General features: G+C 72.7%; 59 protein-coding genes, 1 tRNA gene and 1 riboswitch. Of the genes, 14 read left to right on the top strand and 46 right to left on the bottom strand.

Translation table 11 applies throughout. The features are described 5' to 3' along the window. Positions 1 to 57: 57 nt before the first annotated feature. The gene (locus AB0F58_RS27345) at positions 58 to 792 is read left to right on the top strand and encodes an SDR family oxidoreductase (RefSeq protein ID WP_357148791.1); all 735 of its coding nucleotides are present in this window, start codon (positions 58 to 60) and stop codon (positions 790 to 792) included. A 486-nt stretch (positions 793 to 1278) separates the two neighbouring features. Then, on the top strand, positions 1279 to 2274 hold the full coding sequence (locus AB0F58_RS27340; protein WP_357148789.1) for a tyrosine-type recombinase/integrase: 996 nt from the start codon (positions 1279 to 1281) through the stop codon (positions 2272 to 2274). Positions 2275 to 2296: 22 nt separating this feature from the next. Here the strand turns inward: AB0F58_RS27340 and AB0F58_RS27335 are convergent, their stop codons facing one another. Beyond that, positions 2297 to 3076: an endonuclease/exonuclease/phosphatase family protein gene (locus tag AB0F58_RS27335; protein WP_357148786.1), complete on the bottom strand. Its 780-nt coding sequence runs from the start codon at positions 3074 to 3076 to the stop codon at positions 2297 to 2299. A 192-nt stretch (positions 3077 to 3268) separates the two neighbouring features. On the opposite strand from AB0F58_RS27335, the gene AB0F58_RS27330 reads away from it, so the two are divergent. Next, positions 3269 to 4027, top strand: a complete 759-nt coding sequence (locus AB0F58_RS27330; RefSeq protein WP_357148783.1) for a TSUP family transporter — start codon at positions 3269 to 3271, stop codon at positions 4025 to 4027. Here AB0F58_RS27330 and AB0F58_RS27325 read toward each other — a convergent pair. After that, positions 4003 to 4749, bottom strand: a complete 747-nt coding sequence (locus AB0F58_RS27325; protein WP_357148780.1) for a MerR family transcriptional regulator — start codon at positions 4747 to 4749, stop codon at positions 4003 to 4005. The two genes, AB0F58_RS27330 and AB0F58_RS27325, sit on opposite strands and share 25 nt — an antisense overlap. Before the next feature lie 65 nt (positions 4750 to 4814). Here AB0F58_RS27325 and AB0F58_RS27320 point away from each other — a divergent pair, with 65 nt between their 5' ends. Continuing rightward, on the top strand, positions 4815 to 6407 hold the full coding sequence (locus tag AB0F58_RS27320; RefSeq protein ID WP_357148777.1) for a DUF6194 family protein: 1593 nt from the start codon (positions 4815 to 4817) through the stop codon (positions 6405 to 6407). A 110-nt stretch (positions 6408 to 6517) separates the two neighbouring features. Here AB0F58_RS27320 and def read toward each other — a convergent pair whose 3' ends face one another. Genes def through AB0F58_RS27305 form a run of 3 tightly spaced genes read right to left on the bottom strand, consistent with a single transcriptional unit; the run spans position 6518 to position 9078 of the window. Then, positions 6518 to 7024 (bottom strand): peptide deformylase, encoded by a 507-nt coding sequence (gene def / locus AB0F58_RS27315; RefSeq protein ID WP_357148775.1) that lies wholly within the window; start codon positions 7022 to 7024, stop codon positions 6518 to 6520. A gap of 9 nt (positions 7025 to 7033) precedes the next feature. Beyond that, positions 7034 to 7825 (bottom strand): TetR/AcrR family transcriptional regulator, encoded by a 792-nt coding sequence (locus AB0F58_RS27310; protein ID WP_357148772.1) that lies wholly within the window; start codon positions 7823 to 7825, stop codon positions 7034 to 7036. A 59-nt stretch (positions 7826 to 7884) separates the two neighbouring features. Then, positions 7885 to 9078, bottom strand: a complete 1194-nt coding sequence (locus AB0F58_RS27305; protein ID WP_357148769.1) for a chorismate-binding protein — start codon at positions 9076 to 9078, stop codon at positions 7885 to 7887. Between the two features lie 123 nt (positions 9079 to 9201). Here AB0F58_RS27305 and AB0F58_RS27300 point away from each other — a divergent pair, with 123 nt between their 5' ends. Then, a complete protein-coding gene (locus AB0F58_RS27300) occupies positions 9202 to 9402 on the top strand; it encodes a DUF5999 family protein (protein ID WP_088983917.1) in 201 nt (66 codons plus the stop codon). Positions 9403 to 9510: 108 nt separating this feature from the next. Here AB0F58_RS27300 and gcvP read toward each other — a convergent pair whose 3' ends face one another. The 17 genes from gcvP to AB0F58_RS27215 all read right to left on the bottom strand — a co-directional run bounded on the left by gcvP (position 9511) and on the right by AB0F58_RS27215 (position 24994). Then, a complete protein-coding gene (gene gcvP / locus AB0F58_RS27295) occupies positions 9511 to 12333 on the bottom strand; it encodes an aminomethyl-transferring glycine dehydrogenase (protein ID WP_357148765.1) in 2823 nt (940 codons plus the stop codon). Between the two features lie 74 nt (positions 12334 to 12407). Next, positions 12408 to 12510: riboswitch (glycine riboswitch) on the bottom strand. Positions 12511 to 12573: 63 nt separating this feature from the next. Beyond that, entirely contained in the window at positions 12574 to 13422 is an 849-nt protein-coding gene (locus AB0F58_RS27290) for an NAD-dependent protein deacetylase (RefSeq protein ID WP_357148762.1), read from the bottom strand. Positions 13423 to 13500: 78 nt separating this feature from the next. Further along, positions 13501 to 14208 carry a DivIVA domain-containing protein gene (locus AB0F58_RS27285; protein WP_357148760.1) on the bottom strand — a complete coding sequence of 236 codons (708 nt, stop codon included), beginning with the start codon at positions 14206 to 14208 and terminating at the stop codon, positions 13501 to 13503. Continuing rightward, positions 14205 to 15380 (bottom strand): globin domain-containing protein, encoded by a 1176-nt coding sequence (locus AB0F58_RS27280; protein WP_357148757.1) that lies wholly within the window; start codon positions 15378 to 15380, stop codon positions 14205 to 14207. The genes AB0F58_RS27285 and AB0F58_RS27280 overlap by 4 nt, the downstream gene beginning before the upstream one ends. A gap of 2 nt (positions 15381 to 15382) precedes the next feature. After that, positions 15383 to 15775, bottom strand: coding sequence for a group 1 truncated hemoglobin (locus AB0F58_RS27275; RefSeq protein WP_357148753.1), 393 nt, complete (start codon positions 15773 to 15775; stop codon positions 15383 to 15385). A 196-nt stretch (positions 15776 to 15971) separates the two neighbouring features. Next, positions 15972 to 16556: a MerR family transcriptional regulator gene (locus tag AB0F58_RS27270; RefSeq protein ID WP_357148752.1), complete on the bottom strand. Its 585-nt coding sequence runs from the start codon at positions 16554 to 16556 to the stop codon at positions 15972 to 15974. Between the two features lie 194 nt (positions 16557 to 16750). Continuing rightward, complete coding sequence (locus AB0F58_RS27265) at positions 16751 to 17215, bottom strand: bifunctional nuclease family protein (protein ID WP_357148749.1); 465 nt, start codon at positions 17213 to 17215, stop codon at positions 16751 to 16753. A gap of 171 nt (positions 17216 to 17386) precedes the next feature. Beyond that, on the bottom strand, positions 17387 to 18094 hold the full coding sequence (locus AB0F58_RS27260; protein ID WP_357148897.1) for a MerR family transcriptional regulator: 708 nt from the start codon (positions 18092 to 18094) through the stop codon (positions 17387 to 17389). Positions 18095 to 18144: 50 nt separating this feature from the next. Further along, positions 18145 to 18597, bottom strand: a complete 453-nt coding sequence (locus tag AB0F58_RS27255; protein WP_357148746.1) for an FHA domain-containing protein — start codon at positions 18595 to 18597, stop codon at positions 18145 to 18147. A gap of 217 nt (positions 18598 to 18814) precedes the next feature. After that, on the bottom strand, positions 18815 to 19195 hold the full coding sequence (gcvH, locus tag AB0F58_RS27250; RefSeq protein WP_357148743.1) for a glycine cleavage system protein GcvH: 381 nt from the start codon (positions 19193 to 19195) through the stop codon (positions 18815 to 18817). A gap of 67 nt (positions 19196 to 19262) precedes the next feature. Beyond that, a complete protein-coding gene (locus tag AB0F58_RS27245) occupies positions 19263 to 20195 on the bottom strand; it encodes a DUF881 domain-containing protein (RefSeq protein ID WP_357148741.1) in 933 nt (310 codons plus the stop codon). 8 nt (positions 20196 to 20203) lie between these two features. After that, entirely contained in the window at positions 20204 to 20536 is a 333-nt protein-coding gene (locus AB0F58_RS27240) for a small basic family protein (RefSeq protein WP_088983906.1), read from the bottom strand. Next, the gene (locus tag AB0F58_RS27235) at positions 20533 to 21519 is read right to left on the bottom strand and encodes a DUF881 domain-containing protein (protein ID WP_357148737.1); all 987 of its coding nucleotides are present in this window, start codon (positions 21517 to 21519) and stop codon (positions 20533 to 20535) included. The genes AB0F58_RS27240 and AB0F58_RS27235 overlap by 4 nt, the downstream gene beginning before the upstream one ends. Then, a complete protein-coding gene (locus AB0F58_RS27230) occupies positions 21516 to 22079 on the bottom strand; it encodes a CDP-alcohol phosphatidyltransferase family protein (protein ID WP_357148894.1) in 564 nt (187 codons plus the stop codon). The genes AB0F58_RS27235 and AB0F58_RS27230 overlap by 4 nt, the downstream gene beginning before the upstream one ends. A gap of 388 nt (positions 22080 to 22467) precedes the next feature. Next, positions 22468 to 22941 (bottom strand): MarR family transcriptional regulator, encoded by a 474-nt coding sequence (locus AB0F58_RS27225; RefSeq protein ID WP_357148734.1) that lies wholly within the window; start codon positions 22939 to 22941, stop codon positions 22468 to 22470. Between the two features lie 49 nt (positions 22942 to 22990). Next, the gene (locus AB0F58_RS27220) at positions 22991 to 24175 is read right to left on the bottom strand and encodes a PP2C family protein-serine/threonine phosphatase (protein ID WP_357148731.1); all 1185 of its coding nucleotides are present in this window, start codon (positions 24173 to 24175) and stop codon (positions 22991 to 22993) included. 72 nt (positions 24176 to 24247) lie between these two features. Continuing rightward, positions 24248 to 24994, bottom strand: coding sequence for an SAM-dependent methyltransferase (locus AB0F58_RS27215; RefSeq protein WP_357148728.1), 747 nt, complete (start codon positions 24992 to 24994; stop codon positions 24248 to 24250). A gap of 161 nt (positions 24995 to 25155) precedes the next feature. Between AB0F58_RS27215 and AB0F58_RS27210 the strand changes: the two genes are divergently transcribed. The 3 genes from AB0F58_RS27210 (at position 25156) to AB0F58_RS27200 (ending at position 26805) form a co-directional block, all read left to right on the top strand. Beyond that, complete coding sequence (locus tag AB0F58_RS27210) at positions 25156 to 26037, top strand: universal stress protein (RefSeq protein ID WP_357148725.1); 882 nt, start codon at positions 25156 to 25158, stop codon at positions 26035 to 26037. Between the two features lie 94 nt (positions 26038 to 26131). Then, a complete protein-coding gene (locus tag AB0F58_RS27205; RefSeq protein WP_357148723.1) occupies positions 26132 to 26341 on the top strand; it encodes a phosphatidylethanolamine-binding protein in 210 nt (69 codons plus the stop codon). Beyond that, positions 26338 to 26805: a hypothetical protein gene (locus tag AB0F58_RS27200; RefSeq protein WP_357148720.1), complete on the top strand. Its 468-nt coding sequence runs from the start codon at positions 26338 to 26340 to the stop codon at positions 26803 to 26805. The genes AB0F58_RS27205 and AB0F58_RS27200 overlap by 4 nt, the downstream gene beginning before the upstream one ends. Here AB0F58_RS27200 and AB0F58_RS27195 read toward each other — a convergent pair. Then, positions 26802 to 27005: a hypothetical protein gene (locus tag AB0F58_RS27195; protein WP_357148718.1), complete on the bottom strand. Its 204-nt coding sequence runs from the start codon at positions 27003 to 27005 to the stop codon at positions 26802 to 26804. The two genes, AB0F58_RS27200 and AB0F58_RS27195, sit on opposite strands and share 4 nt — an antisense overlap. Before the next feature lie 192 nt (positions 27006 to 27197). On the opposite strand from AB0F58_RS27195, the gene AB0F58_RS27190 reads away from it, so the two are divergent. Beyond that, positions 27198 to 27851, top strand: a complete 654-nt coding sequence (locus tag AB0F58_RS27190) for a hypothetical protein (RefSeq protein ID WP_357148715.1) — start codon at positions 27198 to 27200, stop codon at positions 27849 to 27851. A gap of 22 nt (positions 27852 to 27873) precedes the next feature. Here the strand turns inward: AB0F58_RS27190 and AB0F58_RS27185 are convergent, their stop codons facing one another. The 9 genes from AB0F58_RS27185 to fdh form a co-directional block, all read right to left on the bottom strand. Further along, positions 27874 to 28059, bottom strand: a complete 186-nt coding sequence (locus AB0F58_RS27185; protein ID WP_357148712.1) for a hypothetical protein — start codon at positions 28057 to 28059, stop codon at positions 27874 to 27876. Positions 28060 to 28140: 81 nt separating this feature from the next. Then, entirely contained in the window at positions 28141 to 29499 is a 1359-nt protein-coding gene (locus tag AB0F58_RS27180) for a hemolysin family protein (protein WP_357148710.1), read from the bottom strand. A gap of 26 nt (positions 29500 to 29525) precedes the next feature. Further along, positions 29526 to 29723, bottom strand: a complete 198-nt coding sequence (locus AB0F58_RS27175) for a hypothetical protein (RefSeq protein WP_357148707.1) — start codon at positions 29721 to 29723, stop codon at positions 29526 to 29528. Positions 29724 to 29785: 62 nt separating this feature from the next. Beyond that, positions 29786 to 31543, bottom strand: coding sequence for a selenocysteine-specific translation elongation factor (gene selB / locus AB0F58_RS27170; protein ID WP_357148891.1), 1758 nt, complete (start codon positions 31541 to 31543; stop codon positions 29786 to 29788). A 2-nt stretch (positions 31544 to 31545) separates the two neighbouring features. Next, the gene (gene selA, locus AB0F58_RS27165; protein WP_357148704.1) at positions 31546 to 32838 is read right to left on the bottom strand and encodes an L-seryl-tRNA(Sec) selenium transferase; all 1293 of its coding nucleotides are present in this window, start codon (positions 32836 to 32838) and stop codon (positions 31546 to 31548) included. 25 nt (positions 32839 to 32863) lie between these two features. Continuing rightward, positions 32864 to 32959, bottom strand: a tRNA-Sec gene (locus tag AB0F58_RS27160). Positions 32960 to 33005: 46 nt separating this feature from the next. Beyond that, entirely contained in the window at positions 33006 to 33992 is a 987-nt protein-coding gene (nrfD, locus tag AB0F58_RS27155; RefSeq protein ID WP_357148701.1) for an NrfD/PsrC family molybdoenzyme membrane anchor subunit, read from the bottom strand. Then, positions 33989 to 35041, bottom strand: a complete 1053-nt coding sequence (locus AB0F58_RS27150) for a 4Fe-4S dicluster domain-containing protein (protein ID WP_357148698.1) — start codon at positions 35039 to 35041, stop codon at positions 33989 to 33991. The genes nrfD and AB0F58_RS27150 overlap by 4 nt, the downstream gene beginning before the upstream one ends. Continuing rightward, complete coding sequence (gene fdh / locus AB0F58_RS27145) at positions 35031 to 38282, bottom strand: formate dehydrogenase (RefSeq protein ID WP_357148695.1); 3252 nt, start codon at positions 38280 to 38282, stop codon at positions 35031 to 35033. Before fdh ends, AB0F58_RS27150 begins: the two co-directional genes overlap by 11 nt. Positions 38283 to 38529: 247 nt before the next feature. Between fdh and AB0F58_RS27140 the strand changes: the two genes are divergently transcribed. Beyond that, the gene (locus AB0F58_RS27140; protein ID WP_357148692.1) at positions 38530 to 38871 is read left to right on the top strand and encodes a hypothetical protein; all 342 of its coding nucleotides are present in this window, start codon (positions 38530 to 38532) and stop codon (positions 38869 to 38871) included. Beyond that, positions 38868 to 39527, top strand: a complete 660-nt coding sequence (locus AB0F58_RS27135) for a nucleotidyl transferase AbiEii/AbiGii toxin family protein (protein ID WP_357148689.1) — start codon at positions 38868 to 38870, stop codon at positions 39525 to 39527. Before AB0F58_RS27140 ends, AB0F58_RS27135 begins: the two co-directional genes overlap by 4 nt. Before the next feature lie 38 nt (positions 39528 to 39565). On the opposite strand, the gene AB0F58_RS27130 is transcribed toward AB0F58_RS27135, so the two are convergent. Both AB0F58_RS27130 and AB0F58_RS27125 read right to left on the bottom strand, forming a co-directional pair. Beyond that, positions 39566 to 40462: an SDR family oxidoreductase gene (locus AB0F58_RS27130; RefSeq protein WP_357148686.1), complete on the bottom strand. Its 897-nt coding sequence runs from the start codon at positions 40460 to 40462 to the stop codon at positions 39566 to 39568. A gap of 128 nt (positions 40463 to 40590) precedes the next feature. Further along, complete coding sequence (locus AB0F58_RS27125; RefSeq protein ID WP_357148683.1) at positions 40591 to 41739, bottom strand: geranylgeranyl reductase family protein; 1149 nt, start codon at positions 41737 to 41739, stop codon at positions 40591 to 40593. A gap of 131 nt (positions 41740 to 41870) precedes the next feature. Here AB0F58_RS27125 and AB0F58_RS27120 point away from each other — a divergent pair, with 131 nt between their 5' ends. Both AB0F58_RS27120 and AB0F58_RS27115 read left to right on the top strand, forming a co-directional pair. Then, the gene (locus AB0F58_RS27120) at positions 41871 to 42107 is read left to right on the top strand and encodes a hypothetical protein (protein WP_357148680.1); all 237 of its coding nucleotides are present in this window, start codon (positions 41871 to 41873) and stop codon (positions 42105 to 42107) included. 78 nt (positions 42108 to 42185) lie between these two features. Then, positions 42186 to 43619 (top strand): MFS transporter, encoded by a 1434-nt coding sequence (locus tag AB0F58_RS27115; RefSeq protein WP_357148677.1) that lies wholly within the window; start codon positions 42186 to 42188, stop codon positions 43617 to 43619. Positions 43620 to 43626: 7 nt separating this feature from the next. Here AB0F58_RS27115 and AB0F58_RS27110 read toward each other — a convergent pair whose 3' ends face one another. The 5 genes from AB0F58_RS27110 to AB0F58_RS27090 form a co-directional block, all read right to left on the bottom strand. Continuing rightward, positions 43627 to 44853, bottom strand: coding sequence for an MFS transporter (locus AB0F58_RS27110; RefSeq protein WP_357148675.1), 1227 nt, complete (start codon positions 44851 to 44853; stop codon positions 43627 to 43629). 104 nt (positions 44854 to 44957) lie between these two features. Further along, positions 44958 to 45692, bottom strand: a complete 735-nt coding sequence (locus tag AB0F58_RS27105; RefSeq protein WP_357148672.1) for a hypothetical protein — start codon at positions 45690 to 45692, stop codon at positions 44958 to 44960. Between the two features lie 238 nt (positions 45693 to 45930). After that, the gene (locus AB0F58_RS27100; RefSeq protein WP_357148669.1) at positions 45931 to 46311 is read right to left on the bottom strand and encodes a GNAT family N-acetyltransferase; all 381 of its coding nucleotides are present in this window, start codon (positions 46309 to 46311) and stop codon (positions 45931 to 45933) included. A 3-nt stretch (positions 46312 to 46314) separates the two neighbouring features. After that, positions 46315 to 46527 (bottom strand): hypothetical protein, encoded by a 213-nt coding sequence (locus AB0F58_RS27095; protein ID WP_357148666.1) that lies wholly within the window; start codon positions 46525 to 46527, stop codon positions 46315 to 46317. A 109-nt stretch (positions 46528 to 46636) separates the two neighbouring features. Further along, entirely contained in the window at positions 46637 to 47221 is a 585-nt protein-coding gene (locus AB0F58_RS27090) for a hypothetical protein (protein WP_357148663.1), read from the bottom strand. 393 nt (positions 47222 to 47614) lie between these two features. Here AB0F58_RS27090 and AB0F58_RS27085 point away from each other — a divergent pair, with 393 nt between their 5' ends. Next, on the top strand, positions 47615 to 48214 hold the full coding sequence (locus AB0F58_RS27085; protein WP_357148660.1) for a dihydrofolate reductase family protein: 600 nt from the start codon (positions 47615 to 47617) through the stop codon (positions 48212 to 48214). Between the two features lie 341 nt (positions 48215 to 48555). Here the strand turns inward: AB0F58_RS27085 and AB0F58_RS27080 are convergent, their stop codons facing one another. The 7 genes from AB0F58_RS27080 to AB0F58_RS27050 form a co-directional block, all read right to left on the bottom strand. Then, entirely contained in the window at positions 48556 to 49185 is a 630-nt protein-coding gene (locus tag AB0F58_RS27080; protein WP_357148657.1) for an MBL fold metallo-hydrolase, read from the bottom strand. Beyond that, positions 49185 to 50270: an S-(hydroxymethyl)mycothiol dehydrogenase gene (locus tag AB0F58_RS27075; RefSeq protein ID WP_357148654.1), complete on the bottom strand. Its 1086-nt coding sequence runs from the start codon at positions 50268 to 50270 to the stop codon at positions 49185 to 49187. Before AB0F58_RS27075 ends, AB0F58_RS27080 begins: the two co-directional genes overlap by 1 nt. A gap of 181 nt (positions 50271 to 50451) precedes the next feature. Then, positions 50452 to 51285, bottom strand: a complete 834-nt coding sequence (locus AB0F58_RS27070; RefSeq protein ID WP_357148651.1) for an alpha/beta fold hydrolase — start codon at positions 51283 to 51285, stop codon at positions 50452 to 50454. Further along, on the bottom strand, positions 51282 to 52133 hold the full coding sequence (locus tag AB0F58_RS27065; protein ID WP_357148648.1) for an SDR family NAD(P)-dependent oxidoreductase: 852 nt from the start codon (positions 52131 to 52133) through the stop codon (positions 51282 to 51284). Before AB0F58_RS27065 ends, AB0F58_RS27070 begins: the two co-directional genes overlap by 4 nt. Beyond that, complete coding sequence (locus AB0F58_RS27060; RefSeq protein WP_357148644.1) at positions 52126 to 53613, bottom strand: NAD(P)/FAD-dependent oxidoreductase; 1488 nt, start codon at positions 53611 to 53613, stop codon at positions 52126 to 52128. The genes AB0F58_RS27065 and AB0F58_RS27060 overlap by 8 nt, the downstream gene beginning before the upstream one ends. Positions 53614 to 53747: 134 nt before the next feature. Then, the gene (locus AB0F58_RS27055) at positions 53748 to 54353 is read right to left on the bottom strand and encodes an MBL fold metallo-hydrolase (protein ID WP_357148641.1); all 606 of its coding nucleotides are present in this window, start codon (positions 54351 to 54353) and stop codon (positions 53748 to 53750) included. Positions 54354 to 54390: 37 nt separating this feature from the next. Further along, positions 54391 to 55350, bottom strand: a 960-nt coding sequence (locus AB0F58_RS27050) for a phosphopantetheine-binding protein (protein ID WP_357148638.1), incomplete at its 5' end; no start/stop codon positions are given.

The raw sequence follows: 55350 nt of genomic DNA, 5'->3' as shown, positions 1-55350 counted from the left end.
CGGACGCGCGCCACGGTAACCTCGGCCGACAGCACCACGGCGGGGGAGAGGGGCACCGTGACGACACCGGTCACCCTCATCACCGGCGGCGGACGCGGCATCGGCGCCGCCACCGCCCGCCGCCTCGCCCACGCCGGCCACGACATCGCCCTGTGCTACCGCCGCGACCACGCCGCCGCCACCGCCGTCCTGGCCGACGTGCGCGCCACCGGCCGCCGCGCCATCGCCGTACCCACCGACACCCGCGAACCCGACCAGGTCACCCACCTGTTCGACACCGCCGCCGACGCCCTCGGCCCGATCACCGGCCTGGTCAACAACGCCGGTGTCACCAGCCCGATCGGCCCCTTCGTCGACCTCGCCGTCGACGACATCCGTGACGTCGTCGACGTCAACATCGTCGGCTACCTCCTCTGCGCCCAACAGGCCGCCCGCCGGATGACCGCCGGATCCGCCATCGTCAACGTCTCCTCGGTCGCCGCGACCCTCGGCAGCCCGGGGGAGTACATCCACTACGCCGCCAGCAAGGCCGCCACCGACACCCTCACCGTCGGCCTGGCCAAGGAACTCGCCCCACGCGGCATCCGGGTCAACGCCGTCGCGCCCGGCATCGTCCGTACCGAGATCCACGCCCTCTCCGGCGTGCCCGACCGGCCGGAGCGCGCGGCGGAGCGGATCCCACTCGGCCGGGCCGGCGAACCCGACGAGGTCGCCGCCGCTATCGCCTGGCTGCTCGGCCCGGAAGCCTCCTACACCACCGGTACGGTCCTGCGCGTCTCCGGCGGCCTCTGACCCACCGCCGGCAGCGGAGCGGAGGAGGGCCCGAACCGTTCAACTTGACATAATGTACATTATCGAATCGGAACCACCCGGGCGTGGACCCACCCGAGCGGGGCTCCGACAGCCCGGTCGACCGCCCATCGCGCCGAGGTGACCACGAGCGCAACCGTTCCCGCCCGCATCGCCGCTCACCGTCGCCGACGTCGTGGCGCCCGGTGCGGACACGACGCGCCACGGACACTGTGGAACTGCCCCGTCGGTGCGGTCACCCGGCAACCGGACCGGCCAGTCGACGGATCACCGCCCACGCCCTGGGCCGGCCGCCGTCCTACCGCTTCGGCGCCCCCGCCGGCCGACCTTCCCGTCAGGGCTGCGGGGCTCCCTGCCCCGTGCCCGGTTCATCCCGTCACCGGCGCCGGCCGGACGGACGTGGTGCGCGAGCCGGCTCCGCTCCCCCCGTTCATGGCGCCAACCTGAAAATCATGCATAATTACCCTTATGCATGACAAAGTGGACGGAAGTGTCAGGGTGTTGATCGAGGAGTTCCTGACCGCCCGGGCCACCCGGAAGCCCTCACCACACACCCTCCAGGCGTACCGGCGGGACCTGCTGGGCGTCGCCCGCCTGGCCGCCGAGCAGGCCACCCCTCCCCTGTCGCCCGACACCCTGCCGGTCACCGCCCTCTCCCCCCGGTCGCTGCGGGCGGCCTTCGCCGCGTTCGCCGCTCCCCGGGCGGCGGCGTCGGTGCACCGGGCCTGGTCCACCTGGAACAACTTCTTCACGTTCCTGGTCGCCGAGGGTGTGGTGGCGGGCAATCCGATGCCGGCGGTCGACCGTCCCCGTGCCCCACTCCCCCAGCCCAAGCCGCTGCGCGGCGAGGACACCCCGGAGCAGCTGCTCGACGCGGTGGCCCGGGCGGTGGGACGCCAGCACGATCCGTGGCCGGAACGCGATCTGGCGGTGGTGGCGTTGGCGCTCTGCACCGGCCTGCGGTTGTCGGAGCTGTTGGCGTTGCGGGTCGGGTCGGTGGCGGGTCGTGCGGGTGAGCGCCGGCTGGACGTGGCGGGCAAGGGTGGTCGTCCGCGGGTGGTGCCGGTCGAGCCGGAGTTGGACGGGGTGCTGGTGGCGTACCGGGAGAGTCGGGTGCGGCGGTTCGGTACGCGTTCGGTGCGGCCGGACTCGGCGTTGCTGGTGGATCGGCGGGGTGAGCCGTTGCGGCGGGGTGGTCTGCAGTACCTGGTGGATTCCTGTTACCGGCGGGCGGGGATCACGGACCGGGTGCCGCGGGGTGCGCGGTTGCACGCGTTGCGGCACACGTTCGCGACGCGGTTGGCCGAGGACGGGGCGAGTGCGGCGGAGATCATGCGGCTGCTGGGGCATGCGTCGTTGGCGTCGTCGCAGACGTACATCGAGGTGACGGCGGGTCAGCAGCGGGCGGCGGTGCGGTCGAACCGTACGCATCGGGTGTTGGTGGGTCTGGTGTCGGCGGGGTGACGGGCGGGGTGTGTCGTGGTGGTCAGCCGAGGTCGACGACGAGGGGGCGGTGGTCGGAGATGGTGGAGGCGGGGGTGGTGACGGCGGTGACGGGTGGGAGCCGGTGGGCGTCGTGCCGGTCGACGAGGATGTGGTCGAGTTGGACGCGGGGGCGGGTGGCGGGGTAGGTGGGTCGGCGGCCGAGGGGGCGCCAGCCGGAGACGATTCGGGTGGCGGTGGTGGGGAGGTTCAGGTCGCCGAGGAGGACGCGTGGTGCGGGGAGGGTGCGGAGTGCGCGGACGACCTGGCGGAGTTGGTGGGCGTTCCAGCCGGGGACGAAGGAGAGGTGGGTGGCGGCGGCGGTGAGGGGGCCGTGTGGGGTGTCGAGGACGGCGGCGAGGAGGACTCGTGGTTCGTCGTGGAGGAGGAGTAGTCCGCCGCCGGGGCCGGGTACGTAGACGGGGGATCGTACGGGTGCGGGTCGTAGTCGGGTGATCTGCCAGGTGCGGACGGGGTAGCGGGTGATGAGTCCGATGCCGTAGCAGGGTTCGCCGTGGCCGTCGTCGTCGTGGGTGAGGGGGCGGAATCGTTCGCCGGGGGTGCCGACGACGGCGGCGGCGAATCGGTGTTCGGGGGCGTCGAGGGCGCGGGCGGCGATGGCGGTGAGGTCGAGGTTTCCGCTGCGGGTCTGGTCGCGGTCGACTTCCTGGAGGGCGAGGATGTCGGCGTCGAGGCTGGTGACGGCGGCGGTGAGGCGGTCGGGGTCGACGAGTCCGTCGGCCGGGGATCGGCCGTGCAGCAGGTTGAAGGTGGCCAGGCGCACGTTATGCACGATACGTGGTGATGGGAGGGTTGCCGGGTGGTGAGAGCGCTGGTGTGTTCGGTGTTGGTGTTCGTGGTGGTTGGTGTCGTGGGGTTGTGGGTGCGTCGTCGTCGTGGCCGGTGAGGCTGCCCACAGGGGGTCTCGTGGGGTGGGTGGCGCTGGGAAGAATGGCGGCCCGTGGATGCTCTGTCGTTGACGACCCTGCTGACTGCGGCGGCCCTGGCGGGTTGGGTGGATGCCGTGGTGGGTGGGGGTGGGTTGTTGTTGTTGCCGGCGTTGTTGGTGGCGGCGCCGGGGTTGCCGGTGGCGACGGCGTTGGGGACGAACAAGTTGGCGGCGATCGCGGGGACGTCGACGGCGGCGGTGACGTATGCGCGGCATACGAGGATCGATTGGCGGGTGGCGGGGCCGGCGGCGGGGTTGGCGGTGGGGTGCGCCGGGGTGGGTGCGGCGTTGGCGGGGGTGGTGCCGGCGGAGGCGTACCGGCCGGTGGTGTTGGTGGTGTTGGTGGCGGTGGCGGTGTTCGTGGCGGTGCGGCCCCGGTTGGGGGTGGTGGCGTTGCCGGAGCGGCGGACCCGGGGGCGGGTGGTGGTCGCGGTGGTGGTGGCCGGTGGTGGGATCGCGTTGTACGACGGGTTGATCGGGCCGGGTACGGGGACGTTTCTGGTGGTGGCGTTCACGTTGCTGGTGGGGGCGGATTTCCTGCACGGTTCGGCGATGGCGAAGATCGTCAATGCTGGTACGAATCTGGGTGCGCTGGTGGTGTTCGGGCTGGCCGGGCATGTGTGGTGGTGGCTGGGGTTGGCCATGGCGGTGTGCAACGTGGCGGGTGCGGTGGTGGGTGCGCGGATGGCGTTGCGGCGTGGGGCGGGGTTCGTGCGGGTGGTGTTGCTGGTGGTGGTGTTGGCGTTGCTGGCGAAGTTGGGTTACGACCAGTGGTTGGCCGGTTGAGGTGGGTGGGGCGTGGTGTCGCGGAAGGAGAGGTAGTCCGCGAGGCGGGCGGATCCGGTGAGCATCGCGCGGCTGCGGGCTGTGATTCGCTGCCGCCACTGGTCGATCGAGGCTGCCAGGGGGCCGGGTCCACCGGCGGCGTGGACCTGCTCGATGACGGCTGCGATGCGGTCGAGTGGGTGACCGCCGCGGCGCAGCAGATGGGCGAGTTCGGCGTCGCGTACGTCTTCGGGTGAGTAGATTCGCGCGGTCCGGGACCGGGCCGGGGTCAGGATGCCGGCGCGTTCCCATTTGCGCAGGGTGGCTGGGGTGACGCCGAGCCGGTGGGCGAGGACACCGACCGGGATGGGCCGGTCCGGTCCGGGCGTGGTCGGTGTGGGGGTTGCGAGCAGGACAGCGGTCGAGGCGACGCGGTCGAGGGTTTCCCGGTCGCGGTGCAGCTGGACGTGGGCGGTGTCGAGCAGGGCCAGGGCTGTCGGTAGGTCGTCGCGGAGAACTGATCTCATGATGTCGCCGGCTGTGCGGTGGCCGTATCCCGTGACGAGTGCGACGTAGGCGTCGAGCGCGCCGGCATGGTCGTCGGTGTAGGTCCGGTAGCCGCTCGGTGTGCGGGCGGCCGATGGGATCACTCCGGCCTGCTCGTAGTTGCGGACTGCCTGGGCGGAGAGCCCGTGGGTCCGGGCCAGATCCACGGGTCGGTACGTCCGGTTTTTAGACTTCATTGGGTTGAGCTCCGGGTCGGTTCGGGCAAAGTTTCAACCGCTGGTTCAACGATACGGTTGAGGTCATGGCTTTCGACTCCGAGTTGTTGTCCCGTATCGCCGTGCGCCGGCCGCATCTGCTCGCGATCGGCGAGCCCTACCACGGGGAGCCGGCGTTTCCGCATCTGCGCAATCGGATCCTCGAGAGACTCGCCGGGTTCGGCTTCCGGTCGATCGCGATCGAGTCGGACCGGGCGGCCGGTCTCGCTGTCGACGACTATGTGCAGGGTCGACGGGACGAGGTGGATCTGTCGACGGGCATCAGTCATGGCTGGGGTGCCCATCCCGCCACCCGCGAACTGATCGAATGGCTGCGGGCGTACAACGAGAAGGTGCCGGCCGGGGAACGTATCGCCTTTCACGGTTTCGATGCTCCGACGGAGATCACGGGTGCTCCCAGCCCTGGGCCTCTCCTGCGGGAGTTGCGCGATTACCTCGGCGTGCCGGCGCCTGACCTGGACCGTCTGGTCGGTGACGAGGGTCGCTGGACCGCTCCGGAGATCATGTTCGATGCGGCTCGGTCGCCCGGTCGGTCATCGGAGGCTGCGGCGTTGCGTGGCCTCGCCGAGGATCTGCGTACGCTTCTGTACGCCGATGCGCCCCGGCTGGTCAGGGACACCTCGGCGGAGGCCTGGAACCGGGCCAGGGTGCTCGCGGGTACCGCTGTCGGCCTGTTGGCCTACCATGCCGCGATGGCGGAGCCGGGCTCTCAGTCGTGGCGGATCGGCCGCCTGCTCGCGGTGCGTGACGCGTTGATGGCGCAGAATCTGCTGGACATCCTTGCCGTGGAGCGGGAGCGGGGGCCTGTTCTCGTTTCCGGCAACAACGCCCATCTGCAACGGCATCCGAGTCGGTGGGCCACCCGTTGGGATGGTCAGGATCTGGCAGCGCAGTGGAACGGTGCCGGTTCGATCGTGTCGCCGTTGCTCGGGGACCGGTACGTGTACGTGGCCGGCAGTCTCGGGGCGAGCGGGCCGGTCGGTCTGGGGCAGCCGGAGCCCGGCACCTTCGAGGAGCGGCTCGGTCCGGAGACGGGGATCTTTCCGCCGCCGGTGGGTGGGGATCTGCGGGAGCGCGTGGTGGACCTGCTCGGGTATTTTCCGTTGGACGTGGGCACGGTGGAGACCTGCGACGCGATCCTGCACGTCGGCTCGGAGCCTGGTGCGGCCGACGCGGCTCGGATCTTCGGCCTTCACGGGGTGACCGAGACCCGGATCCCGCCGGGCTCGGAGATGCCTTCCTACACCTGGGGCGACCGGTTCTTCTTCGCGGGCGTGGATCGGGTGCGGCCGTTCGCCACGATCGTCCTGCATGACGTGCCGGGCTTCGACGAGCGGTCTCGTCTGTCCGAGCGTGGGCGGTACCGGCTCAACATCGAGGTGGGGCGCGCCGAGTTCCGGAACCTGTTCGGCTACGGTCCGGAGGAGTTCGACGTGCACCGCGACGGTCTCGACTTCGCGGAGGCGGATCGGTTGATGCCGCATCCGGTCTATGCGGTGCAGGGCTGGGTGAGTGTGGTCAATCCGGGTCCGGCCTCTGCGGATGAGGTGACGCGGCTGGTGGCCCAGGCGCGGTCCCGGAGCGCGGAGCGGGAGGGCCGCGGTAGTCGGCGCCGGTAGCCCGGCTGGGTCTGCGGGCCCGGCGCCGGGGCGGGTGTCGCGGCCCCGCCGGTCGGGTCGAGCACGACGGGGGTGTCGCGGCAGCGCGGGTGTTGGCGCGTGGCGTGGGGTCAGCGGCGGCGGGGTGAGTCGTAGCGGCCGGCGCGGATCTCGCGGAGGGCGCGGCGGCGGGTGTCGCCGCGGAGGGTGTCGACGTAGAGGGTGCCGGCGAGGTGGTCGGTTTCGTGTTGGAGGGCGCGGGCGAGGAAGCCGCTGCCGGTGATGGTGAGTGGTTGGCCGTGTTGGTCGAAGCCGTGGGCGGTGGCGTGGAGGGCGCGGGGGGTCGGGAAGTAGTGGCCGGGGATGGAGAGGCAGCCTTCGTCGTCGTCCTGGAGTTCGGTGGACAGGTCGAGGGTGGGGTTGACGAGGTGGCCGCGGTGGCCGTCGGCGTCGTAGACGAACACCTGGGCGCTGACGCCGATCTGGGGGGCGGCGACGCCGGCGCGGCCGGGTTCGCCGAGGAGGGTGTCCATCAGGTCGGTGACCAGGGCGCGTAGGTCGGCGTCGAAGGTGGTGACGGGTTCGCAGGGGGTGCGCAGGACGGGGTCGCCGATGATGCGGATGGGGCGCATGGTCATGGCGGAAGGTTAGCGTCCGGCTGCGGCGGGTGTGGTGTCCGGTCGGTTGGCGACGAGGACGGCGATGCCGTCGAGGATGCGGTCGAGGCCGAAGGTGAAGGCGCGGGTGGGGTCGGTGGTGCCGCCGTATTCTTCGCCGGCGGTGGTGCCGACGCGGGCGGCGGTCGGGTAGCGGCGCGGGTCGAGGGCTCTTTCCAGGTAGGGGGCGTGGGCGTACCACCATTGTTCGTCGGTCATGCCGGTGTGTCCGGGGGCCTGGGTGGCTTCGACGGCGCCGCGTACGGCGCCGTGGACGTAGCCGTTGACGAGGGTGACGACGGCGTCCATTTCGAGGTCGGTGAGGCCGATGCCCTCGACGGCGCGGAGTTCGGTGTCGTATTTCGCGATGGCGTGGGGGCCGAGTGGGGGGCGGGTGGTGGCGACGTGGAGCAGCCAGGGGTGGCGTAGGTAGCGGTTCCAGTTGGTGTGGGCGATGTGGGCCAGGCGGGTGCGCCAGTGGCTGTCGGGTGGGTGCGGTGGGTCGGTGGGTTCGCCGTAGACGGTGTCGACCATGACGTCGAGGAGTTCGCCCTTGCCGGGGATGTGGGTGTAGAGGCTCATGGTGCCGACGCCGAGGTGTTCGGCGACGCGGCGCATGGAGAGGGCGGGGAGTCCGTCGGTGTCGGCGAGGTCGATGGCGGCGCGGACGATGCGGTCGACGGTGAGGTCGGGTCGGCCGCGTCGGGTGGGGCGGTCGCGGGTGCGCCAGAGCAGGGCGAGGCTGCGGGCGGGGTCGCCGGTGCCGGGGTACTCGGTGGTCATCGGGGTTCACCCTACCGGTGGGGTGGGGGTGGGAGACCGGCTGAGTTGTCGGGCCGGGGTCAGGGGTGGGCGAGGGCGGCGCGCAGGGGGGCGGCCTTGGCGGCGGCTTCGGCGACTTCGGCCTGCGGGTCGCTGTCCCAGGTGATCCCTCCCCCGGCCCACAGGTGCAGTCGGTGGGGGTCGGCGGCGGCGGTGCGGATGGTGAGGCCGAGGTCGAGGTGGCCGGGGCCGACCCAGCCGAGTGCGCCCATGCTGGCGCCCCGGCCGACGGGTTCGGTGGTGGCGATGTGGGTGAGGGCGGCGTGTTTGGGGGCGCCGGTGACGGAGCCGCCGGGGCAGACGGCGCGGAGCAGGTCGGCGAGGCCGAGGCCGTCGGCGGCGGTGGCGGAGATGGTGGATTCGGCCTGCCACAGGTCGCACCAGCGGCGGACGGTGAACAGCTCGTCGACCTGGACGCTGCCGGTGCGGGCGATGCGGGCGAGGTCGTTGCGTTCCAGGTCGACGATCATGACGTGTTCGGCGCGTTCCTTGGCGGAGTCGAGCAGTTCGCGGTGGCCCTGGGTGGTGGCGGGGCGGGTGCCTTTGATGGGGCGGGTGTGGATGCGGCCGGCGGTGACTTCGACGAGGGTTTCCGGGGAGGCGCAGCCGAGGGCCCAGCCGTGGCCGTGGAGGGTGCCGCCGTAGCGGGCGCCGGGGAGGGTGCCGAGGCGGGCGAGGGCGGGGAGGGGGTCGCCGGTGTAGGGGGCGGCGGCGTGGCCGACGAGGTTGACCTGGTAGACGTCGCCGCGGGCGATGGCGGCGCGGACGGTGTCGACGGCGGTGGCGTGTTGGTCGGGGGTCCAGCTGGGCTGCCAGGGGCCGAGCCACCAGGGTGCGGTGGTGGGTGGTGCCGGTGGGGTGGGGTGGTCGGTGTGGGTGTGGATGACGACGGCGATGTCGGGTAGGGCGGGGGCGGGGGTGGGTGGGCCGGGTGGGGCGCCGGTGATGAGGGCGCCGGCGGCGGCGGAGACGTAGAGGGAGGCGCCGCAGATGCCGGTGGGGTCGTGGTGGGCGGGTCGGGTGAGGTCGGTGACGGGTAGCCCGTGGGTGGTGAGGAAGTCCTGGATGGTGGTGGCGGGGTCGCCGCCGTCGGTGGTGCGCCATTCGAGGCGGGCGTGTTCGGTGAGGGTGTGTCGGCAGGCTGGTGGGGCGGCTGGTGGGGTGTTCCACCGCCGTGGGAGCGTTTCCACGACGTCCGGGCCATGGGGGATCATCCGTTCAGCGGATTTCCGGGGCGGCCGACGGGTAGCTGCTCGATGTCGTGCGCTTCCGCTTGGTACTGTGCGTCACTGGTCATGTGAACCATGACACAGTGCCCCCACAGTCCGGAGAACCCGATGTGTCAGCACCAACCCACCTGCCCCTCCGCTGAGGCGACCGACCGGGAGGCCGCCCGGATTCTCGCCTGCTTCCCCGAGCAGGGCTGGAGCCTGCTCTGCAACGGGGTGATCGTCTTCGAGGACACCGGCGAACTGCTCCCCGACGGCCGTACCATCGCCCCGCACCGCGGGCCCGCCCGCCACGCGCTCGCCGCCTGACGACGACACCCGTCGATCTGCCCGGCGGCGTCCGCGCAGGTCCAGGCTAAACCCCGGACCACGCGCCACGCCGGCCGGGGCGGCGGTGCCGCCCCGGCGCGACCCGACTCACTCGGCGAACGCCTCCGGCGCCGGACACGAGCACACCAGGTTCCGGTCACCGTACGCGCCGTCGATGCGCCGCACCGGCGGCCAGTACCGGCCCATCCGGTCCACCCCGGCCGGGTAGGCGCCCACCGACCGCGGGTACGGGTGCGGCCACTCGTCGGCCGACACCATCGCCGCGGTGTGCGGGGCGTTCGACAGCGGGTTGTCCCCCGCCGGCCACTCCCCCGACCCCACCCGGTCGATCTCCGCCCGGATCGCGATCATCGCGTCACAGAACCGGTCCAACTCGGCCAGGTCCTCGCTCTCGGTGGGCTCCACCATCAGCGTCCCCGCCACCGGGAACGACATCGTCGGCGCGTGGAACCCGTAGTCGACCAGCCGCTTGGCCACGTCGTCCACGCTCACCCCGGTCGTCTTCGTCAACGGCCGCAGGTCCAGGATGCACTCGTGCGCCACCAGGCCCTCGTTGCCGGCGTACAGCACCGGGTAGTGGGCGCGCAGCCGCGCCGCCACGTAGTTCGCCGCGAGGACCGCCACGCCGGTCGCCCGGGTCAGCCCCTCCGCGCCCATCATCCGCAGGTACGCCCACGGGATCGGCAGGATCCCCGCCGACCCGTACCGGGCCGCCGACACCGCCGGCCGGTCCACGTCGTGCCCGCCGACCGGATCCCCCGGCAGGAACGGCGCCAGGTGCGACCGCACCGCCACCGGACCCACCCCCGGGCCGCCCCCGCCGTGCGGGATGCAGAACGTCTTGTGCAGGTTCAGGTGCGACACGTCCGCCCCGAACCGGCCCGGCTTGGCGTACCCGACCAGGGCGTTGAGGTTCGCCCCGTCGACGTACACCTGGCCCCCGGCGTCGTGGACCCTCGCGCACAGCTGCGCGATGCCGGTCTCGTACACCCCGTGCGTCGACGGGTACGTCACCATGATCGCCGCGAGGACGTCCCGGTGCTTGTCGACCTTCGCGTCGAGGTCGACCAGGTCCACGTTGCCGTCGACGTCACAACCGACCACCACCACGCGCATCCCGGCCATCACCGCGCTCGCCGCGTTCGTGCCGTGCGCCGACGACGGGATCAGGCACACGTCCCGGTGTCCCTCACCACGGCTGCGGTGGTACGAGCGGATCGCCAGCAGCCCCGCCAGTTCCCCCTGCGAACCGGCGTTGGGCTGCACGCTCACCGCGTCGTAGCCGGTCACCTCCGCCAGCCATCCCTCCAACTGGGCGACCAGGTCGCGGTACCCGGCGGTCTGCGCCGCCGGCGCGAACGGGTGCAGGTGGGCGAACTCCGGCCAGCTCACCGGCTCCATCTCGGTGGTGGCGTTCAGCTTCATCGTGCACGACCCCAGCGGGATCATGCCCCGGTCCAGGGCGTAGTCGAAGTCGGCGAGGCGACGCAGGTACCGCAGCATCGCCGTCTCCGAGTGGTGCCGGTGGAACACCGGGTGGCTGAGGACGGCGCCGGTACGGGCCAGCGCGGACGGCAGCGCCGCGTCCACGTCGCCGGAGAACGGCGCCACCCCGAACGCCGCCCACACCGTCTCCAGGTGCCCGACGGTGGTCGTCTCGTCGCAGGAGATCCCCACCCGGTCGGCGTCGACCAGCCGCAGGTTCACGCCCCGCGCGGCCGCCGCGTCCACGACCTCGACGGCCCGGCCCGGCACGTGCGCGCACACCGTGTCGAAGAACGGCACGTCCGCGACGGTCACCCCACCGGCACGCAGCCCGGCCGCCAGCCGCGCCGCCATGTCGTGAGTGCGCGTGGCGATCTGCCGCAGCCCGTCCGGACCGTGGTAGACGGCGTACATGCCGGCCATCACCGCCAGCAGCACCTGCGCGGTGCAGATGTTGCTGGTCGCCTTCTCCCGGCGGATGTGCTGCTCACGGGTCTGCAACGCCAGCCGGTACGCCGGGTTCCCGGCGGCGTCCCGGGACACCCCGACGAGGCGACCCGGCAGCATCCGCTCCAGGCCCGCGCGGACCGCCAGGTAGCCGGCGTGCGGGCCGCCGAAACCCATCGGCACCCCGAACCGTTGGGTGGTGCCGGCGGCGATGTCCGCGCCGATCTCACCCGGCGCGCGCAGCAGCGTCAACGCCAGCAGGTCCGCCGCGACCGTCACCAGCGCGCCGGCCGCGTGCGCCGCCGCCACCAGCGGGGCGTGGTCCCGCACCGTGCCGGACGCGCCCGGATACTGCAGGTGCAGGCCGAAGAACTCCGCCGGCAGCGGCTCGGCGTCGACGTCGACGACCCGCACCTCGATGCCGAGCGGCTCGGCCCGGCCGGCGATCACCGCGACGGTCTGCGGCAGGGTGTCCGCGTCGACCACGTACACGTTGCTCTTCGTCTTCGTGGCGCGGCGGGCCAGGGTCATCGCCTCCGCCGCGGCGGTGCCCTCGTCGAGCATCGAGGCGTTCGCGGTGGCCAGGCCGGTCAGGTCGGTCACCATGGTCTGGAAGTTCAGCAGCGCCTCGAGACGGCCCTGGCTGATCTCCGGCTGGTACGGGGTGTAGGCGGTGTACCAGGCCGGGTTCTCCAGCACGTTGCGGCGGATCACCGCCGGGGTGTGCGTGCCGTGGTAGCCCAGCCCGATCATCGACACCGCGACGGTGTTGCGGGCGGCGAGGGCCCGCAGCTCGGCGATCGCCTCCCGCTCGCTGGCCGCCGGCGGCAGGTCCAGGGTGCCGTGCCAGCGGATCACCTCGGGGATCGCCGCGTCCATCAACTCCTCGACGGAGCCGTATCCCACCGTTTTCAACATCCGGCGCTCACTGTCCGCATCGGGACCGATGTGACGGGCGGCGAACTGCTCTACGGTCATGCGCTGTGCTCCCCGGGGGCCAGGTCGACGGATCGGCCTCCCCCTCTGTCGCGCCCGCACAGCGCTCCACAGTGCCTGCCCACGAGGTCCTTTTGCCTGAGAGGTTCCGGGGAGGGGTTGCCCCTTCGGCGCCGCCCGGGGGCACCTGCCCCGCGCGGTCTCTCCCCCGTGGGTGGTACGGCACGTTCCACGCTACCAGCGTCGGTGTTTCCCGGCGGTGGCGTACCCCACCCCGGCAGCTCAGGACAGCACGTCGAGCGGCGCGGCCACCAGCCGGTCGGCCAGGGCGGGCAGGAACCGCCCCAGCGGCGCGTCGACGGTCAGCGCGGCGTACCCGTCGCCCCGGGTGGGCCCCTGGTTGACGATCACGACCGGAACGTCCCGTTTCGCCGCCCGCAGCACGAACCGGCGGCCCGACATCACCGTCAACGACGACCCGAGCACCAGCAGCAGCCGGGCCCGTTCCACCAGGTCGAAGCAGCGGGCCACCCGGGGCGCGGGCACCGTCTCGCCGAAGAACACCACGTCGGGCTTGAGCATGCCGCCCCGGCAGAAACCGCAGTCCACCACCCGGAACGCGGCCACCGCCGCGTCGGGCAGCTCCACGTCACCGTCCGGGTTGACCGCCGTGACCGCCGCCGTGAACCCCGGATTCGCCTCCCGCAGCCGCCGGTCCAGTTCCTCCCGCGAGGTGAGGTTCCCGCAGTCCAGGCAGACCACCTCGTCGAGCCGGCCGTGCAGCTCCACCACCCGGGGGCTGCCCGCCGTGGTGTGCAGGCCGTCGACGTTCTGGGTGATCACCGCGTCCACCAGACCCGCGTGCTGCAACCGGGCCACCGCCCGGTGCCCGTCGTTCGGCGCGGCCCGCGCCATCAGCCGCCACCCCAGGTGGCTGCGCGCCCAGTAGCGCCGCCGCGCGGCGGCGTCACCGGTGAACGTCTGGTACGTCATCGGGGTGTGCCGGCGCGCCACCCCGCTGGGACCCCGGTAGTCGGGAATACCCGACTCGGTGGACAGCCCCGCGCCGCTGAGCACCACCACACCACCAGCGGCGACCCGCCGCGCCACCGCCTCGACCCGCTCCGTCACCCGTCCATGCTGCCTCAGCCGCCCCGCCGGCGGCGAGCCGTCGGGGGCCGGTCCGCGTGGTGGACCGGCCCCCGCGCGTCACCGCTGCGGCGCGGAGGGCGGCTGCTGGCGCGGCAACGCCGGGGCCGCAGCCGCGGCGGACACCGCCGGCCCGGCGCCGGCCGCCCCGACCAGCCGGTCCATCGTCCGGGCCAGTTGGGTGCTGCCGTCATCGAGCTGACGGGCCGCCGCCTGCATGTGGGAGATCATCATCTCGCCGTAGATGCGCAGTGCCTCCCGGGTGGCCACCGAGTCGTCGAACTCCGACCCGGCCGCGCGACGGTAGTCCTGCACCGCCCGCTCCGCCTCCTGCCGGGCCTCCTCCGCGGCGGCCTGCACGTAGCTGTCGTACTGCATGCGCGCGTACTCGGCGACCCGCCGGGCATAGTCGTGCGCCTGGGCGATGATCTGCTCCGCCTCGCGCTGCGCGGCGGAGAGCAGGTTCACCTCCTTCGCCGCCGGTGTCGCCGGACCGGCGCTCGGGATCACCCCGTGCCGGTGCAGCTCCACCCGGTCGGTGAGCCGCTCGTTCTCCGCGCGCAGGTGCGCGAGCTGCGCGGCCAGCAGGTCCAACTCGTCGGCGACCTGCACCCGGAACCGGTCCACGTCCTGGTGGTCGTAGCCGCGGCGGGTGAACGACGCGGTCGTGAACTCCCACCGCCGTACCCGGTCCGCCGTCAACCGCACCTGTGGCCCGCTCGCGGGCACCGGCACCCCCTCGTACCGGCCGATCGGGGTCGCGTTCACCGGGCACCTCCGGAATCGTCCTGGGGCGGCGACTCCACCGCCGTGCGCCACGCCGGGCCGTACCAGTGTCGGCCCAGCCCCTCGTGGTGCACCTGACCGGCGTGGTAGCCGGCCCGCGACAGCGTCTGCACCGCACGCCCCACCATCTCGTCCGAACCACACACGTACACGTGCCGGGACCGCCAGTCACCGTCGGCCAGCGCCCGGTCCACCGGATACGTCGGCTCCCCCGGCCGACGCGGGTCCAATCCCACCACGGGCGTCACCGTCAACCACGGGTACGCGGCGGCGAGCGAGTCGACCGTGTCGGTGTCGTAGAACTCCGGCCGCGACCGCGCCCCCACGTACAGGCCCACCCGTCGGTGGGAACCCTCCGCGGCGACCTGCTCCACCAGGGCCTTGACCGGCGCCCAGCCGGTACCGGAGGCCAACAGCAGCAGGTCGGCCCCACCCGCCGCCCGCAACGTCAGGGCGTCCCCCACCGGGGCGGCCAGGTGGATGTGGTCACCCACCGCGCACCCGTACACCAGCCGGGAACTCACCGCGCCACCCGGAGCGGCCCGCACGTGCAGCTCGATGGTGCCGTCCGGGCGGGGCGCGTTCGCCGGGGAGTAGTACCGCCAGGCCCGCACCGCCGGATGCGACACCCCGATCGACTGGCCCGGCGTGAACGGCAGCAGGTACTGCGGACGCAACGTCAGCACCGCCACGTCGAAGGTGCGCCGCTCGTGGCCGACGATCTCCGCCACCCACCACGGCGGGTGGACCTGCTCCGCCGCCTGCGCCGCCTCGATCATCACCTGCGACACCAGGCCGTACGCGCCCGCCCAGTCCCGGGCCAGTTCCTCGGTCCACTGGTCACCGAGGAAGTGCCGCAGGGTGGTCAGCAGCGCCTCCCCCACCGCCGGATAGTGCTCCGGACGGACCGCGAACTTCCGGTGGTCCGCGCCCAGGTCCCGCAGGAACCCGGTCAACCGGTCCACCTGGTCCACGTTGGACACGATGTGGCCCAACGCGGTGACCAGCCGGTCCCGCTGGCCGGCCATGTTCGTCGGGAACATCTGCCGGGTCTCGGGGTGGGACAGGAACAACGCCGAGTAGAAGTAGAGCGGAACCTGGTCGCCGTGCGCGGCGACCAGGTTCCAGCTGGTCTTGAGCCGTGCGACGTCCACGCTCAGGCGTCCGGACGGCCGCTGGCCACCACCTGGTCGCGTACCTGAACCAACACCGCACGCACGTGGTCCTGCACGTCCACCGGCACACCCAACTGCGTCAACGTGGCCAGCAGGTGAGCGCCGACGAGCTCGTAGTGCGCCGGGGGGATGGCCAGCGGCTGGTGCGCCTCGGCCAGCCCTCGGCCGGCGTACTCGTTCGGGCCGCCCAGCACCACGGTCAGCATCAATGCCAGGTGCCGGCGCTGTCCCACCATGTCGATGTCGGCGAAGTAGCCGACCAGTTCCGGATCGTCGAGCACCCGACCGTAGAACACATCGACGGCTGCCTTGACGGCTGCCGCCCCGCCGATGCGGTCGTAGTGTGAGGGAATGGACTGCTCGGTAACCGTCACGGTCAATCCTTCCAAAAGGGAGGGGAACCGCGCGAAGGACAGCGCGGGTCAACGGGCGGCCAGCTGGCATGACCCGTTCGGATCCCACCGGCTGACCGTGTGACGGACCATAGCGTGTCCGCCCGGACGACCCGCGCCCGCCCTGTCGGCTTCCCGTCTCCCGACCGTCACGGACGGTCGTGCCGCTCCCGGCCCTTCAGCCCGCCCGACGGCGGGCCCGCCGCGCCGCCAGCTCGTCACCGGCCGCCGGTTCCGCCGGCTCCTCGGTCCCCGGCACGGCCGGCTCCGCCGGCAGGTGCGACAGGGAACCCTGGATCTCCTTGAAGGCGCCGCCGATGGCGATACCGAACACCCCCTGGCCGCCCTGCAACAGGTCGACCACCTCCTCCGGGGAACGGCACTCGTAGACCGTCGTGCCGTCGGAGATCAACGTGATACCCGCCAGGTCACCGACCCCACGCGACCGTAACGCCTCGATCGCCTTACGGATGTTCTGCAGGGACACCCCCGCGTCCAGCAGACGCTTCACGACCTTCAACACCACCAGGTCGCGAAAGGAGTACAGCCGCTGGGTCCCCGAACCCGAGGCGTCCCGCACACTCGGCACCACCAGCGTCGTGCGGGCCCAGTAGTCCAACTGCCGGTAGCTGATGCCCACCGCCGCGCAGGCGGTCACACCCCGGTAGCCCACCGAGTCGTCACCCTCCGTCGCCAGCGATGGCGACACCTCGCCGAGGCCCTGCGGCGCCGTACCCGGATCTGAGTCTCGCGGCCCGTGCATCCCGACCACCTCCCCGCCTCTGCGGTGACACGTCGTTTCCGGGACGTGTACCCCTCGACACGGCAACCATATAGCCGGGTTCCGGAGTTGCCGGGCAGGCGCCGACGCGACACGCCGAACGATCACCCACATATCACGCACCGTGACGACAGGTGAACTCCGTGGGCACCGGAACGGAGCGCGGAGCGGCCGGCTCAGCCGGCGAAGTCCTCCGGACGGACCTGCTCCAGGAACTCCCGGAACTTCTCCACCTCGTCCTCCTGCTCGTCGGGGATCACGATCCCCGCCTCGCTGAGGACCTGCTCGGCACAACGAATCGGCGCACCGACCCGCAACGCCAACGCGATCGAGTCGCTCGGGCGCGCCGACACCCGCAGCCCGTCACCGATGAGCAGATCGGCGTAGAAGACGTTCTCCTTCAACTCGGTGATCTCCACCGCCCGCAACGGCGCCTTCAGCGCCGACAGCACGTCCCGCAGCAGGTCGTGGGTCAACGGGCGGGCCGTCTTCACACCCTGCTGCTCGTAGGCGATCGCCGTCGCCTCGACCGCGCCGATCCAGATCGGCAGATAGCGGTCCCCCTCAACCTCCCTGAGCAGGACGATCGGCTGATTGGTGGGCAGCTCCACCCGAACTCCGACCACGCTCAGCTCGCGCACCGCCGCCTCCGTGTCGTTGTCACCTACGCCGCACCGCGCCCTTGCCTGCACGGTACACGGACCCCGGAACTCCCCGGCCCGCGCGCACCACGCCCGCCGCACCCCACGCCGGGGAGGGATTACCCCAGGAAGCCTACGGCACGCTCCCTGGAGCAGATCTCCACCGCCGTCTCAGCGACCCAACGTCGACCGCAGCCCCACCCGGACCAACGCCGCGTGCAACTGCTGCGACAACGCCACCAACTCCCGGGCGGTCTCCGCCGCCCGGGCCCGCGCCGCCGGGTCGCTCTGCCGCGCCAACGGCAACAACAGCTGCGCGAACAGGCCCGCCTCCCGGTCCGCCGCCGTCCGGAAGGCCCGCAGATGCCGGGGCTCCAGCCCGTACGCCGCCAGCCCCGCCACCGCCCGCGCGATGACCAGGGCGTCCCCGTCGTACCAGCCCGGCGGACTCGACACCACCACGCCGAGCCGTTCCAGCTCGCCGAGGGTGGACTCCTCGATCCCGCTACGGGCCACCAGGTCCGTACGGCTCATCCGCGCCGACGTCGACTCGACCGGATCCGGCTCCGCCGGCGCCCGGCCGGGAACCTCACCGCCCGGACCCACCGCGACCAACGTCGGCCGCGGCCGGCCCGCACCGTCCGGCGAGGAGTCCCACTCGGCCAACTGCTCACGGATCACCCGCAGGGGCAGGTACTGATCCCGCTGCGCCGTCAGCACGAACCGCAGCCGGGCCACGTCGTCCCAGCTGTACTTCCGGTAACCCGCCGGTGTGCGCTGCGGCTCCACCAGGCCCTCGGCCTCGAGGAAACGCAGCTTCGAAATCGTGGTGTCCGGAAACTCCACCCGCAACTGGGCCAGCACCTCGCCGATACTCATCAGCGGTTGGGAGCGGGCCGCCCCGGGCGGCATGGAGGCCGCAGGCTCGTTCACCCCCGGCCGGCCTCCTCCTCCGGGCGCGGACCGGCGATGAACACGACCCGGAACTTACCGATCTGGACCTCGTCACCGTTGCTCAGCGTCGCCGCCTCCACCCGCTCCCGGTTGACGTACGTGCCGTTGAGGCTCCCCACGTCCCGCACGGTGAACGTGCCGCTGTCCCGGTGGAACTCGGCGTGCCGCCGGGACACCGTCACGTCGTCGAGGAAGATGTCACTGTCCGGATGCCGGCCACTGGTCGTCACGTCGTGGTCCAGCAGGAACCGGGCACCGGCGTTCGGCCCGCGACGGACCACCAGCAACGCCATGCCCGGCGGCAGCGAACCGGACATCCGGGTCGGCACCACGTCGGTGTCAGGACCCTCGAGAACGTCGTCGAGCGAACCGAGATTGAGCGTCGACGTGACGTCGAGCGGGGGGAACTCGTCGTCTGGGCGCGTCATGGGACCACCTCACGGATCTGTTCGGTCGGCGTCGGGTAAAGACCGGTCTTGGCCGCCGGGCTCAGGACCACCCGGCGGCTGGCTCCCCGGGCCCGGGAAGGCAATTTTCCACGACGCGCAACTATTTGGTTTCTCGGTCGACTGGGCGAGCCTAGCCAGCGCCGAAATGCAGGGCAACCGGACGCGCGGAGACACCGCACGATCCGGACCGGAGGACTCAGCCCCCGATGACGTCCCGGTACGCGGCCGGGGTCAGCAGACCCGCCACCGCACCCGGATCGTCCGGTCGGATCTCCAACAACCAACCCGCACCGTACGGATCCGTGTTGATCACCTCGGGCGTGTCGCCGAGCGCATCGTTGCGCGCCGCCACCGTCCCGCCCACCGGTGCGTAGATCTCCGACACGCTCTTGGTCGACTCGATCTCGCCCAGCGGCTCACCGGCCGCCACCACCACACCCTCGTCCGGCAACTGGACGTACACGATGTCACCCAACGCGTCCTGGGCGTAGTGGGTGATGCCGACCCGCACCGGGCCGCTGCCGTCACCCGCCACCCACTCGTGCTCGGCGGTGTATCGCAGGTCCTCAGGAATCACCAGACGCGTCCTTCGTCCTCGTGCTGACCAAACGGCGCGCCGGGACGAACCCGGCGCCGCCCACCGGTCAGGAGACCGGACGGGCGTGTTCCAACGTGATCGGTTCGTGCAGTGCCGAAACCTCGGCGACCTCACGATCCTCAAAGCTCACGTTACCGCCGTCACCCTTGATCGATGCGGCCACCCCGCCGGGAATGTTCAAGGCGGTTCGCATCGTCGCCGGATCACCGATCACCGTGATCGAATACGGCCCGGTCATCCGCCGGCCGTCGACGACCAGGCCACCACCCTCGCCGTCCAGGAAATACGTCGACGCGATGATCCGTGCCGGCGACCCGACCCCACCGGAGATCTGCATCGCCTCCGCGCCCGCGCCCCGCAGCTCCTGCACCGCGTCGAGGACCCGACTCGCCGGGACCGACTTGCCACTGCCACTGATCCGGATCGTCAGCCCCGGACCGGTCGCCGGCAACGTACCCGCCAGGATCCCCAGCTCGTCGGCGCGGCGCGCCGCCTCCTCCAGCGCCGCCTCCCGCCCCTGCGCGCCGGAGGCCAACTGCCGCTGGCTCTCCTCCAACTCGGCGATGTCCTGCCGCAACCGGTTCTCCCGGGCATCGAGATCCGAGAGGATCCGCACCAGGTCCTCCTGCCGGGCCGCCGACAGGGTCGGATCGGTCGAGGTGGTCTTCAACTGCACCACCAGGGTGAAACCCAGCAACGCCAGCAGCACCGCGATCATCACCGACGCGGAACTCATCCGCTTCGCCGGCCCGGCCCCGCCCGCCGCCCGGGTCAGGTCGACGGTGGCCTCGGCGCCGTCGGACCGGTCGTCGTCGGAACCGGCCCCCTCCCGCGACGGGGTAGCCCGCAGCGGTGCGGTCTCGTCCGGGTCGGGTGCGTCGGGACGCGGGTCCGGCTCGGCCGCCGGCCCGGTGGGCCGGGACGGCCCGGTCGGCTCGGGCCACCCGGTGCCGGTGTCACTCTGCTCGTCGCTCATCACTGACCAACCTACGCCCGGAACAGGTGCCGGCGGATCGCCGCCACGTTCCCGAAGATCCGCACGCCCAGCACGACCACCACCCCCGTGGAGAGCTGCCCACCCACACCCAGCTGGTCGCCCAGGTACACGATCAGCCCGGCGACCAGCACGTTCGAGATGAACGACACGACGAACTGCTTGTCGTCGAAGATCCGGTCCAACTTCGCGCGTACCCCGCCGAAGACCGCGTCCAGCGCCGCGACCACGGCGATCGGCAGGTACGGCTGCAAGCCGGCGGGAACGGTGGGATCCAGGTACACCCCGAGCACCACACCGGCGATCAACGCCAACACCGCGATCATCGGCCACCTCCGGAAGGGCTGGGGGACGAGGTTCCCGACCCGGACGGCCGGGGAACACTGGAAGAACCCGCCGCCGCCGGCGACGACGGGGACGGCGACGGCGACTCCGTCACCGGTGGGCGGGCGTAGCGCAACTGCGAGTTGGTGGCCGCCTCCGGCAACGTCAGGCCCTCGGCCTGCCGGGAACCGAACGACAGGCCGGTCTGGTCGGCGACCCGCCGCAGCAGCGCCGCGGCGGTGCTCGCCTCGAACTGGCGGCGCATCCCGTCCGGCCCGATCGCCGAGACCCGGTACGGACCCGTCACCGGCCGGAAGTCCACCAGGATCGCCTCACCGGCCGAACGGATCGTCGACGTCGAGGTCAGCCGCTGGTCGTTGACCGCGATCGCCTCCGCGCCCGCCGCCCACAACGCGTTCGCCACCAGTTGCAGGTCCCGGTACAGCACCCTCCCCGGGCCGGGACCACCGGCGCCGGTGACCGCGTCCTGGTTACCGGGGGCGTCGGCGAGCTGCACCACCACGCCGTCGCCCCGCACCCGACCCAGCCCGGTCGTCGCCTCCAGGTCCCGCAGCCGGGCCGCGGCACTGCGGGTCAACGCCGCGTCCCGCTGCCGGGTGACCTCCTCGCGCAGCTGCTCCGCACGGCGGGTCAACCGGTCGGTCTCCTCCTGCCGGTCCCGGATCTGGCTCACCAGCCCGGAGCGGGCCTGACTGCGGTCGGGTTCCTCCGCCACGGTCTGCCGGTACGCCACCGCGAACAGGAACCCCAGCGCCACCAGCACCACCGCGCTGACCGCCCGGCCCGACCGCAGGCGTCCCGGCGACGGCGGGTGCGTCCGCCGGCGGGCCGCCGCGTCGGCGTACCCCTGGTCGAGGGGGTTGCGGAACAGCTCGGTGAGGAAGTCCGGCGCGAAGACCCGGTCGCCCCGGCCGCCGCCGTCGCGGGGGCCGGGGTCGTCCCCGGCACGTGGGGTGTCGGTCATGCCGCCGCTCCGCCGCCGCGGCGGCGCACCAACTGGCCGGCCTGCACCACGTAGAACGCGCCGGCCACCCAGTAGAGCACCAGACCCCACCAGGCCAGGCCCCAGCCGATCGCCGCGGCGGCCGTCGCCACGGCCGGGGTGGTCGCCGCCAGCAGCAGGATCGGGAAGGCGGCCAGCAGCACGAACGTGGCCGTCTTGCCGACGTAGTGCACCGGCGGGGGGCCGTAACCGTGGCGGCGCAGCACGGCGAGCGCGCCGAGCAGCAGCAGTTCCCGGCCGAGCAGCGCGGCGGTGAACTGCCACGGCACCACCTCCCGCGCGGTGAACGCGAGCAGCGTGGCGAGGATGTAGAGGCGGTCGGCGAACGGGTCGAGCAGCTCCCCCAGCCGGCTGACCTGGCGCAGCCGCCGGGCCACCCAGCCGTCGACCCAGTCGGTGGTGCCGCCGATGGCCAGCACCACGATCGCGGCGACGTCGGCCTCGACGGCGAGGAACAGGTAGAGGAAGAGCGGCACCCCGAGCAGCCGGACGAAGCTGATCAGGTTCGGCACGGTCCACACCCGTGAGCCCGCGTCCGTCGACGGGTCGACGGTGTCCGCGGAGGGCTGGACGTGCCCCGTCCGAGCCTGCCGACGCGACACCGAGCCTCCCCTCGCGACACGGTCCGACGCCCGGCCGATGGTCGGGGCGCTGCGGAGGGACGTGCGCGTTGCCGGCCGGCGGTCGCCGGCACCCTCTGCCCCGTCTCGGGGGCGCTGACGTGAACCCCCGGCCCGTGGTCCTGACGATCATGGGCCGCCGATTCGCGGTGCCACTATATCCGGCTCCCGTCGCCCGCCTGTGCCGACGGTCGTTGGAGACGGGTGGGTGTGACCTGGTACGTCCGGTGCTGTGGTGGCGTACACCACCACTAATCCGTCCTAGGATGTTCGGGGTGACGGGAGAGCGTCAGGCGGTCCGGGCCGCCGGGTCGCGTTGCGCGGGCACCGGTTCGCCGAGCGCCGCCGCCTGCCCGAAGGCCAGCAGGGCCAGCAGCAGCTCGTGCTGCGCCCGGTTCGGCATCCGGTCCAGCACCGCCTGCACGGCCCGGTACCGGCGTTCCTTGATCTCCCGCAGCAGGTTCTCCGCCGCCGGCGTCGGCATCAGGTGCACCTCACGCCGGTCCCGGGGATCGGCGACCCGACGCACCAGCCCGGTCGCCTCCAGCCGGTCGCAGAGCCGACTCGCCGACGACGGTACGACGTCCAGCAGCTCGGCCAACCGGTTGACGTTGGTGCCCGGCCGTTCGGTGATGATCGACAGCACGCGCAGCTGGGTCGGCGGCACCGACACACTGTGCCGGGAGGCGGCCGACTCCAGCACACCGACGAGAGCCCCGGCCGCAGCCTCGACCGCCGCGGCCAGATTCGGAGGTCGCTCCACCCGATGTCCCCTGCGATTTGTCCCGTGCGGGTCGTCCCCGCACGTTCGGCTACTGCTCCCGCCCGTCCTGGCGCGGACTTCCCCGCCAGTCGAGGCACACGACCACCGCATCATCGCGCAGATCGGCGTCAGCGTGGTAGGCGTGCAGTTCGCGCATCACCGTACCAACCGCCTCGGCCGCCGGTTGCAGCCGTGTCGACCGCATGGCCCGAGCCATCGCCCGCTGCCCGTACGGCTCCGCGCCGACCGGGTCCGCCGCGTAGACCCCGTCGCTGACCACGAACAGCCGGTCCCCCGGCTCCAGGTCGAACTCCTGCACGTCGTAGCGGGTGTCGGCGAACATGCCCAGGGGCAGCTGCTGTTCCAGCGGGATCCGCTGCACCACGGCGGCGCGGGCGCGCATCAGGTGCGGGGAGCCGGCGTCGACCGCCCGTACCCGCCCGGTGGACACGTCCACCTCCAGCAGCAGGGTGGCCACGTGCCGGGTACCGCGATGCTGGTAGAAGAGCGTGTCGGAGGCCAGCTCGGCCTGCTCCACGAGGCTCCCGCCGGAACGGCGGGCGTTGCGCATCGCGTTGACGGTCACCGAGGTCAGCAGGGCGGCCGGCAGCCCACTGCCGGTGCCGTTGAGCACCGTCACGGTCAGCCGGTCGGCGTCCAGCGACCAGTCGAAGTGGTCCCCGCCGACGGAGTAGGCCGGTTCGAGCTGCCCGGCCAGCAGGAACGCGGGATGGGTCAGGCTGCGTCCGGGCAGCAGGTCCCACTGCATCTCGGCGGCCAGGGTCAGCCGTTCCCGCCGCCGTACCCGGCGGTACCGGTCGGTTTCCCGGTCGGCGGCGCGCAACGCCACCGCCAGGTCCCCGGCGACCTCCCCGAGCCAGGCGAGCAGGTCCTCACCCGGCGACGCGGCCAGCTCGACCAGCAGCACGCCGAGGCGTTCCCCCCACACCGTCAGCGGCAGCCACAGCCGGCAGTGCCCGTCCCCCGAGTCGTCGAGGACCGGCTGCTGGCCACGGAAGCACCGGGGGGCACCGCCGTTGCCGGGCAGCGGCCCGGCGTCGGACAGCATCGGGTCGAGCACCGGCCACAGGCCGGTGATCCGGTAGTCGGCGATGAAGACGTCTGTCCGCAGGGCGCCGGTCGACGAGCGGATGAGCCGGTCGGCGACCTCCACCAACCGGTCGGGTGGGGCCTGACGTAACGCGCGCGACACCGACGCGGGCGCCTGCGGCATGGATTCCTCCGAGAAACTGTTGCCCTACGGCAAGCAAGCATACGGAGGACGTCGCGGGCCCCTCGCCCGCGGTCACCCGACGGGTTTCACCGCCACCGCCCCGTGGAACGCGTCGGGCACCGCCTCCGGGGTGCCCGACGGCCGCCACCGGGCCACCGGCACGATCCCGTCGGCGGTGGGCTGCCAGCGCCCCAGCAGCCGGGGGAACGACTCCGGCGCTCGCATCCGGAACGCCGGACCCATCATCGCCAGCGCCTGCGGGTAGCCGGCGAGTTCCTCGGTGTCGAAGTCGACAGCCAGCCGGCTGCCCGGCGCCACCGCCTCGTACAGGCCGTCGAGGGTGCGGGCCAGGGTGTCGTCGTCGAGGAACGCGGCCAGCCCGAGGAAGACCAGCCCCACCGGCCGCTCCCCCCAGCCGGGCAGGTACCGCGCCCACAACGCCGGGTCGACGCCGCCCACGTCGGTCGCGTCGGCCAGGGCGTAGCCCACCCGCTCGTGGCCGGCGAGCAGCCGCCGGCCGACCTCGACCGCCACCGGATCCACGTCGGTGTAGAGGACGGTCGCCTCGGGCACCACCTCGTGCACGTTGCCGCAGGTCGGCACACCTGCGCCGAAGACCAGGAAGGAGTCCACCCCGGCGTCGGCGATGTGCCGCACCGCCCGGCCGAGGAACGCCCGCAGCGACCGGAACACCGGCGCACACGGCCCGTAGGCCTGCTCGAAGGCGCCCGCGGCGGCCACGTCGACCGGGAAGTGGTCGCTCCCACCGAGCCAGAAGTCGATCATCCGGGCGGTGCTCGGTGCGGTCGGCTCGGCCATCGTCGTCTCGTCCCCCTCCACAGTGGTCGCCGACAGCGTACCGACCGGCGTCCTGGCCGGTATCGCCACGGCACGCCGCCCCCGGCCCTGATACTGGGCCCGGACGATCCCGCCCGCCCGCCGGGCGGGACGGGACAGGACGGCGCGCGGAGGGAGGCACGGTGAACGCGGCGGACGGCGCGGCGGTGGTGGTCGGGGTGGACGGGTCGCCGCAGGGGCTACGCGCGGTGCGCCTGGCCGCCGTGGAGGCCGACCGGCGACGCCGGCCACTGCGCGTGGTGCACGCGTTCATCTGGCCGCTGCTGCACGTCAGCGGCGCCCCACCGGCCGGCGGACCACCCGGCAGCGGCCTGCGGCAGCAGGCCCACCGGATCGTCGGGGAGGCCGTCGACGCGGCCCGCACGACCGTGCCGGACCTCCCGGTAACCGGGGAGATCATCGACGGTGGCGCCGCCGCCGTGCTGCTCGGCGAGTCCCTCACCGCCACCATGCTCGTCGTCGGCGACCGGGGCCTGGGCGGGTTCACCTCGCTGCTGGTCGGATCGGTGGCGATCCAGGTCGCCGCGTACGCCGACTGCCCGGTGCTGGTGGCCCGGGGCGCCGACCGGACGACCGGTCCGGTGGTCGTCGGGGTGGACGGCTCCGAGCTGTCCCGGCTCGCCGTGCAGGTCGCCGCCGAACAGGCGGCGTGGCGGGGCACCGAACTGCGGGCGGTACACGCCTACCGGCATCCGGCCTCCACCGGCCCCGGGGACATGCAACCCCTGGTGCACGAGCGGGGGGCGCTGCGCGACGACGAGGAACGGGTACTCACCGATGCCCTGGCCGGGCTGCCCGAACGGTATCCGCAGGTGCCGGTGACCCCGCAGGTGGTCCACGCCCGGCCCGGCCCGGCGCTGACCGAGGCGTCCCGGCAGGCGCAGCTGCTCGTGGTGGGGGCGCGGGGACGCGGTGAACTGACCGGCCTGCTGCTCGGGTCGGTGAGCCAGTCGGTGCTGCACCACAGCCACTGCCCGGTGGCCGTGGTCCGCGCCCCGCACTGACCGGCCTGCCACCCGTACGCACGGCATGGGCGGGTGCGCGGCGGGTACACGGCGTACGCCAACGGCCACGACGACTCGCAAGGGAGGCGGGGGCATGGCGGGACCACGACCGGGCAGCAACGCGTACGACAAGGAACGGGCCCGACTACGCACGCTCGTCGAGAACACCGGACAGGCCGCCGACGACGACGCCAACGAGGTCGCCAACCGGATCCTGCGCAAGGAGCAGGGCCGACGGGGCGTGGTGCGCGGCGAGCGGACCTTCGGCCCGAAGGGCGAACGGGAGCCGGGTGATCCGCGATGAGGCGGGTGGCCACCGACGGGATGATCGCGGGCGCGGTCGGCAGTGCCGCGCTGAACGCGGTCAGCTACCTGGACATGGTGCTGCGGGGCCGTCCGGCCAGCAGCACCCCGGACGAGACCGCCGGCCGGCTGGCCGACGCCGCGCACGTCGGCCTGGGCGGCGGGCAGCGGGCCGCCAACCGGCGCGCCGGCCTCGGGCCCCTGCTCGGCTACGGCCTGGGGGTGGGGGTCGGCGTGCTGTTCGCGGTGGCCGCCGTCCGCCGTACGCCGACACCGCCGGTGGCCGTGGGGCTGCTCGGCGCGGGGGTGATGGCGCTCTCCGGCGGGTCGATGACGGCCCTGCGGGTGACCGACCCCCGCCGGTGGAGCCGCGCGGACTGGCTGGCCGACGTCGTGCCGCACCTGGCGTACGGCGGGGCGGCCGCCGCCACCTGGTACCGGCTGCGGCCGCCCCGCCGGTGTTAGCCCCGGCCCTCGCTGTCGTCGTCGGCGACCTGCTCGTCGGCCGGCCCGTACGGTGAGGTCTGCCCGCGCGGTACCGGCCGACCCCGGTCGCCGGTGCGGGAACCGCCGAGCGGATGCCCCGCGACACCGGGTCCCTTGGCGTCCTGCACGGCGTCGTTACGGGCGTTGCGCCGCAACTCCGGCTGCTGTGGGTTCGACACGGGGTCTCCTTCCGTCGGGATGGTGCGCGGCGGTGCGCCGCCGCGCACCGGTTACCCGGGCCGGACGGGCCCATGCGGCATCGCACCGGGCGGGGCCGGCTCCCCACGACCGTCGGGCACCGGCCCGACGGGGACGGGGAATCGTCGGCGCCCGGCGGGGCTGATCGGCCGCGGCCCGGGTACATCCCAGCGGTGAGCGACCACCGCGCGGTGGCGCGGGCCCTGCTGCGCCGCCAGCCCCACACCTACGCCGACCAGGCCGGGATCCGGCTGGCCGACCGGCCCGCCGCCCTGTACCAGCTGCTGGTCCTGGCCACCCTGCTGAGCACCCGGATCCGGGCGCGGGTGGCGGTGTCCGCCGCGCGGGCGCTGTTCGCCGCCGGCTGGCGCACCCCGCAGCGGATGGAGGCCGCCACCTGGCAGGAGCGGGTCGACGCGTTGGGACGCGGCCACTACCGCCGCTACGACGAACGGACCGCCACGATGCTCGGCACCGGAGCGCGGCTGTGCCTGGACCGGTGGCGCGGCGACCTGCGGCGGCTGCACGCCGCCACCGACGGTGACCCGACGACGCTACGGCGGCTGCTCACCGAGTTCCCGGGAATCGGTCCCACCGGCGCGGACATCTTCCTGCGCGAGGTGCAGACGGTCTGGGCGGACGTCCGGCCCTTCGCCGACCGGCGGGCCCTGGCGGGCGCGACCCGGCTGGGTCTGCCCGCCTCGGCCACGGACCTGGCGGCCCTGGTCGACCCGGCCGATGTCGGCCGGCTCACCGCCGCGCTGGTGCGGGTGGCCCTGGGTGAGCAGTCCGCCGCCGAGGTCACCGCCGCGGCCTCGGCGGGCTGACCCACCGGCCGCGCCGGGACGTCTACTTGGCCGCCGAGCCGCCCGGCCTGGTCAGGTTCCACACCAGCAGCGCGGCCACCAGCGCCAGGACGATCACCCCGTTGGAGACCCGGCCCTCCTGGCCCGGATCCCGTCCCGTGCTACCGAAGTACAGCACCACCAGGCCGGCCAGCACGGTGACGAACGTGCGTAGTCCTCGATCCTTCACCCCACCGACAGTAAACGCCACAAAAGCAGCGAAAAGGAAACAATGCCGGGGGTCACCCGACCGGGTGGCGCGGCCCACCGGTCAACCCGACGACGCACCCCCCGACGCAGCCGACGAGCCCGGCGACGGCCGCCGGGGCGCGCCGGCACCGTCCCGGCAGCCCGGCGACCCGTCCGCCGCCACCCGCACCCGCACCCGACACACCGCCCGGTCGACCACCCGCACCACCTGCACCGTCAACCCCGGCAGACAGACCGTCTCACCCACCCCCCGAGGCACGTGACCCAGACCCGCCAACACCAGACCCGCCACCGTCGTGTACTCCCCCGGCACCGCGAACCCCAACGGCACTCCCACGTCCGGCAGATCGTGCAACGGAAAGTCACCCGGCAGCAGCAACGCCCCGTCCGGCTCCCGCACCACCGCCCGCACGTCCCGGTCCGTCTCGTCGTACAACTCCCCGACGACCTCCTCCAGCAGGTCCTCCATGGTGACGATCCCGTCGACCCCGCCCCACTCGTCGACCACCAGCGCCAGCCGTTCCCGCTCCACCCGCAACCGGCGCATCGCCTCCGCCACCGGCACCGACCCCGGCAGCAGCAACGGCGGCCGGGCCCGACCCGCCACCGTCGACGCGCCCGCCCCCACCAGGTCCCGGATGTGCACCACGCCCACCACGTCGTCCAACCCGCCGCCACCGGTCACCGGCGCCCGCGACCGGCCCGCCTGCGCCAGCCGCCGCATCCCCTCCCCCGGCGACACGTCCGCCGGCAACACCAGCACGTCCCGCCGGGCCACCAGCACCTGCCGCACCGTCCGACCGGCGATGTCGAACGCGCCGGTCAGGATCTCCCGCTGCTGCGTCGACAGGCCCCGCTGACCGACCAGCATCTCCCGCAGCTCCTCCTCGGTCACCTCCTCCCGCCGCGCCCGCGGATTACCACCCACCACCCGCACCACCGCGTCGGTGGCCACGCTCAACAACCACACCGCCGGTCGCGCCACCCACGCCACCGCGTCCAACGCCACCGCGGCCCGCAGCCCCCACCGCTCCGACCGCTGCATCGCCAGCCGCTTGGGCGCCAACTCCCCCACCACCAGCGTGACGAACGTCAACACCACCGTCACCGCCAGCACCGCCGCCGGCTGCGCCGCCCGCCCCAGAAACCCCAACGGCCCCACCAGCGGACGCGCCAACGACACCGCCGCCGCCGCCGACGCCAGGAACCCCGCCAACGTGATGCCCAACTGGATCGTCGCCAGGTACCGGTTCGGATCGTGAGCCAACCGCGCCAGCCGGGCGCCGCGACCACCCGCCTGCGCCAGCCGCCGCACCTGCCCCTCCCGCAACGACACCAGCGCCATCTCACTGCCCGCCAACGCGCCGTTGACCAGCACCAGCACCACGACCAGCGCCACCTGCCCCAGCAGACCCCCCACCGCAACCCCCCGGTCCGCGCCGCCGGTCAGCCCCGCTCCAGGTCACCCAACTCGATCGAATGGGTCATCAACCACCGCGCCAACGCCGACATCCCGAACAACCAGACCGGCGCGGACTCCGTCGTCCCGTTCGTCGCGACGATCGCGAACCGCAGATCAGGAGCCCGGTACGCCTCGATCCGCCACCGGTGCAGCCGGTCCCGCCAGACCGCCGAAGGGTCCATGCGCCCACCGTAACCACCGGCCCACCCCGCCCCGCCCCGAACCACGCAACCGGCCCGGACGGTCAGCGCGCCACCACCGTGCGCACGTCCCCCGGCAACCGGCGGGTCACCCCCCGACCGTCCAGCAGCTCCAACAACGGCACCGCCACCCGACGGGTCGTGTCCAACGCCTGCCGCGCCGCGCTGAGCGTGAACGGCTGCGGCAACCCCGCCAACACCGCCGCCGCCTCCTCCACCGCCCCCGGCAGCAGCACCACACCGCCCGCCAACCGCACCAGCAGCCCCGCCCGCACCGCCGCCGCGACCTCCCGCGGCCCCAACCCCAACTCGACGAGCCGGTCCGCCTCCGGCGCCCGGAACGGCCGCGACCGCAACTGCGCCCGCAACCCGTCCACCGCCCGCGCCACCGGCTCCGGCAACCCCGCCACCGGCCCCGCAACCACCCGACCACCCCGCACCCGCAGCGGAGCCCGCACCAGCGCCTCCACCAACGACCGCTCCGGCAACCCCAACCGCTGCCGCAGCACCTCCACCGGCACCCCCGGCTCCAACGGATGCTCCCCGCCGTACCGGGACACCTCCGCCACCAGCCGCGCCCCCAACCACGCCCAGTGCTCCGGATCGACCAGCCAGTCCCCCACCACCGGCGCCGCCGTCACCGGTACCCCCATCCGCACCAGATCCGACGCCCGCACCAACCGCCGACGCCGCACCTCCCCCACCGCGTCGGCCCGCCCGTCCAACCCCGCCAGCACCCGCGCCCGCGCCACCGCCGCACCCCGACGCGCCAACGGCGGCGGCGCCACATCCAACACCGTCACCCCACCGGCCACCAACCGCCGCCCCGGATCCCGCAGCACCGCCCGATCCCCCACCAGCAACGGCAACGGCCGCGCCAACCGCAACCGGGCCGTGTCCGCCCCCAACGGCCGCACCCGCACCGGCACCGCCGCCGACCCGACATGCAGCATCACCGACCCCGGCAGGTCCGCCACCGGCTCCCCCGACACCCGCACGTCCACCAGATCCGACCGACCGAACCCGTCCGGCGTCACCAGCGCGTCCCCCCGCGCCACCCGCTCCCGCGCCACCCCCCGCAGATTCACCGCCACCCGCGCCACCGCCGACACCTCGTCCCGGGCCACCCCCAGCCGGTGCAGACCCCGCACCCGCACCCGCGTCCCGTCGGCAGCCACCTCCACCTCGTCGCCGACCCGCAGCCGCCCCGCCCCGAGCGTGCCCGTGACCACCGTGCCGCTGCCCCGCACCGTGAAACACCGATCCACCCACAACCGCACCGGCGCGTCCACCACCGGCGCCGGCAACCGCGCCCCCAACCGGTCCAACGCCGCCCGCAACGCCGGCAGACCCGCCCCCGTCACCGCACTGACCGGCACCACCTCCACCGACCCCAACGACGTCCCGGCCACCTCCGCCCGCGCCCGCGCCACCACCGGCCCCGGATCCGCCAGATCAGCCCGGGTCACCGCCACCAACCCGTACGCCACCCCGAGCGCGTCCAACACCGCCAGGTGCTCCGCCGACTGCGGCATCCACCCCTCATCCGCCGCCACCACCAGCAACGCCGCCGGCACCGGCCCCACCCCGGCCAACATGTTCGGCACGAACCGCTCATGCCCCGGCACGTCCACGAACGCCACCGTCGCCCCCGACGGCAACGACGTCCACCCGAACCCCAGATCGATCGTCATGCCCCGGCGCCGCTCCTCGGCCCACCGGTCCGGCTCCATCCCCGTCAACGCCCGCACCAACGTCGACTTGCCGTGATCCACATGCCCGGCGGTCGCCACCACCCACATGCTCAACCCGCCACCCGCAGCACCGCCGCGCGCACCACCTCGTCCACCGAATCCGGCACACACCGCAGATCCAGCACCAGCCGACCCCGCACCACCCGACCCAGCACCGGCGGATCCCCCACCCGCAACGGCTCCGCGAACCGCTCCGGCAACGCCACCGCCCACGACGGCAACTCCACCCCCGGAGCACCACCCCCACCGACCACCGACACGCACTCCACCACCTCGGCCGGACACCCCTGGACGACCAGCGCGTCCCGCAACCGGTCCGCCCGCACCCGCAGCCCCGCCGCATCCGCCCGCAACGCCCGCCACGTCGGCGTCGCCGGATCCCGCACCGTCGCCGCCAACGCCGCCAGGGTCAACTTGTCCACCCGCAACGCCCGCGCCAGCGGATGCCGCCGCAGCCGCTCCACCACCTCCACCGCACCCCACAACAACCCGGCCTGCGGACCACCCAACAACTTGTCCCCACTGGCCGTCACCAACGCCGCCCCCGCCCGCAACGCACTCGCCGCATCCGGCTCCCCCGGCAACACCGGATCCGGCGCCAACAACCCCGACCCGATGTCCACCACCACCGGCGCCCCCAACGGCACCAGCTCCGCCACCGACACCGACGCGGTGAACCCCGACACCACGAAATTCGACGGATGCACCTTCAACACGAAACCCGTCTGCGGACCCACCGCCGCCGCGTAGTCCGCCACCGACGTCCGGTTGGTGGTGCCCACCTCCCGCAACCGCGCCCCCGTACTCACCAGCAGATCCGGCAACCGGAACCCGTCACCGATCTCCACCAGCTCACCCCGGCTGACCACGATCTCCCGGCCCGCCGCCAACGCCGTCGCCGCCAACACCAACGCCGCCGCACCGTTGTTCACCACATGCGCCGCACCGGCCGCCGGCACCGCCGCCGCCAACGCCTCCACCGCGTCCCGGCCCCGCCGCGCCCGCCGCCCCGTCCGCAGATCCAACTCCACGTCCGTGTGCCCCGCCGCGGCCACCACCGCCTCCACCGCCGGCACACCCAACGCCGCCCGACCCAGGTTCGTGTGCAACACCACCCCGGTCGCGTTCACCACCCGCCGCGGCAACACCGCCGGCAACGACGCCACCGCCGCCGCCGGCACCTCCTCCGGACCGATCTCCCCGGCCCGCGCCCGCCGCTGCGCCCCGACGACCGCCGCCTTGACCCGCTCCCGGCCCCACACCCCGACCGCCGCGACAAGCCGAGGATCCGCCAGCACCACATCCGTACGCGGCACCCGCCGCCGCGGATCATCCGCCCCCACACCCACCACCCGACCCTGCGCACGCTGGCGGAGACGGACGGGAATCGAACCCGCCTGACCCGGATCCCGGGCCACACCGGTTTTGAAGACCGGGAGGGGCACCAGCCGCCTGAACGCCTCCACCCGCACTAAACCACACCAACGGACCACCCACGCGACAAGGTCGCCTACCGGCCCCCCGCCCGCCGATCCAACCGCTGCCGCTGCGGCACCACCGTGTACTTCGGATCCCGCGCCGACGCCACCCCACCATGGAAGATCCCGAACCGCGTCGCCACCGACGCCGCCAGCAACGCCACCCCCGACACCGCCGACACCACCCGACTCCGCCGCCCCAGCAGCGCCCCCACCACCCCGGCCGCCGTCAACACCCGACCCGCCCGCAACAAGCCACCCGCCAACCCCGCCCGGTACGGCTCACTCAACAACCCCAACCGGGTCTCCACCCGATGCGCGCCGACCAACTCCATCGCCGCACCCGCCACCGCCATCCGCCGCGCCGGCCCCGCCTGCCCCACCGGCGCCACCACCAGGCCCACCCCCGCACCACTGGCCAACGCGCTCCCCGCGAACACCACCGGCAACTCCGGCCACGCCTCATGCCACGACGGCACCGCCGTGTCCGCCAACAACACCCCCGTGTACGTCGCCAACGCCGGCGCCGCCACCGCCGCCACCCACCCGGCACCCCGCCCCACCGGCGGCAACACCCGACCCGCCACACCCCACACCCCACGGCGCGGCAACCACGGCGCGGCCTCCGCCACCGCCGCCACCCCCGCCGCCGGCCCGAACACCGCCAGAATCCACGTCCCCACCGACATCGGCGAGGTCACCTTCGCCACCCGCAACATGTGATGGAACCGCGCCGGCCGCCCCAGATCGTGCACCAGGAAAACCGTGCTCGCCCCCACCGCACCCAACGCCACCAGCCGACCCGCCCGCCGCAACACCGGCCGACCCGTCACCTGACCCCCCACCGCCAGCAACGACGACCCCGCCGCCAGCCCCCCGGTGAACAGGTACGCCGGAATGTCCCACCGCCACACCGGCGCCTTCACCACCGGCCGCCCGTAGTACGAGGTGAACTCCACCGGCGGAACCGCCACCTCCTCACCACGACCACCCCGGCGACGCCCCACCGGCCCCGTCACGACGAACCCCCCACGAACGCCGCCACCGCCGCCGCCGCCATCGCCAACGCCGCCACCCCCGCCCGCCGCCACATCCGCGGCAGATCCCGCGTCGTCACCACCGGATCCGGCGGCAACCCGTACACCTCCGGCTCATCCAGCAACAGGAAGAACGCACCATCCCCACCCACCCCGTCACCCGGATCGTGACCGTACAACCGCGCCTCCGGCACCCCCTGCTCGTGCAGCACCGCCACCCGCGCCGCCGCCCGCTCCCGCAACTCCTCCAACGGCCCGTACTGGATCGACTCCGTCGGACACGCCTGCGCACACGCCGGCATCGCCCCCGCACCGATCCGGTCGTAACACAACGTGCACTTCCACACCCGACCATCACCGCGCCGCTGGTCGATCACCCCGTACGGACACGCCGGAACGCAGTACCCACACCCGTTGCAGATGTCCTCCTGCACCACCACCGTCCCGAACTCCGTCCGGAACAACGACCCCGTCGGACACACGTCCAGACACGCCGCATGCGTGCAGTGCTTACACACGTCCGACATCATCAACCAGCGGAAATCCGACCGGCCCCCACCGTCACCCGCCCGCCCCGGCGGCTGCGAACCCGGCATCCCCAGAAACTGCGGCCCCCCACCGGCCATCCGACCCGCCGCCTCCGACGAACCCGTCGACAACCCCGGCCGCGTACCCGAATCATGCGACGACCCCGCCGCCACCCCGGCACTCACCGCACCCGCCGACCCACCCGTCGGCGCACCCGCGAACGCCCCCGAACCCGACGACCCCACCCGCCGCGGCTGCTCCACGAACGCCACATGCCGCCACGAATTCGCCGTCAACGCCCCCGTGTTGTCATACGACATGCCCAACAGGTCCAGACCCGACCCGGGCACCCCGTTCCACTCCTTGCACGCCACCTCACACGCCTTGCACCCGATACACACGCTCGTGTCGGTGAAGAAACCCATCCGCGGCGGCGCATCCGACCAACCCGCGTCCGACACCGGATCCACCGGCCCGAACAGGCTGTCCCCGTCAACCACCATCACCCTCCCCGTCCGCGCCCACCGCCTCCGGCGGCAACCCCGCCCGCCGCCGATACTCCGCCACCAGCCCCCGCAACGCCGCACCCCTCGGCCGCCGACCCACCCGCACGTCGCACGTACCGACCTTGCTCTCCTGGATCAACACATTCGGATCCAACGTGATCCCGAACAGGTCGTTCGCCGAATCACCCGTCACCAGACCCTCGGACCCGAAGTGGTACGGCAACCACACCTGGTGCACCACCCGGCCCTCCACCCGCAACGGCGTCAACCGGTCCGTCACCAACACCCGCGCCTCGATCACCGCCCGACCCGAAACCAGATGCGCCCACCCCAGATGCGCCAACCCCCGCTCGGCCGCCAACTCCGGCGACACCTCCACGAACATCTCCGGCTGCAACTCCGCCAACGGCCCCACCGTCCGGCTCATGCCACCCGCCGTGTGATGCTCCGTCAACCGACTCACCGTGAACACGAACGGAAACACCTCGGAATGCGCCTGCGGCGGCGACGGATTCACCGAGTTCACCCGATGCCCGTACACCTTCCGCGTCGGATTCGCCTGCTGCCCGTACAACGGATTCCGCACCGGCGACTCCGCCGGCTCGAAATGCGTCGGCAACGGCCCGTCCAACACCCCACTCGGCGCGTACAACCAACCCTTGCCGTCACTCTGCATCACGAACGGATCGTCACCCGCGATCCCCGCCGTGCCACTCGCCCCCTCCGGAGGCCGATACGACGGCGGCTTCGTCCGCTCGAAGTCCGGCACGTCGTACCCCGTCCACTCCCCCGCGTCGGAGTCCCACCACACGTACCGTTTCCGCTCACTCCACGGCCGACCCTCCGGATCCGCCGAAGCCCGGTTGTACAACGTCCGCCGGTTCGCCGGCCACGCCCAACCCCACTCCGCCGCCACCCAGTCCTGCTCGTGCCGCGACCGACGCCGCGCCGCCTGGTTCACCCCGTCGGCGAACACCCCGCTGTAGATCCAGCACCCCACCGCCGTCGACCCGTCGTCCGCCGCCTCCGCGAACGACGACAACAACCGACCCGACCCCACCTCGAACCCGTTGATCTCCCGCAGCACCGCCTCCGCACTCGGCTCCGCGAACCGGCCATGCGTCGGATAGTCCCAGGTCAGATCCAACAACGCCCGATCCCGGGGCAACGTCGACGCCGCCAGCCGCTCCCGCAGCCGCAACCCCAGGTGGTAGAAGAACCACAACTCCGACCGGCAGTCACCCGGCGGATCCACCGCCTTCTCCCGCCACTGCAACAACCGCTGCGTCTGGGTGAACGTGCCCTCCTTCTCCACGTGCGACGCCGCCGGCAGGAAGAACACCTCCGTCCGGCACTCCTCCGGCACGATCTCCCCGGTCTCCACCTCCGGCGAATTCCGCCAGAACGTCGCACTCTCGATCAGGAAAAGGTCCCGGACCACCAACCAGTCCAGGTTCGCCATCCCCAACCGCTGCGCCCGACCGTGCGCCGAACCCACCGCCGGATTCTGACCCAACAGGAAGTACCCCTTCACCTTCCCGTCGATCATGTTCAACACCTGCTGGTACGTCCCGTGGTCACCGGTCAGCCGCGGCAGGTACCCGTAACAGAAGTCGTTCTCCGGCGTCGCCGCGTCCCCCCAGTACGCCTTCAACAGACTCGCCGCGTACGCCCGCGCGTTACCCCAGAACCCCTTCTGCCCCGGATGCGAGATGCTCCCCACCCAGTCGTCGAACGTCACGTGCGCGTCGTGTCTCGGCATCGGCAGGTAGCCCGGCAGCAGATTGAACAACGTCGGAATGTCCGTCGACCCCTGGATACTCGCGTGCCCCCGCAGCGCCAGCACCCCACCACCCGGCCGACCCACGTTCCCCAGCAACAACTGGATGATCGCCCCGGTCCGGATGTACTGCACCCCCACGCTGTGCTGCGTCCACCCCACCGAATAGATCAGACACCCGGTCCGCTCCCGACCCGAGTTCTCCGTCCACGCCCGCGCCAACTCCAGGAACTTCTCCTGCGGAATGCCACAGACCCGCTCCACCATCTCCGGGGTGTACCGCGCGAAGTGCCGCCGCAGGATCTGGTACACACAGCGCGGATGCTGCAACGTCTCGTCCCGCTGCACCTGACCGTGCACCGGCGCACCGTGCGACTCGTGCTCCATACCCGCCGCATGGTCCCGCTCACCGGCGGTGTGCCCGGCACCCGAGTCACCCTCGTGCCCGGCGTACTGCCAGCTGTCCTGGACGTACGCACCGGTCTCCGGGTCGAACCCGGAGAAGAACCCGTCACCGTCCTCGGTGTCGGCGAAGTCCTCGCTCACGATCGTCGCCGCGTTGGTGTACGCCAACACGTACTCCCGGAAGTCCAGCTCGTTCTCCAGGATGTACCGGACCACCCCGCCGAGCAGCGCGATGTCCGTGCCCGCCCGGATCGGCAGGTACGTGTCCGCGAGCGCGCTGGTCCGGGTGAACCGGGGATCGACGTGGAACACCCTGGCGCCGCGCCGCTTCGCCTCCATCACCCACTGGAACCCCACCGGGTGGGCCTCGGCCATGTTCGAGCCCTGGATGACGATGACGTCAGCGTTGGCGACGTCCTGCTGGAAGTCCGTCGCACCACCGCGACCGAAGCTGGCCCCCAGACCGGGGACGGTGGCGGAGTGTCAAATCCGCGCCTGGTTCTCGATCTGGAGCGCCCCCATCGCGGTGAACAACTTCTTGATGAGGTAGTTCTCCTCGTTGTCCAGCGTCGCCCCGCCCAGGCTGGAGATTCCCAGCGTCCGGTTCAGCGGGCGTCCCTCGACGTCGACGTCCTCCCAGGTCTCCTCCCGCGCGGCGAGGATCCGGTCGGCGATCATGTCCAGCGCCGTGTCGAGCTCCAGGTCCTCCCACTGGGTGCCGTACGGACGCCGGTACCGGACCTTCGTCTGCCGCAGCGGACTGGTCACCAGGGACTTGCTGGCCGACCCCTTCGGGCACAACCGGCCCCGCGAGATCGGGCTGTCCGGGTCGCCCTCGATCTGGGTCACCCGCTCGTCCTTGACGAACACCCGCTGCCCGCACCCCACCGCGCAGTACGGACACACCGAGCGGGCCACCCGGTCGGCGGTCTCGGTACGCGGGGTGAGCGCCCGCGAACGGGCGGACTGCGCGGCGGCTCCCCGACCGAGCGGGTCGGTGCCGGTGAGCTGCCGGTACACCGGCCAGCCCTGGAGGAAGGTCCGCAGTCCCACCGACCGCCTCCTCCCCTCGCCGCGTTCTTCTGCTGACCCTAGGCCAACGCGGTGGTCCGTGCGAGTGGGTGCGCGGGAGTTCTCCCGTGGTGAGCGGCCACACCACCGCTACGGCATCCTAGGAAGATAGGTAACAGGGATGCTCCGCCGCTCGGAGCGGGACGTGGCGGCGCATCCGGGCGGCGGATCGGACGCCGGCTGCCGCCGGACGACCCGTACCGGCGGGAACGGGGGTTACCCTGACTCCATGCAGGGCCTCTCCCCCACCTCGGCCGGCGTGGCGTTCCTGGCCCGCCCGGGACGCCCGGCCGTGGTCGCGCGCAGTCTCGCCGAGTTGACCGGCCCGAGTCAGGGCCTGGTCGAGCTACCGGTCCGGCTGATGTGGAACACCGAACGCACCTTCGACCTCGGTGACCCGGACGACCTGCTCTGGATGTACGAGAACGTGCTGCGCGAGACCACCCGCTGCGAGGACCTGCGGCAGCTCATCAACGGCCGGACACTGAGGCTGGTCTGGCGCCGGCTCAACCTCCCCCGGGGGGTCCGGCAGGCGTGGGAGAGCCGGCACCGCAGTCTGCGTACCGCGTGAGCACCACCCACCTGAACGAGTTCTACCGGGAGGTCGCCCGGGTGGCCCTCACCGCAGCCGGGCCGCACCGGTTCGTGCTCGGCGGCGGGGTCGCCTGGGCGGCGTACGGCCTGGTCGACCGGCCGACCGAGGACGTCGACCTGTTCGCCGACGTCGAGGGTGCGGCAGCCGCGGCGGCGACCGAGGTCCGGACGGCGCTGGAACGGGCCGGTTTCGCGGTCGCCGACGCCGACCCGGACAGCGAGCTGGCCGACCTGTTCGCCGGGTTCGACCAGGACATGAAGGACTTCGTGGTCACCCGGGACGGTCGTCAGCTCCGGCTGACCCTGGCCCGTCTCGACCGGTACCGCAGCCCGGTGGTGATGGACCTGGGGCCGGTGATGGACGTCCGTGACCTGGTCGCGAGCAAGACCGCGGCGCTGGTCAACCGCCGGGAGGTCCGCGACTACATCGACGTCGCCGCCGCGCTGGACCACTACCCGGTGGCGGACCTGCTGGAGCTGGCCCGGCAACTCGACCCGGCGTTGGACCCGGAGGACGTCGCCGCTGCCGGCCGCTACCTGGACCGGCTGCCCGAGCGACGGTTCGCCCGGTACGGGTTGGACGCCGAGCAGGTCCGCCGACTCCGGGAACGCCTCGCCGGGTGGCCGCGCTGAGGTGACGGCGGCCACCCGACGGTCGCCGGGACGTCGGGTCAGGAGATCGGCTTGCCGCCGGTGACGCCGAGCACCTCGCCGGTGATGTAGCTGGACTCCTGCGAGGCGAAGAAGACGTACGCGGGCGCCAGCTCGGCGGGCTGGCCGGCCCGGCCGATCGGGGTGTCCTCGCCGAAGGACTCGACCTTCTCCTCGGGCATGGTGGCCGGGATCAGCGGGGTCCAGATCGGCCCGGGGGCCACCGCGTTCACCCGGATGCCCTGGTCCGCGAGGTCATCGGCGAGCGCCTTGGTGAAGTTGGCGATCCCCGCCTTGGTCGTCGCGTAGTCCAGCAGTTCCGGCGACGGCTGGTACGCCTGGATCGAGGTCGTGTTGATGATCGCCCCGCCCTCCGGCAGGTGCGGTACGGCGGCCTTGCAGAGCCAGAACATCGCGTACAGGTTCGTCTTGAGCACCCGGTCGAACTGCTCGGTGCTGATCCCGGCGATGCCCTTCTCCTGGGCCATCTGGTAGGCGGCGTTGTTGATCAGGATGTCCAGTCCGCCGAGGTCGCTCACGGCCCGGTCGACCAGGGACTGACAGTGGCTCTCGTCGGTGATGTCGCCCCGCACCGCGATGCCGCGCCGCCCGGCCTCCTCGATCAGCCGCACCGTGTCGCGGGCGTCCGCGTCCTCCTCCTCGCCGAGGTAGGAGATCAGCACGTCGGCGCCCTCGCGGGCGAAGGCGATGGCGACCGCCCGGCCGATACCCGAGTCACCACCCGTGATCAGCGCCCGCTTGCCCTCGAGCCGTCCGCTGCCCCGGTACGAATCCTCGCCGTGGTCGGGCTTCGGCCGCATCTGCCGCGTGGTTCCCGGCGGAGACTGCTGCTGCTGCGGCTGCCCCTGGCCGTACTGGCTGGTGGGGTCCTGCGGGGTGTACTGGTCTTCGCTCACTTCCGTCTCCTCGGGCACGTCGCTGGTGGTTCTACGACTGCCGTACCCTGCGTCGGCGCGCGGAAACAGGCGGCTTGTGGCGCCTCCCGGCGACGGGGAGCCGCCTGCCCGTGGTGGCGGGCGGTGGGTCAGCCGACGCGGGCCGGGGTCCGGGCGGCGGGGAGCCGGTCCAGCAGGGCCAACGCGGCCCGCACCGGCGCCCGGTTCAGGGTCTCGTCGAAGCTGGTCCGGCCCTGGCAGAAGCGGACGAACATCCGCCAGCCGGGTGGGGTGGCGAGCAGCGCGTGGAACACCTCCGGGCGGCGGGCGAAGACGTCCAGCAGCCGGTGACCGGCCCGCATCGACGGCACCAGGTCGGTGTGCACCGCACGCGGGTACCGGTCGAGGTCGCCGGCGGCCACCGCCTCGCCGGCCAGCGCGCCGGAGCGCAGCGCGTAGCTGATGCCCTCCCGGCTCCAGGGTTCCAGGAGACCTGCGGCGTCCCCGGCGACCAGCACCCGGCCCCGCCGCAGCGGGGCGTCGTCGGCGCGGCAGCGGGTCAGGTGACCCGAGTCGTGCGCCGGCTCCAGGCCGGTCAGGCCGAGCCGCTCGAGGAACGACCGCAGGTAGGCGCGGGTCCGCTCCCCCTCGCCACGGGAGGCGATGACACCGACGGTCAACACGTCGCCCTTCGGGAAGACCCAGCCGTACGAGCCGGGCACCGGCCCCCAGTCCAGCAGCACCCGGCCGCGCCAGCGGGCCGCGACGGCCTCCGGTACCGGCAGCTCCTGTTCCAGCCCCAGGTCGACCTGCCGGTACCGGACGTCGACGTGGCGGGCGGTCACGCCCGACGAGCCGTCCGCGCCGACGACGTACCGGGCGGTGACGGTGTCGCCGTCGGCCAGGCGGACGCGGACCTGGTCGGGGTCCTGCTCCAGGGCGCGGACCGGGGCGCGTTCCCGCATCTCGGCCCCGGCGGCGACGGCGGCGTCGCGCAGCCGCAGGTCGAACTCCTCCCGGCGGACCATCGTCACCAGCGGTGCGGTGTGTCGTCGGGTGAACCCGCGTCGACCGTCGCGGGTGAAGGTGATCCGGTCGACCCGGTCGTCGGCGGGGACGTCGATCCGGTCGGCGACGGCGGCGAGCGAGGTGCCGATCAGGCCACCACCACAGGTCTTGTAGCGGGGGTGGGCGGCCCGCTCGACGACGACCGTCCGGAGGCCGGCGCGGGCGGCGGCGTACGCGGCGGTGAGCCCGGCCGGGCCGGCTCCGATCACAGCACAGTCCCAGACGGTCACGCCACGCAGCCTAGGCCACGGCCGGGCCGGAGCCGCTCAAGGAACCGCCCGGACGGTGGGCATCGTCCCCGGCGGGACGGGTAACCGGCGGTGTCACACCGCCCGCCGGGCGGCGGCCGAAGGAGGACGTCATGCAGCAGGTCCCGCTCTCGGAGCTGGAGGAACGGGTCTACCAGGCGGTCTACGCCCTGGAGGTGCAGGGACAGGTGCCGTACCCGGCGGTCATCGCCGAGGAGGCCGGGCTGACCGAGGAGGAGATCGTCGCCCCGTTGCGGATGCTGTCGGAGAAGAACCTGCTGCATCGGGAGGACTCGCCGATGGCCGGGCTGGACTTCGGGCCCCGCTGGTGTGCGCGACAGATGGCGTGACCGGACCGGTGGCTGTTTGCGCAGGCCGGTGCCGGGTAGCGGTCGAGGGTGCGTGATCGTTCCTCGTCCGGTCCGGGCGTGAACCCGGCCGCGGCGGTCACCCCGAGCGAGGACCGCCGCCGCTGGCAGGCGGTCGCGGTCGGCCTGGTCGCGGCGTTCATGACCCTGCTCGACGTCAGCATCGTCAACGTCGCCGTTCCGTCGATCGACCGGACCCTGGGCGCGAGCCCCAGCGACCTCCAGTGGGTCCTCTCCGGGTACGCGCTGACCTTCGGACTGGTCCTGGTGCCGGCCGGACGGCTCGGGGACGCCCGGGGCCGACGCACCGCGTTCGTCGTCGGTATCGCGCTGTTCACGCTGACCAGCGCGCTGGCCGGGTTCGCCACCTCGCCGGCCTGGCTGATCGCTGCCCGGTTGGTGCAGGGAGCTGCGGCGGGACTGGTCAATCCGCAGGTCACCGGCCTGATCCAGGAGCTGTTCCACGGTCCGGAGCGGGGCCGTCCGTTCGGGCTGCTCGGCGCGACGATCGGCATCTCCACCGCGATCGGTCCGCTGCTGGGTGGGCTGCTCATCGCCGTCGGCGGCGAGGAGCACGGTTGGCGGTGGGTGTTCTTCGTCAACGTGCCGGTGGGGATCGCCGCGGTGGTGCTGGGCTGGCGGCTGCTGCCGGCCCCCGTCCGCCGGCAGGGAACCGGGGCACGACAGCTCGACCCGGTGGGGGTGCTGCTGCTCGGCGTCGGCGTGGTGCTGGTGTTGCTCCCGCTCGTACAGCGGGAGCAGTGGCACGGCCTGAGCCGGTGGCTGCTGGTGGCCGCCGGGCTCGCCACCCTGGGCGCGTTCGGGTTCTGGGAACGCTGGTACGCCAGCCGTGGTGAGCCCCTGTTCGACCTGGGGTTGTTCCGGCTGCGCTCGTACACCCTCGGGTCGGTGATCGCGCTGGTCTACTTCGGCGGTTTCACGGCGCTGTTCTTCATCTTCACGCTCTTCCTCCAGAACGGGCTCGGCTACTCGGCGCTGCTGGCCGGTCTGGCGATCACGCCGTTCGCGCTGGGGTCGGCCGCCGCGTCCGCGCTCGGCGGCCGGGTGGTCAACCGGTACGGACGCCCGCTGGTCACCATCGGCCTGCTCACCGTCGTCGTCGGGCTGGGCGCGGTGGTGCTCGCCCTGCGGTTCCTGCCCGACGCCCCGGCACCGCTGGTGACCGCGCTGCCGTTGCTGGTCGCCGGGATCGGCAGTGGACTGGTGATCACGCCCAACCAGACCCTCACCCTCGCCGAGGTGCCGGTACCGGAAGCGGGCAGCGCCGCCGGCATGCTCCAGACCGGGCAGCGGATCGGCGCGGCGGCCGGTATCGCCGCCGTCGGGGCGGTGCTGTTCTCCTCGCTGGCCGACAGCGACGGGGACTGGTCGGTGGCGTTCCGCCACTCGTTGCTGCTCGCCGTCGGCGTCATCTGCCTGGCTCTGCTGGTTGCCCTGCTCGACGTGCACCGGCACCGACGCAACCGGCGCTGACCGTGCTTCAGTCCCGGCCGTGGTCCTCGTCCTCAGGTGTCAGGTCGCCCCGCAGCGTGACACCCGCGACGAGGCAGCAGGCCGCGAAGACGACGGCCCCGGCGAAGACCGGAACGACCAGGTCGACTGTGCCCAGGATTCCGCCGAGCGCTGACCCGGCGGCAAGCCCCAGGAGCCCGAGCACGCGTGCGGCGCCGCCGACGCGCCCGAGCAGATCGTCAGGGATGAGCCGCTGGCGCAACGAGACAGCGCAGATGCTCCAGACGACCGCGTGCAGGATGTACAGCGCCAGGAGCACGCCGGCGACGAACGGGTTCGTCGTGAGGGCGAGCCCTGCCAGAGTCAGCGCCCCTAGAGCCAGGCTGGCCACGATCGTCCACCGATATCCCAGACGTGGCCGCAATCGGGGCGCGAGGAAGGAGCCCAGCAGCCCACCGAGAGCGGAGAAGGCGAGCAGGAGCCCGTAACCGGCACCGTCCAGTTCGAGACGCTCCTGAGCGAAGAGGACGAGGATCGAGAACGGCAGCATGTAGCCGACGCTGGCGAGTGCGCCGAAGAGTGCCAGGCTGCCCACGACCCGGTGGCGCGCGAGCCAGGTGATCCCTTCGCGCGCCTCGGTGTAGATCGATGGTCGGATCGCGGCGGCCGCGCGGGCAGCTGACCTCGACGAGCTGCGGATCGGCAGGGCGAGGGCGACCACGCCCGCCACCGCCCACAGCCCTCCCATCGCGAAGACGGGCGCGGCCGCCGCCAGCGCGAAGAGGAAGCCGCCGAGCGGAGGTCCGGCGAACTCGTCGGCGACAAGCTGAGCAGCCGCGATCCGTCCGTTGGCGGTATCGAGTCGGTCGCGGTCGACCAGCGAGGGCACGATAGCCACGGCCGCGCTGTCGGCCGTGCTCTCCAACGTCCCGACGACGGCCATCGCCGCGTACAGCACTCCCAAGGAGGAGACGCCGAGCTGGATCGTGAGCGCCAGGCCCAGCAGCGCGCCACCCCGCAGCAGGTTGGCCGTCACGATCAGGGTTCGGCGGTCGATCCGGTCGACCCAGACACCGACCGGTAGGGCGACCAGGAGACGGACGAGGGCATAGAGCGTGGCCAGCCCCGCCACGAGACGCGGGTCGTCGGTCATCGAGGCCGCGAGAAGCGGCATCGACACGAAGGCGATCCCGTCGGCCAGATTAGACAGGGCATTCGTGCTCCAGAGAGCGCTGAATCCGCGACCGAGGAGCATCCGTCAACCCTAGAGGCGACCGTCAGGAGTACGGGCCGCTGTCCTGCTGACGTCTGCGGCCGGGCCCCTGGGAGGACAGGGCCCGGCCGGAGCGGGGTGTCAGGTCACCACACCTGCTGGACGATGTCCGCGGCCTGCTCCTCCCACTGCGCGTACGCGAACGGGTAGGCCGAGACCTGCACGGTCTGCGCGGCCACGGTCAGCGGGGCCTCCTGCCAACCACGGACGCCCTTGAGCGTCTCGAAGAACGCGGTCGAGGCGTACTCGGGGTCGGTGATCTGCTCGGGTGTGCCCCACCCGGTCGACGGACGCTGCTGGAACAGGCCCTGCGAGTCGTGGTCGTTGACCGCGCCGAGGTGGCCGAGGTTGTAGAGCTTCGACTCCTGCAACGCGGTGGCCACGCCGATCACGGCGCCCCGCTCGCCGACGCCGGTCTCCTTGGCGGTCTCGACGATGGCCTCGGCGTTGGCCAGCTGCGCGTCGTCGAGCGGGATGCGCGACTGCGCGCCCTGCACGCCGTGCGGGACGAGGCGGTCGAGGTCGGGCTTCTCCGACCGGCTGTCCGATTCGGCCGTGTCGGCGCGGAGCGTTTCGGTCGGGGCGGCGGTGCCCGGGTTCGCCGCGCCACGGTTCTTGCCGGTGGCCAGGTCGATGGCGGCCACCGCGTCCGGGTGCGGCCCGCCGGTGAGGGGGTCGGCGTACGCGGCCGGCGCGAGGGCCAGCCCGCCCAGGGCGACCACACCGGCGATGCTGAGGGCGGTCCGGCGGTTCGGGGTCTGCACGATGCGGTTCGAGGTCTTCACGATGGCGGGGAGCCATCGAGTGAAGTGCGACTTCACGATGGTTGCCCTTTCGATCGATGGACGGTGCGGGACGTACCCCGAGGGTTTGGCTCCGGGGGTACGGGGGACACAACCAGCTTGACTGGCCGGGCATTCCAGAAATGTCGCCCGCTGCTCGACTGCGGCCCGCGTCACGCCCCACGGAACCGGACAGCGCGTGTCAGGGCCGCCTCGCGAGCGCACGAGGAGGTGTCAGACGAGCCGACCCGTCCGGCAGAGTCGCGTGATCGCCCTACTACTGGGGCAGACGGAGTTCGCCGACTCTGACAGGTGCGAACCGGTCACGGTGCCGCCAGGCAGGTGGGTCGGGACCGTCCGCACGGTGCTGCCCTTCACGCACGAATCCGAGCTTCTCCAGGTCGCGGGCAGATGGCGCGTTGCGCGTGTCGGTATCGGCCTGGACTCGATTCAGGTCAAGCGTGTCGAATGCCCAGTGCAGCAAGACGCGCGCGGCCTCCGTCGCGTAGCCGTGGCCCCATGCGGCGTCGTCGAAGCAGTAGCCCAGCGACGCGCTGCGGTAGTCCGGATTCCACCGAGTCAGACTGCACCAGCCGATGAACGCCCCGTCGAAAACACGGTCCACGGCCAGCCGCGTCCCGGTACCTTCTTCTGCCATCTGTCAGTACTCGATGGAGGCCCCGGCGCTTGGTTGACTGTCCCGGCCCGCCAAATCCTGCTCGACGACATCGTCGACCGGTACGTCACGTTCGCCGAGGACTACCGAGAGATCGAGGTGGACCCGACGGTGATCGAGCACGTCGTCGCGCACCGCCCACTCACTGACGACGTTGTGCAGGCTGTAACCCCGGAAGGAACCGTTGCCAGGATGCACGAGGACCTCACCGCGATTGCATGCCCGATCACGAGGGCATGACTCGCCGTGCAGCGATCGGATTGCGGCATGTCCGGACGCCGCTACTGGCTTGCTGACAGTTGTCCGGTCACCTCAGCCCGCAGCCTGCCGTATTTGTCGCCCGCCATGCCGGCCAGTCCTGGGGCCAGGTGTCTGGCCAGTTGTCGTACGGGGCTGCCGGCACGATCCGGGTACGGCTGAGCACGTCTCGGGTGAGCCGTTCGGCGATGTCGTCGATATCGGCGGCGGTCAGCGGCACCCAGTGGTCGAAGCGCTTGTCGACTACGCCGTTGACCAGCGCCTCCGCGTGTTCCGCCGGCACGTCGGCGGCAGTGAGAAGCCACTGGAGGACCAGGCGGCACCAACCCTGCCAGCCGTCGTTATCCACGACAGGGGCAACGACGGTCCTCAGCAGGTGCGCGGCGGCGGCCTCCCAGGTGGCCACGATGTCGCCCGGCCCCGCTTGTGCCGGATCGAGCAACGGCAGGAACCGGTCGAACCGCTCGGCCAGGCTGTCCAACCACCGCCGCCAGACCAGGAGCGATTCGGCGACAAAGGCCGGCGCCTCGGCTGCTGTGGGGATGCGGTCGGTGACGCAGCCCAGCCGCTCGCCCTCGCCAGGCCCCCAGTGCCAGCGGTAAGCCCACGATCCGTAACGGTCGGACAGTGCCATGCTGACGGCTTCGACCCATGCCCAGGCTTCGGATTCCCCGATCCACCGACCCTCGCGCCATACCGGCACGGCTGGCGGCGCGGGCACCATTGTCCGAACCAGAGCTGGCACCTCGGTCGGGTCGAACGGGTTTCGCGCGGGGTCAACGTCCGCCCACGTCGCCAGCGCTGGTGGTGTTCTCGGCCGGTCGTTCGCCATAGAACGTGCACGGGTGATTCCCGATCGCGGGCACCGAGCGGCGGGAGTCTGAGGACGTTTCCGGCACGGTGTCGGATCTGCCGGCGGTCGTTCGTAGAACAGGTGAGGGCAGTCGGTTTTGGCCTCCCAGGACAAGGGAGTCGTCAGACGGCCCGAAACTTGATCTAGTTCGATCGACAGTGGAGAGGTAACGGCGTGGGCAAGCTCATCTACGTGACGAACGTGTCGCTTGACGGCTACATCGAGGACGAACGGGGCGCGTTCGACTGGTTCCCCACCGGCGACGAGGTATTCGCGTTCACCACCGAGCTCCTGCGGTCCGTGGGCACGTTTCTCTACGGGCGGCGCCTGTACGAGGCGATGGCCGTCTGGGAGACCGACGCCGCTCTGGCCGCGCAGTCCGACCTCATGGCTGACTTCGCGAGCGCCTGGCAGGCGGCGAGCAAAGTCGTGTACTCCACGACCCTCGCTACGGTGTCAACGGCCGACACCCGACTCGAACGCCGTTTCGACCCCGCCGCAGTACACGAGCTGAAGGTCACGGCCGGCAGCGATCTCACCATCGGAGGTGCCAACCTGGCGGCGCAGGCTTTCAAGGCCGGGCTGGTCGACGAGTGCCAGCTGTTCGTCCTGCCCGTTGTCATCGGCGGGGGTAAGCCAGGGCTTCCGGCCGGCATGCGCGCAGAGCTCGATCTCCTCGATGAGCGCCGATTCCGAAACGGCGTCGTACACCTCCGCTACCGCCCTCGGGCAGTGAACGACAGCCCTGTCCGTTCGCCGGCGGCGCTTGCGTGACAGGCGGAGCGCTGACGACTGGAACGCCCGAGAACGACCCGCCTTCAGCTATCCGTCGGCATGCCAGCCGCACGCTCGTCGACCGCTTCCGACGCACCCGCTCATCGGCAGATCAGGGGCCTGTCCGACGCGTCGGACAGATGTGGTCCGAGGCGGTCGCGCAACCTGTGATCCACCTGTGCGGGCGTCGTTGTGCTATGCCGGACAGGCCAGCGCTGGGACGCCATCGCCACCGCGTCGAGACCGGTCTACCCGGCGGCGGCCGAGGCCGCCGCCGGGAACGCTTCACCGAGTCCACCCAGGCGTGGGGCGGGAAGGCTGCCAGTCGGGTGGGCCGGGGATCAGTGGCCGCGGGCGAGCCAGTCGGGCAGGTGGGGGGCCTCGGCGCCGATGCTGGAGCTGTCGCCGTGGCCGGTGTGCACGGTCGTCTCCGGCGGGAGGGTCAGCAGCCGCTCGCGGATCGACTCGACGATCGTGCCGAAGTCGCTGAACGACCGCCCCGTCGCGCCGGGACCACCGGCGAAGAGGGTGTCGCCGGTGAAGACCGCGGTGAGGTCGGGGGCGTGGAAGCTGCACGCGCCCGGGCTGTGGCCGGGGGTGTGCAGCACGCGCAGGGTGATGCCGGCGACCTCGATGGTCTCGCCGTCGCGCAGCTCGCCGTCGGGCGGCACGTCCGGGTGGACCATGTCCCAGAGCACCCGGTCGGCGGGGTGCAGCAGCACCGGCGCGCCCGTCGCCCGGCTCAGCTCGGGGGCCACCCGGACGTGGTCGTCGTGGGCGTGGGTGGCCAGGATCGCCCGGACCCGCCGACCGGCGACGGTCCGCAGGATCGCCTCGACGTCGTGCGGGGCGTCGAGCACGACGCACTCGGTGTCGTCGCCGATGACCCAGACGTTGTTGTCCACGTCGAAGGTCTGACCGTCGAGGGAGAACGTGCCGCTGGTGACGGCGTGGTCGATGCGGGCCGGCATCAGAGGACCACCACCGAGCGGAGCACGTCGCCGGCGTGCATCCGGCCGAAGGCCTCCTCGACCTGGTCCAGGCCGATCTCCTCGGTGACGAAGGCGTCGAGGTCGAGCCGTCCCTGGAGGTACAGCTCGGTCAGCAGCGGGAAGTCCCGGCTGGGCAGGCAGTCGCCGTACCAGCTCGACTTGAGCGCGCCACCCCGACCGAAGACGTCCAGCAGCGGCAGGTCGACGGTCATCTCGGGAGTGGGCACCCCCACCAGGACGACCGTGCCGGCGAGGTCGCGGGCGTAGAAGGCCTGCTTCCAGGTTTCCGGGCGGCCCACCGCGTCGATCACGACGTCGGCGCCGAAGCCGCCGGTGGCCGCGCGGATCGCCTCGACCGGGTCCTCGGCGGACGCGTCGACGGTGTGCGTGGCCCCGAACTTGCGGGCCCAGTCGAGCTTGCGGGCGTCGCGGTCGACGGCGACGATCGTCGTCGCTCCGGCCAGCACCGCACCGGCGACCGCCGCGTCGCCGACGCCACCGCAGCCGATCACCGCCACCGAGTCGCCCCGGCCGACCGCGCCGGTGTTCATCGCCGCGCCGAGCCCGGCCATCACGCCGCAGCCGAGCAGGCCCACGGCGGCCGGTCGGGCCGCCGGGTCGACCTTCGTGCACTGCCCGGCGTGGACCAGGGTCTTCTCGGCGAACGCGCCGATGCCCAGCGCCGGGGTGAGTTCGGTGCCGTCGGTGAGGGTCATCTTCCGGGTCGCGTTGTGGGTGGCGAAGCAGTACCACGGGCGGCCCCGGCGGCAGGCGCGGCAGTCACCGCAGACCGCCCGCCAGTTGAGCACCACGAAGTCGCCGGGGGCGACCCCGGTGACCCCCTCCCCCACCTGTTCGACGATGCCGGCGGCCTCGTGGCCGAGCAGGAACGGGTAGTCGTCGTTGATGCCACCCTCCCGGTAGTGCAGGTCGGTGTGGCACACCCCGCAGGACTGGACGCGGACGACAGCCTCGCCCGGTCCCGGGTCCGGCACGACGATCGTGGCGACCTCGACCGGTGCGCCCTTGCGTCGGGAGATCACTCCCCGGACTTCCTGGCTCACGCGCTCCCCCTCGTTCTCCGCCGCGCCGGGGCGCCACGGGTCGTGGATCATGTCCAACTGGAAACCTACTCCGGTATCCCCGCCCCGCGCCCCGATCACCCGGGGACGACACCCGGGGGCCTCCGCCGAGAGCGGGACGGGCGAGCCCAGCCGGGCGGGCGACGGGGCAGCCGCCGGCCGGTCAGCCGGGGGTGGCCCAGAAGTCGGCGACCACCCGGCTGAAGTCCTCGGCGCACTCCACCTGGGGCAGGTGGCCGCAGCCGGTGAAGAGGTGCGTGACGGCGTGGGGCAGCCGGGCGCGGGCCGCCGCGAGGTGCGTGACGGGCAGGATCAGGTCCCGGTCGCCCCAGGTGACCAGCACGGGCAGCGGCAACGCGGCCACCGCGTCGAGCAGGGCGGACCGCCACTGCGGGTGGACGCCGCGCACCCCGCCGAGGCTGCGCAGGGTCTCCAGCATCACCCGGGCGGCGTGCGGCTCGCGGGCCAGGGCGAGGGCGTGCGCGACCCGGGCCTCGGTGACGTGGGCCGGGTCGTGGAACAGCGACCGGGTCACCCGGCGGGCCGCGAGCCGGCTGGGTCGCAGCAGCATCCGCCCGAGGGGGCGGATGGCCAGGATCCGCAGCGCCAGGGTCACCTCCCGACCGAAGCCGGCGCTGTTGACCAGTACCAGGCTGGCCACCCGGGCCGGGTCGCGGACGGCCAGTTGCATGGCGACGGCCCCGCCGAGGGAGTTGCCGGCCAGGTGCGCCGGGCCGGTGATGCCGACCGCGTCGCAGAACCGCGCCACCGCGTCGGCCAGCGCCGGCAGGGTGTGCGGTACGGGCAGCGGCGCGCTGTGGCCGTAGCCGGGAAGGTCGAGGGAGTGGACCCGGTACCGGTCACGGAGCAGGTCGTGCTGCTCGGTCCAGTCGTCGAGGCTGCGGCTGATGCCGTGCAGCAGCACCACCGGCGGCCCGGCCCCGTCGACCCGGTAGCGGACCCGACGACCGTCGACGGTGAGCCAGGTGGCGGTCATGCCCGGTCCCGCCGGGGCGGGGCGGAACGCCGGCCACCGAGGGCGAACAGTCGGCCGTAGGAGCCGGGCAGGAGCCGGGCGAGCAGATCGGGCAGGGTCGCCGACCAGCCGATCAGCACCCGGCCCCGGCGGCGGCGCGCGCCGTCGAGGATGACCTCGGCGGCGCGGGCGGGGTCGATGGTGAGCAGCTTCTCGAACTGGCGGCGGCCGGCCTCGTACTCGTCGGGGTCGACGCCACTGCCGACCCGGGCGCTCTCGGCGATCCGGGTACGGATGCCGCCCGGGTGCACGCAGGTCACGCCGACGCCGTCGGGGGCCAGCTCGTGCCGCAGCGCCTCGGTGAAGCCCCGGACGGCGAACTTGCTGGCCGAGTAGGCGGCCTGCCCGGGTGGGGCGATCAGGCCGAAGAGGCTGGAGAGGTTGACCAGGTGGGCGCCGGGTTCGGCCTTCAACGCGGGCAGCAGGGCGTGGGTCAGTTGCACCACCGCCCGGAAGTTGATGTCGATCACCCAGGAGAACTCCTCCAGGGTCACCTCGTCGAACCGGCCGCCGAGGGCGACCCCGGCGTTGTTGACCAGCAACCGGATCGCCGGGTGGGTGGCGCGTACCGTCTCGGCGACCTGGGCGGTGGCCCCGGCGTCGGCCAGGTCGACGACGTGGGTGTCGACGCGGCGGGCGGGGTGCGCGGTCCGTACGGCGGCGGCCACCCCGGCGAGCCGGTCGGCGTCCCGGTCGAGCAGGACGAGATGGCTGCCCCGGCGGGCCAGACCGTGGGCGAGGGCCGCGCCGATGCCGCCGGCCGCGCCGGTGACCACCGCGGTGCCGTCGGCGAAGACCAGGTCACGCACGGGGCGCTCCCCCGGTGGCGACCGACGCGGTGGCCCGGGAGAACCGCACGCCGTCGTCGACCGGACCGTGGCGCATCGTCCACACGTCGCGGGGGTAGTTCTGGTGCAGCCGCCACGGCGTGTCGGGGCCCTGTTTGGGCAGGGCGTCGACGCTGCGCAGCACGTAGCCGGCGCGCAGGTCGATGATGGGCTCCAGCCGGTCGGTGTCCGGGGCGAGCGGGGTGCAGACCTGGTGACCGTGCCGGTCGAGGTGGCGCAGCAGCCGGCAGACGTACCCGGCGACGAGGTCGGCCTTGAGCGTCCAGGAGGCGTTGGTGTAGCCGAGGGTCATCGCGAAGTTCGGCACACCGGAGAGCATCATGCCCTTGTAGGCGACGGTGCGGGCCAGGTCGACCCGGTCACCGTCGACGGTCAGCTCGATGCCGCCGACGGCGAGCAGGTTCAGTCCGGTGGCGGTGACGACCACGTCGGCCGGCAGGTCCCGACCGGAGGTGAGACGGATGCCGGTCGCGGTGAACGTCTCGACGGTGTCGGTGACCACCTCGGCCCGGCCGGACCGGACGGCGGCGAAGAGGTCGCCGTCGGGGACCACGCAGAGGCGCTGGTCCCAGGGGTCGTACCGGGGCGAGAAGTGCCGGTCGACGTCGTAGCCGGCGGGTAGTTCCCGGCGCACGCCGCGCCGCAGCACGGAGCGGGCCAGCCGGGGCGCGCGGCGGCTGAACTGGAACATCGCCATCGTGACCAGGACGTTCTTCCACCGGACCAGCGGATAGGCGAGGTGGGCGGGCAGCCGGCGGCGCAGGGCGTCGGCGAGCCGGTCCCGGGACGGCAGCGACACCACGTAGCCGGGCGAGCGTTGCAGCATGGTGACGTGGGCGGCGCGTTCGGCCAGCGCCGGCACGAGGGTGACCGCGGTCGCGCCGCTGCCGATCACCACCACCCGGCGCCCGGTGTGGTCGAGGTCCGCTGGCCAGTGCTGCGGGTGCACGATCCGGCCGGTGAACCGGTCGGCGCCCGGCAGGGGTGGGGTCCAGCCCTCGTCGTACCGGTAGTAGCCGGCGCACGCGTAGAGGAAGCGGCAGGTGAGGACGACGGTTTCGCCGGTGTCGGTACGGTGTGCCCGGACCGTCCAGCGGGCGTCGGCGCTGGACCACTCGGCGGCCACCACCCGGTGCCGGAACCGGATCAGCGTGTCGACGCCGTACTCGCGGGCGGTCTCGCGCACGTAGCGGCGGATCGATTCGCCGTCGGCGATGGCCTTCGGGTCGGTCCAGGGACGGAACGAGTAGCCGAGGGTGAACATGTCGGAGTCGGACCGGACGCCGGGATAGCGGAAGAGGTCCCAGGTGCCACCGACGGCGTCCCGGCCCTCGAGGATGGCGACGGTCTTCTCCGGAGTGCTGCGGCGCAGGTGGCAGGCGGCACCGATCCCGGAGAGGCCGGCTCCGACGATGAGTACGTCGACGTGGTCCACTGCCATGCCCGCTCCGTTCCCACGCCGCGTCACCACCGGTCGACCGACCGGCACTACCGGACAGTAACCAGCACGGACGGACGGGTCAACGCCCGCGGGCACGCCCCGTCACCGCCCGGTGATGCACGGTGGCCGGCCGGTCAGGCGGTCTCGCCGGGCGCGAGATGCCGGTACCGTCCGCCCAGGGTTTCGCCGAACCAGCCGTTGACGCTGGCCATGCCGCGCGCGTTGAGTTGCGCGTCGTGGATCGGGAAGATCCGTGCCGGGTCCACCGCGCGGGCGAAGTCGATCGCCTCGGTCAGTTTCAGCCAGGAGGCCTGCGCCGGCACGAGCAGGGTCTCCACCGGGACGTCCGGAACGTGCAGCGAGTCGCCCGGATGGTAGAGCCGGTCGTCGACGAGGTAGCCGAGGTTGGCGCACTCGGGTTGTCCGTCGTGGATGGTGGCGTGCCGGCCACCGAGGGCGGTCACCGTGAACCCGGCGGCGGTGAAGCGTTCCCCGGGGTGCACCCGGATCACCGGCAGCGGGGCGAGGTCACCCAGCCGCGCCTCCGCCGGCACGTGCACCGGTACGCCGAGCCCGGCCAGGCGGAGCACGTCCACGTGGTCGGTGTGCTCGTGGGTGACCAGGACGGCGTCCGCGCCGGCCAGGGCGCGGGGTTCGCTCCAGGTGCCCGGATCGACGACCAGCACCCGCCCCTCGTGTTCGAGGCGGACGCAGGCGTGGGTGAACTTGGTGACCTTCACCGGGGCACCGTACCCACACCGGCCCCGGTACGGCTGCCTAGAGCGAGCCGGTGGATCGGCTCTCGACGTAGTCGGCGATCTCCGCGACGGTCGGGTGCGCGAAGAGCGTCCGTGGGGTGGGCTCGACGCCCAGTTCCCGGCTCATCCGGTTGACCACCTCGACGACCAGGAGACTGTGTCCGCCCAGCGCGAAGAAGTTGTCGTGCACCCCCACCCGTTCGACGCCGAGCGTGCCGCGCCAGATGTCCGCGACCCGTCGCTCCAGTGGGGTACGGGGTGCGAGGTACGCGTCGGTGAGCGCGGTGTCGGCGAGGTCGGGCTCGGGCAGGCGACTCCGGTCGACCTTTCCGTTGGGGGTGAGCGGGAGGGCGTCGAGGAAGAGGAAGGCCGAGGGGATCATGAAGTGCGGTAGTTCGGCCGCCAGCCGCCGGCGGATGCCCTCCTCACCGTCACGGTCCCCCACCACATAGGCCACCAGCCGGGGATCGGCCTCCGCGCCGTGGCGTACCGCCGTCACCACCACCTCGGACACCCCCGTGCACCCGAGCAGCGCCGCCTCCACCTCCCCCAGCTCCACCCGGAAACCGCGCACCTTCACCTGGAAGTCCATCCGACCGTGGAACTCCACCTCACCCGAGGACAGGAACCTCCCCAGGTCGCCGGTCCGGTACATCCGGGAACCCGCCGCACCGAAAGGGTTCGGCACGAACCGTTCCGCCGTCAACCCCGGCCGATTGAGGTAACCCCGGGCGAGCGCGTCGCCGGCCAGGCAGATCTCGCCGACCACCCCGTCGGGCACGGGACGCAGCCGCGCGTCGAGGACCATCAGCTGGGTACGCCCGGGAGCGCCGATGGTGACGTGCCGGTCGTCGGTCACCTCGCCGCTGCACGCGGGGGCGTACTCGGTGGGGCCGTAGAGGTTGAACACCCGCGCCCCCGGCGCCACCCGACGCAACCCCCGCACCAACTCCCCCCGCAACGGCTCACCCGCCAAACT

The sequence above is a fragment of the Micromonospora sp. NPDC023956 genome (genome assembly GCF_040639195.1).
Classification (GTDB): Bacteria; Actinomycetota; Actinomycetes; order Mycobacteriales; family Micromonosporaceae; genus Micromonospora.
Note: the sequence above shows the minus strand (reverse complement) of the source record. Positions and strands in the feature narration are given on the sequence as shown.

What these genes read in the sequence shown, in the direction of transcription:
- AB0F58_RS27255 (WP_357148746.1), bottom strand. Translation starts at nt 18,597, where the DNA reads ATGACGCGCCCAGACGACGAGTTCCCCCCGCTCGACGTCACGTCGACG.
- AB0F58_RS27070 (WP_357148651.1), bottom strand. Translation starts at nt 51,285, where the DNA reads ATGACCGCCACCTGGCTCACCGTCGACGGTCGTCGGGTCCGCTACCGG.
- AB0F58_RS27320 (WP_357148777.1), top strand. Translation starts at nt 4,815, where the DNA reads ATGGCTTTCGACTCCGAGTTGTTGTCCCGTATCGCCGTGCGCCGGCCG.
- def (WP_357148775.1), bottom strand. Translation starts at nt 7,024, where the DNA reads ATGACCATGCGCCCCATCCGCATCATCGGCGACCCCGTCCTGCGCACC.
- AB0F58_RS27310 (WP_357148772.1), bottom strand. Translation starts at nt 7,825, where the DNA reads ATGACCACCGAGTACCCCGGCACCGGCGACCCCGCCCGCAGCCTCGCC.
- AB0F58_RS27340 (WP_357148789.1), top strand. Translation starts at nt 1,279, where the DNA reads ATGCATGACAAAGTGGACGGAAGTGTCAGGGTGTTGATCGAGGAGTTC.
- AB0F58_RS27215 (WP_357148728.1), bottom strand. Translation starts at nt 24,994, where the DNA reads ATGGCCGAGCCGACCGCACCGAGCACCGCCCGGATGATCGACTTCTGG.
- AB0F58_RS27080 (WP_357148657.1), bottom strand. Translation starts at nt 49,185, where the DNA reads ATGCCGGCCCGCATCGACCACGCCGTCACCAGCGGCACGTTCTCCCTC.
- AB0F58_RS27090 (WP_357148663.1), bottom strand. Translation starts at nt 47,221, where the DNA reads ATGGCACTGTCCGACCGTTACGGATCGTGGGCTTACCGCTGGCACTGG.
- AB0F58_RS27100 (WP_357148669.1), bottom strand. Translation starts at nt 46,311, where the DNA reads ATGGCAGAAGAAGGTACCGGGACGCGGCTGGCCGTGGACCGTGTTTTC.
- AB0F58_RS27300 (WP_088983917.1), top strand. Translation starts at nt 9,202, where the DNA reads ATGTGTCAGCACCAACCCACCTGCCCCTCCGCTGAGGCGACCGACCGG.
- AB0F58_RS27325 (WP_357148780.1), bottom strand. Translation starts at nt 4,749, where the DNA reads ATGAAGTCTAAAAACCGGACGTACCGACCCGTGGATCTGGCCCGGACC.
- AB0F58_RS27120 (WP_357148680.1), top strand. Translation starts at nt 41,871, where the DNA reads ATGCAGCAGGTCCCGCTCTCGGAGCTGGAGGAACGGGTCTACCAGGCG.
- AB0F58_RS27305 (WP_357148769.1), bottom strand. Translation starts at nt 9,078, where the DNA reads ATGATCCCCCATGGCCCGGACGTCGTGGAAACGCTCCCACGGCGGTGG.
- AB0F58_RS27260 (WP_357148897.1), bottom strand. Translation starts at nt 18,094, where the DNA reads ATGAGTATCGGCGAGGTGCTGGCCCAGTTGCGGGTGGAGTTTCCGGAC.
- AB0F58_RS27205 (WP_357148723.1), top strand. Translation starts at nt 26,132, where the DNA reads ATGGCGGGACCACGACCGGGCAGCAACGCGTACGACAAGGAACGGGCC.
- AB0F58_RS27150 (WP_357148698.1), bottom strand. Translation starts at nt 35,041, where the DNA reads ATGGTGGTTGACGGGGACAGCCTGTTCGGGCCGGTGGATCCGGTGTCG.
- AB0F58_RS27235 (WP_357148737.1), bottom strand. Translation starts at nt 21,519, where the DNA reads ATGACCGACACCCCACGTGCCGGGGACGACCCCGGCCCCCGCGACGGC.
- AB0F58_RS27060 (WP_357148644.1), bottom strand. Translation starts at nt 53,613, where the DNA reads ATGGCAGTGGACCACGTCGACGTACTCATCGTCGGAGCCGGCCTCTCC.
- AB0F58_RS27270 (WP_357148752.1), bottom strand. Translation starts at nt 16,556, where the DNA reads ATGCACGGGCCGCGAGACTCAGATCCGGGTACGGCGCCGCAGGGCCTC.
- gcvP (WP_357148765.1), bottom strand. Translation starts at nt 12,333, where the DNA reads ATGACCGTAGAGCAGTTCGCCGCCCGTCACATCGGTCCCGATGCGGAC.
- selB (WP_357148891.1), bottom strand. Translation starts at nt 31,543, where the DNA reads ATGTGGGTGGTGGCGACCGCCGGGCATGTGGATCACGGCAAGTCGACG.
- AB0F58_RS27110 (WP_357148675.1), bottom strand. Translation starts at nt 44,853, where the DNA reads ATGCTCCTCGGTCGCGGATTCAGCGCTCTCTGGAGCACGAATGCCCTG.
- AB0F58_RS27200 (WP_357148720.1), top strand. Translation starts at nt 26,338, where the DNA reads ATGAGGCGGGTGGCCACCGACGGGATGATCGCGGGCGCGGTCGGCAGT.
- AB0F58_RS27220 (WP_357148731.1), bottom strand. Translation starts at nt 24,175, where the DNA reads ATGCCGCAGGCGCCCGCGTCGGTGTCGCGCGCGTTACGTCAGGCCCCA.
- AB0F58_RS27140 (WP_357148692.1), top strand. Translation starts at nt 38,530, where the DNA reads ATGCAGGGCCTCTCCCCCACCTCGGCCGGCGTGGCGTTCCTGGCCCGC.
- AB0F58_RS27175 (WP_357148707.1), bottom strand. Translation starts at nt 29,723, where the DNA reads ATGGACCCTTCGGCGGTCTGGCGGGACCGGCTGCACCGGTGGCGGATC.
- AB0F58_RS27240 (WP_088983906.1), bottom strand. Translation starts at nt 20,536, where the DNA reads ATGATCGCGGTGTTGGCGTTGATCGCCGGTGTGGTGCTCGGGGTGTAC.